We start from the raw sequence: 57,671 nt of genomic DNA, 5'->3' as shown, positions 1-57,671 counted from the left end.
AAACTTCAAAACAAAAAAGAGAAATTAAGCGATGTGTTGGCTACTCTGGATCAAAGAAATTCTCAAAACCGTAATTTTGAGTTTTACTGGATTCCATACACAAACACAGCATGGACAAAAACTTCAAATATTGTTGAATATTCTGAGCCTGATAAAGTAAACTTTTTTAATTATTGGACAGAATATGTACTCGAAAACTATGTTTTTAAGTTGATGTGCGAGTTTGCAAAAGTTTTTCCTTCACAAAACAAAACAGTTGCTAACATTACAGCTGCTAGTATAAGTAACGTAAAAAAAGTATATCACAGTCATAAAGTATATGCAACACAGCGAATGGTAAAGTTTCATGAAATGGAGTATAATATTCCTGCAGAAGCCTATCAAGATGTATTTAAGGATGTGCAAAAAATTGTCAACTCAAAAAAGTTCAATATTCATTTTCCTATTGAAAATCGCTGGGTAAAAGGAGATGATGTTTTTATGAGCCCTGCCTACGGAAGGGATTCGGCATATATTGCTTGTCACGTATACAACAAAAAAGAAAGTCATACCTATTTTAATGCTCTCGAAGAAGTTTTTAAAGTCTATAACGGAAGGCCTCATTGGGGTAAAATGAATACATTTACTTCGGATGATATTGCTAGAATGTACCCTAAATTCATCAACTTTATGACTTTCAGAAAAGAACATGATCCAGAAAATATATTTGTGAATCCGTATCTTCAAAAACTATTAGGTATTTAATATTATGGATGCTTATTTTAAAATCTTAAATAAAGAACTTAAAAACTACCAACGGGCCATTCCTTGTTTGTTAGTAGATTTAGATATTCTAGATGAAAATATAGCAGAAGCACTTTCTAATTTTAGAAAAGATGCATCACTCAGAGTTGTGATAAAATCATTGCCTTCGGTCCAATTAATTGAATATATATTAGAAAAAACACATTCAAGCAAGTTGATGGTTTTTCATCAACCTTTTTTAACTGATTTAGTTGCTCGATTGGGGGACAAAGCTGATATTTTATTGGGTAAACCCATGCCAATAAAAACTGCGGAATATTTTTACAACAACTTACCTCAAGAGTACAACGGATTTAACCCATTTACTCAAATTCAATGGTTAGTTGATACCAAAAAAAGAATTGAAGAATACATCAATTTAGCCAAACAACTCAATCAAAAATTACGATTGAATATTGAAATTGATGTGGGTTTACACCGCGGTGGGTTTTCTTCTTTAAAAAGTTTAACAAAAGTACTATCACTTATTGAAAACAATCAAAATTTTGTTGAATTTTCTGGGTTTATGGGTTATGATCCACATGTAGTAAAACTTCCAAAGATTATTCGTTCTCAAAAGAAAGCACTACGATTAGCGAATCAATATTATGAAGACTGTAAAACCTTAGTTAAAAATGATTTTCCAGAGCTATGGAATGAAAATTTAACCTTTAACGGAGCCGGAAGCCCTACTTTAAACTTACACACAACTCCTTCCTCTCCCATTAACGATATTGCCATCGGTTCATGCTTTGTAAAACCTACAACATTCGATATTTCTTCATTAAGAAGTTATAAACCAGCAGCTTTTATAGCAACACCTGTTTTAAAATTTTTTTCTAATACAACACTTCCTGGTTTAGAAAAACTAAGACCCTTTTTTACTAAAAAATCTGCTTTTATCTATGGTGGTTTTTGGAAAGCAGATTATTACTACCCTAAAGGGGTAAAACAAAATAATTTGTTTGGAGCATCTACCAATCAAACTATGATTAATATTCCTAAAAATGCATCTTTACAAGTAGATGATTTTGTCTTTTTAAGACCACACCAAAGTGAGTTTGTTTTTTTACAATTTGGAGAAATTTTGCCTATTAAAAACGGTAAAATTCAACAGCCTTGGCAATTATTAAATAATTCTTAATTATTCAATTGTAATGTTTTTTGTTTTTCATCGACTACTCATAAAATCTACAAACAATGAAAAACTTTATTACACTACTTTTAGTAGTAGTCTCTACTGCATTATACGCTCAAAAAACTGACTACAATACAAAAAAAGGTTATGTAGCCGAAGGTTACGATGTTGTTTCTTACTTTACAAATAGTGAACCTGTTGAAGGAATAAAGAAGTTTCAAACAACTTATGATGGAGCTAAATTCAAGTTTTCTTCAAAAGAAAATTTATCCCTTTTCAAAGAAAATCCAATAAAATACATTCCTCAATATGGTGGATATTGTGCATATGCTGTAGCTGCTAAGAAAACTAAAATGTATATTGATGCAGAAGCTTATGAAATTAGAGATGGTAAATTATATCTTTTTTATAGTTCTTGGCTTTCTAGCAAACTTGATGATTGGAAAAATGGTGATACTAAAAAGTTACAAAATCAGGGAGATATAAACTGGGAAGAACTAAAACATAAAAAAAAATAAAATGAAACATATATTTATCTTCTTTCTATTTTTTTCAAGTATTGTCTTCTCACAAGAATACAATACCAAAAACGGAGTTATTGCTAAAGGTTACGATGTAGTAAGTTATTTTCATAATAAAGCCGAAAAAGGAAATAAAAAAATTACAACTAAATATAATAACGTTTCCTTTCGTTTTTCGTCAAAAGAAAATTTAGCTACTTTCCTTAAAAATCCTCAAAAATACAATCCACAATATGGAGGGTACTGCGCCTATGCCATTGGAAAAACTGGTGAAAAGGTGGATATTGATCCGAAAACTTTTGAAATACGAGATGGTAAACTGTATTTATTTTATAACTCTTGGGGAACCAATACTTTAAAAATGTGGTTAAAAGAAAATCCAGAAGAGCTCAAAAAACAAGCAGATACTAATTGGAAAAAATTGAATCGTTAGTTTTAGATTTAATAGTTGTGGGGGCGACTTCTAAAAGGGCTGATAATTTCAGCTCTTTTTTTATGTCTATCGTTTCTTTTTATTCTTATTTTTGGTTGATAAAAACAGCTCTATGAATAATTTCTCTTCTTTCAATAGAAAAAACATTCAACAAGAATTACAAACTACCGAATTTGATATTCTAGTAATTGGTGGTGGTATTACTGGTGCTGGTATTGCTTTAGATGCTGCCTCACGTGGAATGAAAGTCGCTTTAATAGAAAAAAATGACTTTGCTTCGGGAACCTCTAGTAAATCTACCAAACTAATTCATGGAGGTTTACGCTACTTAAAACAATTTGATTTTTGGTTGGTAAAAGAAGTGGGTACTGAGCGTGCTATTGTTCATAAACTAGCGCCACATTTGGTAATTCCTGAAAAAATGATTTTACCATTAATTGATGGCGGAACTTACGGTTCATGGCTAACATCTATCGGATTAAAAGTATACGATGTGTTAGCTTCTGTTGAAGGAGATGATAAACGTAAAATGCTTGATAAAAAAGAAGCGTTAGAAAAAGAACCTTTATTACCTAAAAGTATTTTAAATGGCGCTGGTTTTTATGCAGAATATCGTACTGATGATGCTCGTTTAACTATAGAAGTTTTAAAAACAGCAAGTCAATACGACGCACAAATATTAAACTACACGCGTGCAGACGAATTTATTTACGAAAATAAGCGTGTGGTAGGTGCTAAAGTAACGGATGCTTTTACTGAAGAAAGTTATGATATTAGAGCTAAATATGTAGTAAACGCAGCTGGACCATGGGTAGATGAATTACGCCAAATTAACAATTCTAAAATTGGAAAACGTTTGCATTTAACCAAAGGAGTTCACTTAGTTGTTCCGCATGAAAAGTTGCCTGTAAAACAATCTGTGTATTTCGATATTCCAGACGGTCGTATGATGTTTGCTATTCCTCGTGGAAAAGTAACCTATTTTGGAACTACCGATACCAATTATCAAGAAGATAAAGACACCGTTGAAACCTCAATGGTGGATGCTTTGTATTTAATTGAAGCAGTAAATAACATGTTTCCTGATATTCAATTAACCATAGATGATATTCAATCATCATGGGCAGGATTACGCCCGTTAATTCACGAAGAAGGAAAATCGGCTTCAGAATTATCTAGAAAAGATGAAATTTTTGTTTCTGATACCAAGTTAATTTCAATTGCTGGAGGAAAATTAACAGGTTATAGAAAAATGGCAGAACGGATTGTGGATATTGTTGCGAAAAAAATGAAACGTCGTTTTGAAGTTGAATTTGATCCAATTCAAACTGAAGAAATTGTTTTATCAGGAGGGCCTTTTCAAAATTATAAATCAGTAAAACTATACATTAATCAAATTTATAAACAACTAAAATTACATGGTTTTACTGAAAAAGATGCCAGTTATTTAGTATATAACTATGGTAAACAAACCGAACTTATTTTAGATAAGTTTGATGAGCTTAATGAAGAAAATATACAAGAGCGCTTATTAAAAGCTGAAATATGGTTTGTAATAAAGCATGAAATGACCTGTACTCCTACCGACTTCTTTATGAGAAGAACTGGTCGTTTATTTTTTGATAAACCTAGTGTTGATCTTTATAAAAACTTTGTTATTCAAGAATTTACAAGCCGCTTTAATTGGGATGAAAATACAACTTTAAAACATCAACAAGAATTGGATAAAAAAATAGCTTTAACCTTAAAATTTAACTAGTTTCTTACATAGAAAATTAATCGAGTATTATATCTTTGGCGACTGCAAAAACCTCGTTCTTCGAAAGGGTTTATACAATTAATTTTTAAGTAATATGAAACAACTAATACTAGTATTTTTTCTATTAACCGCGTTTATAGCAAAAAGTCAAACTAATATTATTTCGAACTCTGATTTTGATAATATTAAAATAAATAATATTGCCTTAACTGATATAAAAAAAACTTTAGGTAAACAAGCTAAAGTAGAGTCTTTATTAGGTGCAACTGTTTCTTTTGAAGATAATGGTTTTTATTACTATTTTAAGTTTAATGGTTTAAAACTAGATTTTTCTACTTCTGGAAGAAAACCATATATCGAGTCTTTAGATGTTTTAAGTAATGAAGCTACTTTTACTATTAAAGGAATAACAATTACTGTTGGAGATCCAATAAGTAAGTTAGGAGAAGTTGCTTTAACAACTGGTAGAAATGGCTCTAAGAGTATTTTATATGCTGAATGTGATAGTTGTGATGTTTTTATTAATATTAATTTTGATCAAACTACTAAAAAAATTACAAAAATCAATTATTTTGATATGTCATAATTGATTTTTAAAAATCATAGGTTCTAAAAAACCGAGGCTAATGCTTCGGTTTTTTTATACCTTCTTTTATACTTAATATTTACACACTTATGCCTTTTTTAAATTTAAAGAAATGAAAAGCATATACATTTGTCTCCGATGATTACAATATGGTAATCCGGGGGGGCTATCTATTACTAAATCAATCATATCTCCAATTAGAGATAAAAAGCCTGAGCTTATAAACTCAGGCTTTTAAATTATTAAACTCTATCTTTTTCTTTCTCTTTTTCAACATGCCCTTTTATTTTTAACATTTTTCTAGATGCTTTAGCATTCGATATAATCGTAATGGCTTTTGAAAACCCTCCTACTCTTCTTGTATCATATGATACTTCTATTTGCCCTTTTTCACCTGGCATAATTGGTTTTTCTGGTTTTTTAGGAACTGTACACCCACAAGTGGATTTAATATCTTTTATAATCAACGGTTCAGTACCAATATTTATAAACTCAAACACACGAACCCCATCAGCGCCTTGTTTAATTTTTCCGTAATCGATTGATGCTGTTTCAAATTGAAACTCTTGAGCGTTTGCCATAATTGCCATTAATCCTACAATTACACATAATACAGTATTTCTCATTTTTAATATTTTTTAGTTAGTAATAAATATTTTATTTCTTCGAATTTATCTTAATATATCCCCATAAAAAAACTAATCGTATACACTACTTTAAAACATGTACAAACAACTTATAACATGTTATTGATACAAAGAAAAATGTCGTTGGTACTTTCTGCTTTGATTACAGCTTATATTTTGTTTACTTTGAAATACACAATGAACCTTTTAAAAAAACATAGCGCTGAAATTTTAATCCACTTACTTTTTTGGGCTTTATTTATCTTTATCTCACTTTTTGTATTTACCCAATATTATTGGGCAGAAAACCCTTTTTTACAGTACTTTTTTATTCTTATCATTATCGTATATACTAACAATCAACTATTGTTACCGCTATTCGTTAAAAAGAAATGGTATGTGTTATACGGAATTGCTTTTGTTCTTATTTCTGTTTTAGCAACTCAACTATACTGTAATGTTTTTGCACGTTGTGGATGTTCCATTATGAAGTGCTTAAGCGATTATTTATGGCAAACTCTAGTCCCTCTATTATTTTTCTCTTTTATATGGATGTTGTTTAAGTTTTTAGACGGACAAGAAAAATTAGCACAAACAACCCAAGAACGAACAGAAATGGAGTTGAAGTTTTTAAAATCACAAATAAATCCGCATGTGCTCTTAAATAATTTAAACACGATTTACGCGTATTCTATTGACAAACCTAATCAAACCCCCGATTTAATCTTAAAACTCTCAGAAAACCTTAAACATGTCTTATATGAGACAAATTCAGAAAAGGTTTCTCTTGAAAAAGAACTGCTTTTCATACAAAACTATATTGATTTTCAAAAAATTCGAACTGAAGGAGTGAAAGAAATTAATTATCATTATAAAACCGATAGTAATCAATACCAAATTGCTCCACTCCTTTTAATTACCATTATTGAAAATGCTTTTAAACATAGTATTGCTCATAGTAAGATTGGTATTTCTATCAACGTTACTAACTATCAATTACATTTAATAAGTAGTAATCAATTCAATATAAACACAAATAAAAATACCAAAGCCATTGGCTTAGAAAACTTAAAAAAGAGATTGCTGTTAATTTATCCAGATAACCATTCTCTTTACATTCATCAAAAAGGAGATGTTTTTACTGTAGAACTGAAAATAGATCAATTATGAAATGTATAATTATTGAAGATGAGTTGCCTGCGCAAGCTATTTTGAAAAAGTATATCGGTAAAATTCCAGATACTGAAATTGTACATGCTTTTCAAACAGCAATAGAAGCTAATGAGTTTTTAAAAGATAATACTGTTGATGTTATTTTTCTAGATATTAATTTACCTGATATTTCTGGATTAGACTTTATAAAAACAGTTAAAAACCCTCCTAAAATAGTTATTACGACGGCTTACCCTGATTATGCAGTGAGTAGTTTTGAGTTAGAAACAATTGTTGATTATTTGGTAAAACCCTTTTCTTTTGATCGCTTTTTAAAAGCAATTAGTAAAGTAGAAAGTCAATTATTAAAATCAAAAACTTCAGAAAAAGAAGCTACTTATTTGAATATAGATAAAATTATACATAAAGTATATCTAGCCGATATTTTATACTTAGAATCTGATCGAAACTATGTGCATTTTATCACCTCATCAAAAAAATTGACGATTATAGATTCATTAAAAAACTGGAAGGAAACTCTAAATTCAAACAAATTTGTACAAATACACAAATCATATATTGTAAATTTAGAAAAGATTGAAAAATATACAGGAACTTTTCTTTATATAGAAAACATCAAAATTCCTATTGGTAGAACTTATAAAAATAACCTATTGACTCTTTTAAAAATTAAGAATCAATAGGTTATTGGGACTACTCCCAAGTATTTTCAGCTGCATCACCATTCCAAATAACCGTAGCTAAATACGGATTATCAATAAACGGATTTCTATTTCCTTGCGCGTTAGCAATTACGTTGTTACGTTGTTTTTCAAAATCAGACACAGGATCTTCAGCATTCCATTGTAACAATAAAGTAACCATATTGCTATCAGAAGCTGTAACAGAACCGACAGCTACATTCTTTGGTAAACATCTATCTCCATATCGCAAGTACATATACATCATCATACGAGCGACATCTCCTTTCCATTCATTACCAGGGTACCAGTTCCCTGAAACGTCTCCGGCATTCCCTGTACCTGCAGCAAATAATTTATTCCCTCTTTGAGAATTAAAAGTTACATCTGAAGGCCTTAAATGATGCGCATCTGCCCCTGGACCTGAAGTTCCTAAATTTGGATTTCCTAATGACTTAGGGTATACATGCTCTCTATTCCAATCTCCTGTATTTCCTCCATTGGCATCTTTACTACGAGTTCTATCTGTTACATAATTACCATCTGTATCGTCATGACCATAAATTAAAACTACTTTGCTATTATCGTTAGGGTCTAAATCTGATTGTTTTAATACATTCCAAACATCTGGCGTATAATCTAAGAAGGTAGTATGACTATTAATAATTTCAGTAGCTAAAATATCTTTTAAAGAACTTCCTGTTAAGGTAAAGTCTACATCTTTATAATATTCTGATAATTCAGAAGGGATATTAAAACTTCCTGGATTACCATTGGCTGAAGCATTTATATTAATGATTACCGTTGCAGTAGAACAATTACTTGGCGTAATTGTACTGCAAATAGTATACTTAAAAGAATCTGTACCTACAAAATCTTGTGCTGGCGTGTATATAAAAGCATTATTGCTCTTAACTATAGTTCCATTTCTTGCAGAACTAGTCTCAAACGTTACTTTTACATTTCCTGAAGTATAAGTATCATTCTCTAAAAAACTAGCTAATACATTCTCTTTATTTTCTTCAGCTTCAAAGGAATCATCAACAGCTACTACTTTATCTTCTGTTGGTACAACATCACTATCACTTCCTCCACAATTAATAAACAACATTAAAATTGTTATTATTCCTATTATTTTCTTCATGATTCTATCTTAAATAACTTAGTCTTTTTTATGTTTATCATGTACTTTGGTAGGTACATTATCATTCCATACTGTTAAAATATCTGTCGCTACACTTGCTCCACTTCCTGCTGCAATTGCAAACTGACTTCTCCACCCAGCTAAGGTTCCACAAACATATAACCCTTCTTTTATTAAGTGGTTGAAATTACGTAACTGAATTCTATCTTTCATAGCATTTGCTCTAATATGACGCTCTACATATTGTTCTAAACCAGCTATTTCAAAAGGTTTTGAATAGTTTAGGGCTATAACAACTGTTTTACTGTAATATTCATTTTTATTAGTGATTATCTTATATCCATTTTTATCATCCAAAACAGCTATCACTTTTTCATTTTCAATTTGAGATACTTCTGGATATAAATTTTTTAACTGATTTCTACCGCTTTCTAGAATATCTTTTCCTAAAGTTTCTGGAGCTAAGCCTAGAACATTATTAAAGAGAGCATCTTGTAGGTGAGAAGAACGCTGATGCATTATAATTCCAACTGTTTTTCCTTTTGCATATTCTTTAGTAAGTGCAGAACCTAAAACTAAAGCGCATTGCATACCTGATACTCCTCCTCCAACAATAAGTACATCAAAAACCATAGTTAAGCTACTAACATTTTAAAGTTAGCCGCAAATAATTTAACTGCAATAGCTAACAAGATTACACCAAATATTTTTCTTATAATTTTTATTCCGTTTGGTCCAATTACTTTTTCAATTTTTCTGGACGTTTTTAACACAATATAAATTACAATTACATTTAATAAAACGGCTACAATAATATTTTCAAGGTTAAACTCTGCACGTAATGAAAGTAGTGTTGTTAAGCTACCAGGACCTGCTATTAATGGGAAAGCTAAAGGAAAAACAGTTGCACTTAATGCTTCCTCATCATCTTCTTTGTAAAGAGTAATTCCTAATATCATTTCTAATGCTAGGAAAAACAAGATAAAAGCACCTGCTACCGCAAATGAGTGTACATCTATACCTATTAAATTTAATAGTCTCTGTCCTAAGAATAAAAACAGAATCATAATAAATCCTGCTATTACAGAAGCTTTTTCTGATTGAATGTGTCCTACTTTTTTACGTAAATCAATAATGATAGGAATGTTTCCAACAATATCAATTACCGCAAATAATACCATAAAGGCTGTGAAGATTTCTTTGAAGTTAAAGTCCATAGTTGCTATATTTTCGCGTGCAAAATTATATAAGTAATGTTACAATCTAGTATTTTTGCATTTAAATTTACAAGAAGTTAATATAAACTTCCCAATATTAAAGACATTTTATGTTTCAATTAGGAAAAACCATCGTTTCAGAAGACCTTATAGAAAAAGAGTTTGTTTGTAACTTATCTGCATGTAAAGGGGCTTGTTGTATAGATGGCGATGCGGGAGCACCCCTTGAAAAAGAGGAAACAATAATTTTAGAAGAAATATACCCAAAAATTAAACCTTTTTTACGAAAAGAAGGAATTGAAGCTATTGAAAAACAAGGTACTTGGATTACTAGTGATTTTGGTGAACTGGAAACTCCTTTAATTAATGATGCCGATTGTGCTTATGTTATTTTTGATGATAAAGGCACTGCCTTATGTGCAATTGAAGAAGCATATAACCAAGGTATTGTAGATTGGAAAAAACCCGTTTCTTGCCATTTGTATCCTGTTCGTGTAAAGGATTATAGTGAATTTGCTGCCGTAAACTACCACAAATGGGAAATTTGCGACGATGCTTGTTCTTTAGGTAAAGAATTACAAGTTCCTGTATACAAATTTGTAAAACAAGCTTTAATTAGAAAGTTCGGCCAAAACTGGTATGATGAACTTGAAAAAACAGCAGAAAAATATTTAAAAAAATAAGATAAAAAACGACGCTATTTAGCGTCGTTTTTTATCTTATTAGTATATATACTTAACTAATATTTCCCATTATTTTTCTATGTAAACGAATAGCATATCCATCAGATAAACCTGCAACATAGCTTGAAATTTGCATAATTCTATCATATAAGCTTTCTTTATCTTGTTGATATTCCTGTGGAATTAGATTAAGTACTAACTTATCATAATTAGATTGTTTATCATCAAATTTATTATTTAAAGCAGTTACAAAAACATCTAGAAGATCTGCTATGATTTTATATCCTGCAACTTCTTTTTCAACAACCTCTTTACTTCTGTAAATTTTATCAACACTTAATTTAATAATATCATTAATCTGAGCTTCATATTTACATTTATCTAATAACCCTTTATCAAAGGTTCCATTTAAAATAGCTTTTTCATTATCTAAAAAGATGGCTACTGCTTCATTAATTAATACTCCTATGGCTAAGGCACGTAAATAACTTACACGATCTTTAGTATGCTGTAATGAATGGTATTTTTTACTATCAATCGTATCTTTTACCAACTTAATCATATATTCTAAGGCATAATCTTCTTCAATTAAACCTAGATTGATTCCATCTTCAAAATCGATAATTGTATAACAAATATCATCAGCTGCTTCAACTAAGTATGCTAATGGGTGACGATAATAAGAAACACCTTCAGATTCTTTTTTCAATAATCCTAAATCTTGCACAACATCTAAAAAAGCATCTTTTTCTGATTGAAAAAAGCCATATTTCTTATCTACTATATGCTTAGTAGGCTTCTTCGGTAAACTCTCTTTAGGATACTTTAAAAAAGCTCCTAGCGTTGCATATGATAAACGTAACCCTCCTTGAATTCCTTCTCTATTTTCTGTAAGAATTTTAAACCCATTAGCATTTCCTTCAAAATCTATTAAATCTTGATATTCTAAATCGGTTAATTGGTCTTTATACTGAAGTCCTTTTCCTGTTTTAAAATACTCTCCAATGGCTTTCTCTCCTGAATGTCCGAATGGTGGATTCCCAATATCGTGCATTACTGATGCCGCAGCTACAATAGCTCCAAAATCATTAAAAGTGTATCCTAGTTCTTTTAATTTTGGGTGGCGCTCTAGTAATTCTTTACCTACTCTTCGTCCCAACGTGCGCCCTACAACTGATACTTCTAAACTATGCGTTAAACGTGTATGAACAAAATCGGTTTTTGATAATGGAATTACTTGTGTTTTATCTTGCAAACTACGAAAAGCCGATGAAAATATAATTCTATCAAAATCTACCTCAAAACCTAAACGAGTTTCATCTTGTTTTGCACGTTCACGTTTTTGGGTATCACCAAAACGCTTTAAAGATAGGAGTTGTTCCCAGTTCATCATTAGAGTAAAATTTTTTTCGAAAATACTAAAAAAGAGAAGCCTTTCGACCTCTCTTTATCACTTTTAATTTTGCTTCGATTACGCTAAGCAGTTTTTAATAAATAATTAAAACTAATTCTTAAGATCCACACATTAAACAATCGTCTGGTCCTTCTGCATTTTTAGAAGCTTCAACCATCGCTTTGAATTCATCTGTACTCATTGGCTTGTCTTCTTCCTTCTTTTCTACATTTAACGTGAATTGCTTCGCATTTACTGCAGATTTTGTACGTAAATAGTACATTCCTGTTTTTAATCCAGATTTCCATGCGTAGAAGTGCATTGAGGTTAACTTCGCATAATCAGGATCTTGCATAAATAAGTTTAACGATTGAGATTGATCGATAAAGTATCCTCTATGACGTGCCATATCGATAATATCTTTCATACTCATTTCCCAAACGGTTTTGTATAAATCTTTTAAGTTTTGTGGAATAGCATCAATATGTTGAATTGATCCGTTGGCACGCATAATATCTTCCTTCATATCATTATCCCATAAACCTAACTCTACTAAATCTTCTAATAAATGTTTATTTACTACGATAAACTCTCCTGATAATACTCTACGTGTGTAGATATTAGAAGTATATGGTTCAAAAGCTTCATTGTTTCCTAATATTTGAGAGGTAGATGCTGTAGGCATTGGCGCTACTAATAATGAGTTACGAACTCCATGTTTTTTTACGTTTTTTCGTAGTTTTTCCCAATCCCAACGACCGCTCAACTCATCGTCTTTGATTCCCCACATATTGTGCTGGAATTCTCCTTGTGACATTGGGGAACCTTCATAAGTTGAATAGGCCCCTTTTGTTTTAGCAACTTCCATTGATGAGGTTACAGCTGCAAAATATAATGTCTCAAAAATTTCTTGGTTAAGCTTTTTCGCTTCTTCTGAAGTAAACGGTAAACGTAACATAATAAAAGCATCAGCTAACCCTTGAATTCCTAATCCTACTGGACGGTGACGGAAATTAGAGTTTTCTGCTTCTTTTACAGGATAATAGTTACGATCAATTACTGTATCTAAATTACGGATTACTTTTTTCGTTACTTTAAATAACTTTTGATGATCGAAGAACTTATTTCCGTTTTCATCTTCTGCAACAAACATTGGTATTGCTATTGATGCTAAGTTACATACTGCTACTTCATCTTCTGCAGTATACTCCATAATCTCAGTACATAAATTTGAAGAACGAATCGTTCCTAAATTCTTTTGATTTGACTTACGGTTTGCTGCATCTTTATACAACATGTACGGAGTACCTGTTTCTATTTGTGATTCTAAGATTTTCTCCCATAAATCACGTGCTTTAATAGTTTTTCTTCCTTTCCCAGCAGCTTCATAACTTGTATACAAACGCTCAAACTCTTCACCATACGTATCGTATAAATGAGGGCACTCATGTGGACACATTAACGTCCAGTCAGCATCTTCTTGCACACGCTTCATGAATAAGTCTGAAATCCACATTGCATAGAATAAATCACGCGCACGCATTTCTTCTTTACCGTGGTTTTTCTTCAGGTCTAAAAAGTCAAAAATATCTGCATGCCAAGGCTCTAAATACATTGCAAAAGAACCTTTACGTTTTCCTCCTCCTTGATCTACATAACGTGCTGTATCGTTAAATACACGTAACATTGGTACAATACCATTTGATGTTCCGTTAGTACCTGCAATATAACTTCCCGTAGCACGGATATTGTGAATAGATAAACCTATACCTCCTGCAGATTGTGAAATTTTAGCTGTCTGTTTTAAAGTATCATAAATTCCATCAATACTATCGTCTTGCATTTGTAGCAAGAAACAAGATGACATTTGTGGTTTTGGCGTACCTGAGTTAAATAATGTTGGTGTTGCATGCGTAAAATATTTTTTACTCATCAATTCGTATGTAGCAATTGCCTCGTCAATATCTTCTTTGTGAATACCTATCGCAACACGCATTAACATTTGTTGTGGACGTTCAACAATGTTTCCGTTTAACTTTAATAAATAAGAACGTTCTAATGTTTTAAAACCAAAATAATCGTAATTAAAATCACGACTGTAGATAATTGTTGAATCTAATTTATCGGCATTATTCATGATAATTTTGTACACATCATCTGCTAGTAAAGGAGCTTTATTTCCTGTACGTGGATTGATATATTCGTACAAATCGGTCATTGTTTCCGAAAACGATTTTTTGGTATTCTTATGTAAGTTAGATACGGCAATTCTCGCTGCTAATTTCGCATAATCAGGATGAGCAGTTGTCATTGTCGCAGCAATTTCTGCTGCTAAGTTATCTAATTCAGAAGTAGTTACCCCATCATACAGTCCTTCAATAACACGCATTGCTACTTTTACTGGATCAACTATATTGTTTAATCCATAACACATTTTTCTAACCCTTGCTGTGATTTTATCGAACATCACAGGCTCTTTTCTGCCGTCTCTTTTTACTACATACATATTGATATTGGTTTTTGTTGGTTAATAGCGTCGTCAAAACATAGTTGTTTATGACAACATGTAAAATGTTAATACTAGTTTGTTTCTTTTGAAACGATTATAATGCTAAAGCACTGAAAAAAGTGCTCTAGCTGAGTAATACTGCATGTAGGGGAAATAGCAGCTTATTGGTTCCTAAAAATCTGCATCAAAGCTGATGCTTCCTGTACCTCCAGATTTTACTCCGGCTTTTTGGTACTCTGATACTCTTTTTTCAAAGAAGTTAGTTTTTCCTTCCAAAGAAATCATTTCCATGAAATCAAATGGATTGGTAGACTCATACTCTTTTTCGCATCCGAATTCTAAAAGTAGTCTATCGGTAACATATTCTAAATACTGAGTCATTAACGTTGCATTCATACCTATTAAACTCACAGGTAAAGACTCCGTTATAAATTCTCTTTCAATATCTAAAGCTGAGATAATAATATCTCTTATTCTTTCTTTTGGCACTTTGTTTACTAAGTGATTGTTGTGTAAGTGTACAGCAAAATCACAATGCATACCCTCATCACGAGAAATTAACTCGTTTGAGAATGTTAACCCAGGTAATAACCCACGTTTCTTTAACCAGAAAATTGAACAGAAAGAACCTGAAAAGAAAATTCCTTCAACTGCTGCAAAAGCAATTAAACGCTCAGCAAACGAATCAGATTCAATCCATTTTAAAGCCCAATCTGCTTTCTTTTTAATTGCTGGAAAAACTTCAATTGCCTTGAATAACCTATCTTTCTCTTCTTCATCCTTTATATATGTATCAATTAATAATGAATACGTTTCTGAATGAATATTTTCCATCATGATTTGGAAACCATAAAAGAATTTTGCTTCTGAGTATTGAACTTCATTTACAAAGTTTTCTGCTAAATTTTCATTTACAATTCCATCAGATGCAGCAAAAAATGCTAAAACATGCTTAATAAAGTAACGCTCATCGTCTGTTAGTTTAGTGTTCCAGTCTGTTAAGTCTGAATGTAAATCAATTTCTTCAGCAGTCCAAAAACAAGCTTGTTGCTTTTTATACCATTCCCATAAGTCATTATGTTGAATTGGAAAAATTACAAATCTGTCTTTGTTTTCTTGTAAAATTGGTTCAATCGATGCCATGCTTTTTAAGCTCTTTTTAGTGTGTTATTTTTATTCCCTGAGTACAGAAACAAAGATTGGAAAAATTGCTATATTTTGAAAGCTATACTTATTCACAAATCCCTTGAAGTTTTTAACAAAACACTTTTTTTCCTTCAATTTACAATATTTTTTACATTTTACAAAAACCTACAAATCAAATACTTAAAATTAAAAAAAATGCTTGACAAGTGATACTCACTGAGTTTCTTATTTTGTGTTTAAACATAAAAAAAGTGACACTTTTTGCGCCACTTTTTAAACCTTTGTATTCTTCTTTTTTAGGTTATTTTTTAACCTTTAAAACATCCTCTATTATTTGTTCAATTTGTTTTTTTGGTAATGCTCCATGAGCCATTTGAGGTTCATCGTTAGCAGGACAAAATAACATAGAAGGAATACTTCTTATTCCAAAAGCAGCAGCTAATTCTTGTTCTGCTTCTGTATCTATTTTATAAATATGAACTTTCCCTTCATACTCTGCACTTAATTCTTCCAAAACAGGAGCTAATGCTTTACATGGTCCACACCAATCAGCATAAAAATCAATTATTGCAGGTAATTCTCCTTCAAACTTCCATTCTTTATTTTCTTCATAATTAAAAACCTTTTTTAAAAAAGCTTCTTTGTTTAAATTTTCAGTCATGCTTATTGTATTATAATTACGTAAAGGTAGTCGTTTTTATTTCAATAGATTTACAAAGCTGTTTTTGTTAAAATCATCTTAAAATAAATGACTATGAGTGTTTTTCTTCTAACTTTGGTCTAATTAACCAATTTTTTAATCATGAGAAAAATCCTTCTTCCCATTATTTGTGCAGGAACAATTTTAGTTTCTTGTAAAGAAGAAAAGCAATCTAAAAAAAATATTAGTGTGAACTATCCAGAAACAACTAAAAAGCCTGTTGTAGATGAATATTTTGGTACTAAAGTAACTGATAACTATCGTTGGTTAGAAGACGATAGAAGTACCGAAACTGAAGCTTGGGTAAAAGCTGAAAATGAAGTTACTTTCGATTACTTAGACAAAATTCCATATCGTAAACAGTTAAAAGACCGTTTATCTGAGTTATGGAACTATGAAAAAGTAGGAACTCCATTTAAAGAAGGTGATTACACCTATTTTTATAAAAACAATGGATTACAAAACCAATATGTTCTATACAGAAAAGATAAAGAGGGTAAAGAAGAAGTTTTCTTAGATCCTAATACGTTTGCTGAAGATGGAACTACATCGTTAGGTTCAGTAAGCTTTACCAAAGACGGAAAAACTGTAGCCTATGCAATCTCTGAAGGAGGAAGTGATTGGAGAAAGGTTATTATAATGGATGCTGAAACCAAAGAAATTAAAGAAGATACTTTAGTTGATGTAAAATTTTCTGGAATAGCTTGGAAAGGAAACGAAGGTTTTTACTATTCTAGTTATGACAAACCTAAAGGAAGTGAATTATCTGCTAAAACAGATCAACATAAATTATACTTCCATAAGTTAGGAACTCCTCAAAGTTCCGATGAAGTTATTTTTGGGGCTACTCCAGAAGAAAAACACCGTTATGTTGGTGGATATTTAACAGAAGACAACAAATATCTATTAATTTCTGCTTCAACCTCAACTTCTGGAAACAAGTTATTTATTAAAGATTTAACAAACCCTAATAGTAAATTAACACCTATCATTGACAATTTTGATAGTGATACTGGTGTAATAGACAGTAGAGGAAGTAAATTATACTTAGTTACTAACTTGAATGCTCCTAACAAGAAAATTGTTACTGTAGATGCTGCAAACCCAACACCTGAAAACTGGGTAGATTTTATTCCTGAAACTGAAAATGTATTATCTCCATCAACAGGAGCTGGGTACTTCTTTGCAAAGTATATGGTAGATGCTGTTTCTAAAGTATTACAATATGATTTTGATGGAAAATTAATCAGAGAAGTAAAATTACCAGGCGTAGGTTCTGCAGGTGGTTTTGGAGGAAAAACTGATGCAAAAGAATTATACTTCTCTTTCACAAACTATAACACTCCTAGTTCTTCATATAAGTTCAACCCAGAAGATGGAACTTATGAACTATATTGGAAGCCTGCTATTTCGTTCAACGCAGATGAGTATGAAAGTAAACAAGTATTCTACACGTCAAAAGATGGAACAAAAGTTCCTATGATTATTACCTATAAAAAAGGATTAGAGTTAAACGGTAAAAATCCAACTATTTTATATGGTTATGGCGGATTCAATGTAAGCTTAACTCCTAGCTTTAGTATTGCCAATGCCGTTTGGATGGAACAAGGTGGTGTATATGCTGTACCAAACTTACGTGGTGGTGGTGAATATGGTAAAAAATGGCACGATGCAGGTACACAGTTAAAAAAGCAAAATGTATTTGATGATTTTATTGCTGCTGCTGAATACCTAATTAAAGAAAATTATACTTCTTCTGATTACTTAGCTATTAGAGGAGGATCAAACGGAGGTTTATTAGTAGGAGCTACGATGACACAACGTCCTGATTTAATGAAGGTAGCTTTACCTGCAGTAGGCGTGTTAGATATGTTACGTTACCACACATTTACAGCTGGAGCAGGTTGGGCGTATGACTACGGAACTTCTGAACAAAGCAAAGAAATGTTTGAATACTTAAAAGGATATTCACCAGTACACAATGTAAAAGAAGGTACTCAATATCCTGCAACTATGGTAACCACAGGAGACCATGACGATCGTGTAGTACCAGCTCACAGTTTTAAGTTTGCTGCTGAATTACAAGAGAAACAACAAGGAGACAACCCTGTATTAATTAGAATTGAAACCAATGCGGGTCATGGAGCAGGAACTCCTGTAGCAAAAACTATTGAGCAGTATGCTGATATTTTTGGATTTACATTATTCAACATGGGCTTTGAAACATTACCAAATGCTCCAAAATCGAAAATAAAAAGTTAAAAACTGTAACATTTTTATAAAAACAGACTCTTATTTAGAGTAAATTTACTACCTCGGGGCAAAATCCTCGAGGTAGTTTGTTAAAATTAAGATTCATTCAAAAAACATTAAAAATGAAAACCATTCACAAAATGCTGTTTACTACTGCCGTTGCTTCTTTAGGAGTTATTGCATGTAAAACAGATAAAAAGCCTGAAGAAAAAGTACAGGCAATTGTTTTAGAAAACATGGATACTTCGGTTAAGCCTACCGATGATTTCTTTAGATATGTTAACGGTTCTTGGATTGATAACACTGAAATTCCTGCTGATGAAACTTCTTGGGGAGGATTTAATCAATTAAGAAAAACCACTACCAAAGATGTATTAGCTATCTTAAACAAGGCTATTGAAGAAGGTAACTTCCCAAAAATAAAAGATGCTGAAGGAAACGAAATAGATTCTGATCAAGAAAAAGCGGTAAACTACTACGAAACCATCATGGATACCGTAGCTAGAAATAAAGCGGGTAAAGCACCTGTACAACCTTTTCTTGAAAAAATTGAAGAAATTAAAGACTTAAACGACGTACAAACTTTCATTACCAATATGGCTCCTTATGGAGGTGCTGGTTTTTATGGTTTTGGAGTGTTTAACGACCTTAAGAACAGTAGTATGAATGCGGGTTACATGGGAGCTGGCGGACTTGGTTTATCAAGAGATTACTACGTAGATGAAAAGGTAAAAGACAAGCTTGAAAAATATGAGGTGTTTGTAGCTAAAATGTTGCAAGAGTTTGGTGATGATGAAGCTACAGCTAAAAAGAATGCAGCAACTATTGTTGCTTTTGAAAAGAGTTTAGCTGAACCTAGAATGACAAAAGAAGAGCGTAGAGATACACGTAAAATTTACAACCCAATGACCCTTGCTGAATTAGCTGAATTGGCTCCTGTAATTGATTGGGAAGCTCATTTAAAAGGAATTGGTGTTGATCTTGAAGGATTAGATGGTTCTAAAGGTCTTGAAAAGATTATTGTTACAGATCCAGGATATTTCAAAGCAATGAATGAAGTACTTAAAAATAGTCCTATTGAAACAGTTAAATTATCATTACGTTGGAATGCTATTAACAACTCATTAGGTTTATTATCTACTGATTTAGAAAAAGCTAACTGGGAATTCTACAGTAAAGAAATGCGTGGAGCTAAACAACAACGTCCAAGAGACGAACGTGCTTTAGCTAATTTAAATGGAGCTATTGGCGAAGCTTTAGGTAAGTTATATGTAGATGAGAAATTTCCACCAGAAGCGAAGCAAAAAGCTAAGGAAATGATTGATAACGTAATGTTAGGTTTTGAAAAACGTATTGCGCAATTACCTTGGATGAGTGCTGAAACTAAAGAAAAAGCATTAGAAAAATTACACAAATTAACTGTTAAAATTGCATATCCTGATAAATGGAAAGACTACTCAACTTTACTTGTTAAAGGATTAGATGAGGGAGGTACCTATTTTGACAACGCCGTTAATGTTCGTAAGTGGAACTTTGAAAAAGATATGGCCAAGTTAGGTAAAGAAGTAGATAGAACTGAGTGGGGAATGTCTCCTCAAACTGTTAACGCTTATTTTAATCCTGTAAACAACGAAATCGTATTCCCAGCAGCTATTTTACAACCTCCTTTTTATAACTACAAAGCTGATGAAGCTGTAAACTATGGAGGAATTGGAGCTGTTATTGGCCACGAAATTTCACATAGTTTTGATGATTCTGGAGCTCGTTTTGACGGTGACGGAAACTTAAAAAATTGGTGGACAGAAGAAGATTCAGAAAAGTTCAAAGAAGCAGGAAGTAAATTAATAAAGCAATTTAGTGATATTGTTGCTATTGATAGTATGAACTTAAATGGTGAGTTTACTTTAGGTGAAAATATTGGTGATTTAGGTGGTGTACAAGCTGCTTATGAAGGATTACAAATTTTCTTAGAAAAGAATGGTCGTCCAGAAAAAATTGACGGATTTACTCCTGAACAACGTTTCTTTCTTTCTTGGGGAACTATTTGGAGAACTAAAATGCGTGATGAAGCATTAAAAAACCGTATCATGACTGATACACACGCTCCTGGAATGTACAGAGCTTATATGCCTCTTAAAAACGTAGATGCTTTTTATGAAGCATTTGATGTTAAAGAAGGAGACAAAATGTACTTAAAACCAGAAGATCGTGTAAGAATTTGGTAAATTCAATTAAAAAATAAGTACCTTTAAACCAGTGTATATACACTGGTTTTTTGTTTTCCAAAAATTAACAACAAGTTTTGTATATTCCAAAAAATAGTAAGTAATTCGCCCTCCTTAATTTTTAATAGAATGAGACTAATTGGAAGGATTGAAAAAATATCCTTTTTAAACTGGGAAATAGAAGATTTACCTGTAAAAATTGATACAGGAGCCTATACTTCTGCAATACATTGTAAACATATTGAAGAAAAAGACGGAGTATTAGAGTTTATATTACTCTGCCCAAAAACAGAAAAATATAATAATAAATTGCTCCAAACAACAAAGTATAAAGTTAAAAGCATAAGAAGCTCAAACGGAAATAAACAAAAAAGATATGTTGTTTCTACATCCGCTATTTTTTATGGAAAAAAATATAAAATAAAACTATCACTATCAGATAGAGGTAAAATGAATTATCCAGTATTAATTGGTAGAAAATTTTTAAACAAAAAATTTATTGTGGACGTTTCACAAAAAAACATCACATCAAAAGAAATATAAAAAATGAAAATTGTTGTTCTTTCTAGAAACCCTAAATTATATTCAACCAAACACTTAGTAGAAGCAGGCGAAAAAAGAGGACATGAAATGGTCGTATTAGACCATACCAAATGTGATCTTATTATCGAAAAAAGAAAGCCTGCGATAGTATACAATCATGAGCTTGTAACCGATGTTGACGCTATTATTCCTCGTATTGGTGCTTCAGTTACTTTTTATGGTACCGCAGTTGTACGTCAATTCGAAATGATGAAAGTATTTTCTGCTGTAGAGTCTCAAGCTTTGGTACGCTCTAGAGATAAACTAAGTAGTTTACAAGTACTTTCAAGAGCAAATTTAGGACTTCCAAAAACGGTTTTCACCAATTATTCAAAAGATACTTCAGAAATTATAAAAAAAGTAGGTGGAGCTCCTTTAATTGTTAAACTTTTAGAAGGAACACAAGGCTTAGGTGTTGTGTTAGCAGAAACCAAAAAAGCCGCAGAATCTGTTATAGAAGCTTTTAATGGTTTGCAAGCTCGTGTAATTGTTCAAGAATATATTAAAGAAGCTAAAGGTGCTGATATTCGTGTTTTTGTGGTAGATGGTGTTGTTGTTGGAGCTATGAAGCGTCAAGGAAAAGAAGGTGAATTTAGATCCAACCTACATAGGGGAGGAACTTCAGAAATTATAGAATTAACTGATGAAGAAGAAAACGCTGCTTTAAAAGCTGTAAAAGCAATGAAATTAGGTATCGCCGGTGTAGACATGTTACAGTCTGATAGAGGTCCTTTGATTTTAGAAGTTAATTCTTCTCCTGGTTTAGAGGGCATTGAAAAAGCCACTGGAAAAGATATAGCAAAAAGTATTATACGTTACGTAGAAAGAAGTGCTTAAAATCAAAACCGACATTATTTAATGTCGGTTTTGTTTTAATATTTAATCTGCTAATTCCATACAGTTAAATCCTTTTTCTTTTACTTTATTTATAATGTCAGCTTCTGTTATAATATCAGTTGCCTCTATTCTTAAAACATTATCAACATCTTCAAGATCAATAGATATATTAATTATATTATTATCTTTATTAAATAACTGACGTATAGAATCTTCTTTTTTCTTTGTGTCAATATCGGTTCCATAGATAAATAGTTTCATAACTCAATGGTTTTTATTCTTGTTCCGTTTCTTTATTTAATTTGTCTACATATTTTTGATAAGCTTCACTGCCTTCTTCTTTCCAAAACCTATCATAATGTTCCCATTCTGAAAACTTTCCTTTACAGTTCTTTTCATAATGTGATTTGAACTTGTGTTTTCTTCTTTTGTTAGAATATTTCTTTGATTTATGTTTTCCTCCACATTCACTAGAAGAAAATAAAATTTTAGCTAAAATAAATAACCCTACTGCTTGCCAGTAGTTAATAACTGGTAATCCAAAAATATCTGGCATAAGGTTATTCCAAAGCCACATAATTGCATATCCAAAAAGTATTGCAAGCATTAAAACTGCAATTATTCCGAATATTATTCTTCCTACAAATATTCCTGGAGATTCTCCATCTCTTCTTTCTTTAAACAAATTTTCCATCTTTTATTTTTATTTTTTGTTTTCAATTTTTCTAAGTAATATTCCTAATGCTCGATGTCTTCTTGACATTAATGTTCCAACAGGTACTTTAAGTTCCTCCGATAGTTCATTGTATGTGTACCCTTCAAAATCAATAGCTATAATTATTTCTTTATATACAGGTTTAAGGTTCATTATTCTTAATTCTAGTTCCTTTTTCATTACTTCAGAGTACGTATTATCAGGAGTACCATATAAAACCTCTGTAAATTCAATCAGTTTTATTTCATCAATATCTGAAGCTGAAGCTTCGTATTTCTTTCTTCTTAAATTATCAATGATTTTATTTTTTAGAGACCTGTAAACAAAGCTAGCTACATTGTTTATAGGTGAATTTCCATTAACTCCAGAAAACAATTTTAAAGCAACTTCTTGAATAATATCTTCTGCATCTTGATGAATACTTTGTTTAATTTTAGTTCCAACATAAGACTTAAGGGCACCATATTCTTTATCAAAAAAGGCTTTTAATTTCTTTTTATTTTCCGTTTCTTGGTTCATTTATAGGCTTTCTTTGAGCTCCTCAATTATAAAGACGTACTTTTTATTTTCTATTGCATTTTTTTAAAAAAACTCTTCATACCATTTATAACAAATATACTTAGAGCTAATTTTTAAAAAAGAAGACTATTTAAAGAGAAACTTGGAATGAAAAATCTTGTTTATAATTTATCTTAAACCTTTATGTATTTTTGCAACCATGCTACAAGTAAATAATATTTCATTCACTTATCCATCTAAAGAAAAAACCTTAGAAAACATCCATTTTACACTTCAAAAAGGTGAGCACTTGTGTGTAATGGGTGAAAGCGGTTGTGGAAAATCTACACTTTTAAAAATTGTATATGGTTTACTAGATGTTGATAAAGGGAACTTATATTGGAATGATATTCAAATTTTAGGACCTGAACACTATTTAGTTCCTGGAATGGAGTTTTTCAAATATGTAGCGCAAGATTTTGACTTAATGCCTTTCACATCTGTAAGTGAAAATATTAAAAAGTTCTTGTCACGATTTTACCCTAAAGAAGCTGAAGAAAGAACACAAGAACTTCTGGAAGTTATTGAAATGACTGAATTAGCGAACGAAAAAGTTAAAAACTTAAGTGGTGGACAGCAACAAAGAGTAGCCATTGCTAGAGCGTTGGCTAAAGAACCAGAATTATTATTGTTAGACGAACCTTTCAGTCAAATAGACAACTTTAAAAAGAACTCATTAAGAAGACGATTGTTTGCTTATTTAAAAAAGAAAAATATTGCCTGTATTGTTGCTACGCACGATGGAAATGATGCTCTTTCTTTTGCTGATACCATGATGGTAATCCGCAACAACCAAATCATTGCGCATGACAGTCCAGCAAACTTATATAAAAACCCAAAAGAAAAGTATGTTGCTTCTTTATTTGATGATGTAAACGAACTTACCATAAATAAACAAACATTATTACTATATCCTAACTTACTTGAGATTACCAAAAAACCATCAAAACTAGAAGGAACTGTATTGAAATCTTATTTTAAGGGGGGGTATTGGCTAATAGAAGTTGCTTATAACAACCAATCCATTTTTATAAACCACTTTGAAAATATTGAGCATAAAAAAACAGTCTCATTTAAGTTAAAAGAGACTGTTTAAACCAATAATAACTATCTCTATAATTATTACTCAACTATCTTAAAATAAATTATTTTCTAAAAAAAATACACCCTTACCATCTTAAACACCAAAAGATAAAAGTGTATTATAGCTTCTTTTTCTGTTCTGGTTATAACAACCTTTCCTGCATGTAAAACAAGTTATTTTTGTTTTACCCTACTTTTTCTTAAAAAATTTCTCTAATGACACTTTTTAATCCATTGAACTCAAAAGATTCTCCTTCCTTTTTACCTAAAATTAACTTTCCTATGGGTGAAGATGGAGATATTGCAAAGTATTTTTTATTTTCAAAAGTTAACAATCCTACACTCACACTAATAAAATAGTTTATAGTTGAGGTGGTTATAACTACACTGCCTAAATGAGCAATTTTTGAAGTTGTATCTATATTAATTTTAGCAAGTGTTTCTTTCATTTGAGCAATTCCACTAAGTTGCTGACTCGCTTTTTCCATTTCTAACTGTAGCATTGCCCTACCGGTTTCATGTTTATCTCCTGCAGAACTTTTTGTTTCAGATTGTAATGCTTTTTGATGAGAAGAAATTGTTTCTTCTACAGTTTGTAAACGTTTATTTACATACAACTCACATTGTTTGTATAGTTCTTCTTTAATATTCATTTCTTACTTTTCTAAGTAATACTAATTTACAAGTTGTGCTAACTCTTTTCCTACCAAACTTCCTATAGCAACTCCCATTCCTCCTAATCGTACACCACAAAACACATTATTTGAAAGCTGTTTTACAATCGCTTTTTTCTGATTTCCAACCCCCATAATTCCACTCCAGCGATGCTCTATTTCAACTTTAGTATTCGGTAAAATTGTTGTTTTTAAAATTTCTTCTAATTTGTTTTGAATAAGCAATGTTTGTCCAAACTCATCAGTTTCTTCACCTTTAAAATCCAAATTTCTTCCTCCTCCAAACAAAATTCTATTATCAATATTTCTAAAATAATAATATCCTTTATCTAGGTGAAAAGTTCCTTTTATATGTAAATTTTCAATCGGTTTCGTAATTAATACCTGTGCTCGTGCAGGTTGTACATTTTCTTTCAATAATTTATTTGCAAATCCGTTGGTAGCAATGAATAATTTTTTAGTAGTAAACTCAATCTGATTCGTTTTTACTTCTACTTCATCGTTGTTTTCTATAAATTCTTTAACCTGAATATTGTTGATAATTTTCACCCCTGAGGACAAAACTTTTTCTAACAACTTAGCCGCCATCTTACCAGTATCTATTTGCCCTTCAAACTGGTTGGTTATATATTGTTGATGAATATTTTGAAACCCAAACTTGTTATCATCAACCGAAAAAACATCCTTAGAAAACAACGGCTTTAAAAGCTCATTTATCGATGTTTTTTGCTCTAAACACGATTCGTGTAATTCTGTTGTTAAGAACAATTCATATCCTTTATTTTGTTGAAAATCTATGTTTTTATCGCCCAATGTGGTGCGTAAAAGCTGTAAACCTTGCCAACGTTTTTTTACCAAGCTAAAAACCTCTTCTTCGGTATGTGTATTTAAATCATCTATCAGTTCAGATAAACTTCCAAAACAAGCAAAACCTGCATTTTTAGTGCTGGCTCCTTGTGGTAACACTCCTTTTTCTAAAACTAGAATTTTTGCCATGGGGTATTTTTCTCTTAATTGTAATGCACAATTTAACCCCACAATTCCACTTCCTACTACAGTAAAATCAACATTTGTAAACCACTCTTTTAGTTCCCAGTAACTGAAATTCAACTTCATATAAATCTGATTATATTTGTGACTTGGCACACTCCTTGAATGTCTAAATTTAAACATTAAAAAACAACTCTATGAAATTAATTGGAATCTTAATTTTAGCTCTAAGCTTTACTAAATGCGCAAGTGTAAAAATGGAGAACAATCATCCTTTCAAAATAGAATCTGCAAGTTATTCTCATGTAACAGGAGGTGTAAAAGGTAGTTATAACTCTACTAACTTGATTATTAATTTTACTGCTGAGAAGCCAGTTGACTTTCAAAAAGTATATTTTCAAAATAGGATTACCAAGGCTATTGTTGAGCAACATAACGATAAACAATACATTACTGCTCGTTATAAAACCTCATCTAATGAGTTAAATGATCTTATTTTACATGCTGACCCAAAAAAAGAGTTTGGTAACACTCCTGCAGAAGAATTTCCTTTTGAATTAAAAGAAAATGAAGCAATGGTTTCTTATATTATTGAAGAGAAAACACACTACGTTAAAATAGAAAACATTATAAAAAAAGATAAGGTCTTTATGCAATAAAAACCTTAGTATAGAATAACTTTAAACACCTCAAAAAAGAGGTGTTTTTTATTTTTGGCACGTAATTTGAAAACCTATAAGCATAACCATAAAATGAATGCTTATGAAACGTATAAAATTACTTTTAATACTACTTATTGGTGGTGTAACACTTACGTCGTGTGTTGTAAGAAATGAAATTGTAGATGATGGTTTTTCTTTAAACGAATATATTTCAAGTTATGATTTATGGTATGTAGATTATCACAGAACAACTGGTAGTGGCGAAGTTCCTTTTTTATCAAGAGCTTTTACTATTTCTTTTTTAAACGGAACCATGTATGCAAATAATAATATTGTTGATATTGGTAAAACAGGAAATGGTTTAGGTATAGCTGTTGGTAACTATAGTACATACGGAACAATTTTAGAAACGCGTCATGATATAGATGGATATTTTGAATTTGATGTAGTACAACTTTCTAATAACGAAATTAGAATTGATGATTTATCACAAAATGTAAGTTATTATCTAGTAGGGTATCAAACAGATACATTTGATTATGACATGTTGTTCTATGAAAATATTGAGTATTTTTTACAAGAGTTTAAAGCTTGGGAAAGAACTGATGAAACTGGAGGTACTCCAAATCCTTTTGATAACGAGCATTATCTAAAATTTACTCATAAAAATGATGTGACATTCTATTCATCACATGACCCTTTTGGCACAAATGTTGATTATATAAACTGGGATTTTGAAGGAAGTTATATTGTTAGAAATGTTATAGGAGAAAACAATCTAAAATATTTAACACTTAATTATGATAACGGAGATACTGAAGAGTTTGATTTAACCGTTATAAATGACGAAACAATACGATTAAAGCACGTAAGTTCAAGAACAACATATATTTTTTCTGGTATAGAATTTATCCAGTATTTAAAAGCAGAAAAAACAAGTACTACAAAACCAGCTGTAAGGAGTAGCGGTAGAAAACGTACTAAAATAAAAAGAGAAACAGTTCCTAAAAGGAAATAAAAATAAAGTTTGGTTAGTTGATTTTTGGTTGGTGTAGTAGCCAACTAAAAGAAACCGCTCCGCTAGGGGCGGTTTTTCATTTTATAATGGTAGCTTAACATAAAAAATATTACCTTTATACAAAACAAAAAACCATGCAACAAACTGCTTTAATTACTGGAGCAACCTCAGGTATTGGTAAGGCAACCGCTCAACTTTTTTCTAAAAATAACATCAACTTAATTCTTTGTGGTAGACGTGTTGAAAAGCTACAAAAACTGCAACAAGAATTATCAAAATTTACCAAAGTACATATACTTCAGTTTGATGTTCGTTATAACGAAGAAGTACAAAATGCGATCAACAGTTTACCTGACGAATTTAAACATATTGATATTCTTATTAACAATGCTGGAAATGCTCATGGATTAAACAGCATTCAAAATGGAAATATTGACGATTGGGACGCTATGATTGACGGAAACGTTAAAGGCTTATTATACGTTTCAAAAGCTATTATTCCTCAAATGGTAGAACGAAACAATGGTTTCATTGTAAATATTGGCTCTATCGCAGGAAAAGATGTGTATCCTAACGGAAATGTGTATTGTGCGTCAAAGTTCGCTGTAAACGCTTTAAATAAAGGAATGCGTATTGATTTGAATCAACACAACATTCGCGTATGTGCCATTCACCCAGGATTGGTAGAAACTGAGTTTTCTGATGTTCGTTTTAAAGGAGATTCTGAAAGAGCTAAAACTGTATATCAAGGATACAAAGCACTACAACCTGAAGATATAGCAGACATTATTCACTTTGTAGTTACTCGTCCGTATCATGTAAATATTGAAGATTTAATTGTATACCCTACAGCGCAAGCTAGTGCAACTATTGTGAACAAAAACGCTTAAGTTGTGATTAACAAACGTCTTTTAATTAAAAACTTACTGTCTCATAACGACGAGAATAGTTTTTATGATAAAAAACAAAAATTATCCTTTGGTTCTAAAGAAGGAAAAGCTAAGTTTATAAAACACGTTTGTGCACTTTCTAATTCAAACCCTAACAACAACTCATATATTGTTATTGGTATTGAGGATGAAGAAAATAAAATTATAGGAGTTGATTTTTATGATGATAGCAAAATTCAAAATTTGGTAAATGCTTATCTGAATAATCCACCAAAAATAGAATATGAAAATGTTCCTTTTCCACGTTTGCAACGCCACAAAGTAATTGGATTAGTAACTATTTATCCTACCAAATTAATTACCTCTTTAGCCAAAAATGTCTGGAAATATCGTAAAGGAACTATTTTTTATCGTAGAGGTAGTAATTCTATGCCTGCTGAAGAAGGTTTTATTTTAAAGAATAACAACAAAGCTATTGTTGAAGCCATTGAAAAAAACGCAAGTAACAATATTCAACTTACCCTTGATGGCGTTTTCGACTTTATTAATAGGCACAAACCAGAATATAATCCGCAATACAAAGTATTTAACGAACAGTTTGTGCTTTGTTGGGCAGGAAAAAAGAAAATTATAAATAATGAAGCGTTTTTTACTCGTGTTGATATTGAGTTGGTAAACGAACAAGTACGTTTGTTTTTTTCTTCGTTAGATGATGTACAAATTAGTTACAACGAACAGTCTTTTATTATCACCGAATACATTGTTTTAGGGATTGATAAGAGTGAAAAACGCTATCCGTTAGAAAAAACCATTATTAACTTTAAAGATAACGGAAAGCATGATATTGTTACGGAATTTTTATTTGAAGCTCCTCAATACCATAACGATATTTTACAACTTATTTATGATAATAATAATAGTATTGTCGCTAAAATTATGAACGACAAACCTCTTTCTGTTATTGAACATGAAGATGTATATCGACTACCTACTACCTATCTAATCTGTTATTTAAATGGATTTGAAATTGCTCCTCTACAACTTAAAAAAGCAAAAAATTATATCAAAAACTTAGAAGATAAAACTACCTATATTAAATACAAAGAAGCTATGCGAGTAATACGAAAAGTAAAATATCATTAAGAGATTTTTAAGACCTTATCTTAAATAATTGTTAAGTGTCTGTTTTTGGTGAAACGTTTTGTTTTAATAGGCGTCTTTTAGCTGTAACCTAATCATAAAAACACAACATCATGAAAAAATTAATTTTATCAGCTTTAGCAATTACTTTATCCTTCGGAACTATTACTGCTACTTCAACTCCATATGAAACACCTGTTAAAACTAACCTAGAATACCCTAATGTAAGTACTTTTTGTAAATTAATTAGAGCTGGAAACTTTGAGGCTGTAAAAGCTATGGTTGAAAACGGAACAGATATTAACAGAAAGTCTACAGGACTAACTCCTTTAATGTTTGCTGCTAGATATAACAAAGCAGATATTGTTCAATTATTAATTGATAACGGAGCAAAATTAAAAACAAAGTCTGAAAGAGGATATACTGCCTTAGAATATGCTAAAATGTCAAAAGCACATGAGTCTTATAAAGTTATTGCTAAAGCTTTAGGAAAGTAATATAACCAAGACTTTGAGTCGACCTAGTATAGGTTGATAGTTTTTATAAAGTATTAATTTAGATCTTTGAAATTTAGCTTCAAAGATCTTTTAGTATAAGCTATACTGATTCTTTTACAAGTTTGTTTAAATCTTTACATTTATAAATAAAGAATTCTTAATAAATATTAATACAAATAATGTTAGAATGATGAAAAATACGAAGTAAAGAGTTGATATTGTATAATACAAAAGAACGTATTTATCATATGAAATGCTAATACCTACATAAAACAATAAGCAAAATAAAATTAGAATAAAAACAAAATACAGATAAGACAACTTTCTTATCTGTATTTTAATTATTTCTAATTCTAGAAAATAGTAACGCTTTAATACGGTTAAGTTTTATTTTTATCCTTTAAAGCTAGCTTTTAAGAACTCTGAGTTCATACGAGCAATGTTTTCTAAAGAAATTCCTTTCGGGCATTCAATTTCACAAGCTCCAGTATTAGTACAGTTACCAAAACCTTCTAAATCCATTTGAGCAACCATGTTTTTAACACGCTCAGTCGCTTCAACCTGTCCTTGAGGTAATAAAGCATATTGAGATACTTTTGCTCCAACAAATAACATGGCAGATGAGTTTTTACAAGTAGCAACACAAGCACCACAACCAATACATGTGGCAGCATCCATTGCTTTATCAGCATTTTCTTTAGGAACCAAGATAGCATTGGCATCTGTGGTGTTTCCTGATGTGTTTACTGAAATATAACCGCCTGCTTGTTGAATTCTTTCAAAAGAACCTCTATCAACCACTAAATCTTTAATTACTGGAAAAGCAGCAGCTCTAAATGGTTCAATTGTAATAGTATCTCCATCGTTAAACATACGCATGTGCAACTGACATGTAGTTACTCCACGATCTGGTCCGTGTGCTTCACCGTTAATATACATTGAACACATTCCGCAGATTCCTTCACGACAGTCGTGGTCGAATGCTACAGGCTCTTCACCAGCATTAACTAATTGTTCGTTTAATACGTCCATCATTTCTAAGAAAGACATATGCTCAGAAATATCGGTCACCTTATATTCGACCATTTTTCCTTTATCACTTGCGTTTTTTTGACGCCAAATTTTAAGTGTTAAATTCATAATTCTCTCTTATTTGTATGAACGTTGTTTTAATTCAATATCGTTAAACTCTAATTCTTCTTTGTGTAATACAGCATCAGCTGGCTCTCCTTTATACTCCCATGCAGCTACATAAGCAAAGTTTGCATCATCACGTTTTGCTTCTCCTTTTTGAGGTCCGTCTAATTCAACAGACTCTTCTCTAAAGTGTCCTCCACAAGATTCAGTTCTGTTTAAGGCATCTTTAGCAAATAATTCTCCTAACTCTAAGAAATCAGCTACTCTTCCAGCTTTTTCTAATTCTGGGTTCATTTCATTAGCCTCTCCAGGAACTTTTACGTTTTTCCAGAAATCTTCACGTAACTCTTTAATTTCAGCCATCGCTTCTTTTAAACCTTGTTCGTTACGTGCCATTCCACATTTTTCCCACATAATTTTTCCTAATTTTTTGTGGTAGTAATCTACAGAATGCTCTCCTTTATTGTTAATGAAGAAATTAATACGATCTTTAACCGCTTTTTCAGCTTCTTCAAATTCTTTAGTTTCTGTTGAAATTTTACCTGTACGGATATCATTAGATAAATAATCACCAATTGTATAAGGTAACACGAAGTATCCGTCAGCCAAACCTTGCATTAATGCAGAAGCTCCTAAACGGTTAGCACCGTGATCAGAGAAGTTTGCTTCACCAATAGCATAACAACCATCAATTGTAGTCATTAAGTTATAATCTACCCAAATTCCACCCATGGTGTAGTGAGTTGCAGGATAAATCATCATTGGTGTTTTGTATGGATTGTCATCTACAATCTTTTCATACATTTGGAATAAGTTCCCGTACTTAGCTTCTACTATTTTTTCACCTTCAGCAATAATTTTCTCTTGTGAAGGGTTTTTAATTCCATGTAATTTACATTGCTCTTTACCGTAACGCTCAATAGCTGATTTAAAATCTAAGTAAACAGCTTCACCAGTAGCATTTACACCATAACCAGCATCACAACGCTCTTTTGCAGCACGAGAAGCCACATCTCGAGGTACTAAGTTACCAAAGGCAGGATATCTTCTTTCTAAGTAGTAATCTCTATCTTCTTCAGCAATTTGAGTTGGTTTTAATTTTCCTTCTCTAATAGCTAATACATCTTCCATTTTCTTAGGAACCCAAATACGACCATCGTTACGTAACGATTCAGACATTAGGGTTAATTTAGACTGATAGTCTCCCGAACGAGGAATACAAGTTGGGTGAATTTGTGTATAACAAGGATTCGCAAAGAAAGCTCCTTTTTTGTGAACTTTCCAAGCAGCTGTAGCGTTAGATCCCATTGCGTTAGTTGATAAGAAATATACATTTCCATATCCACCAGAAGCAATTACTACTGCATGTGCAGAGTGACGCTCAATTTCACCAGTAACTAGGTTACGAGCAATAATACCACGAGCTTTTCCATCAACAATTACCAAATCTAACATTTCATGGCGATTGAACATTTCAATCTTACCACGAGCAATTTGACGGTTCATTGCAGAATATGCTCCTAATAATAACTGCTGACCAGTTTGTCCTTTCGCATAGAAAGTACGAGATACTAATACCCCACCAAACGAACGGTTATCTAATTGTCCACCATAATCACGTGCAAAAGGAACTCCTTGAGCAACACATTGATCAATAATATTTGCAGAAACCTCAGCTAAACGATAAACGTTTGCTTCACGAGAACGGTAATCTCCACCTTTTACTGTATCATAAAATAAACGGTAAAAAGAATCACCATCACCTTGATAGTTTTTTGCTGCGTTAATACCACCTTGTGCTGCAATAGAGTGTGCACGACGAGGTGAATCTTGGTAAGCAAAAGCTTTAACGTTATATCCTAATTCTGCTAACGTTGCAGAAGCAGAACCACCCGCTAAACCAGTACCCACTACAATAACGTCAATTAAACGTTTGTTAGCAGGGTTTACCAAGTCAATTTTATCTTTATAAGTTGTCCATTTATCTTTTAATGGACCTTTTGGAATTTTTGAATCTAAAGTTGCCATACTTGTTTCGTATTAGTGATTGAAATGATGAAATAATGCAATAATTACGAATCCTAACGGAATTAAGATTGCGTAAAGCTTACCAAAAGTTTTCAATCCTTTAGTATATTTATTATTTGCTCCCACAGATTGGAAAGCAGAATTAAATCCGTGTAATAAGTGTAATGCTAAGAAAACAAAAGCAATTACATAAGCACCAACTCTAATTGGGCTTAAAAACTTGTGTTGTAGTTCGTGGAAGTATCTAAACTCACCATCGTGTAAACCACTCCAGTCACCTTGAATAAATTTGGTGTTGATTTCTGGAAACCAAAAATCGATAAAGTGTAATACAATAAAAGCTAAAATAGCAGCACCACTGTAAATCATGTTTCTACTCATCCAAGTAGAGTTTGCAGCTCCATTATTTTTAGCATAGCTAACCTTACGAGCACTTTTGTTTTTAATTTCTAAGACGAATCCCATTACAAAGTGAAATACCACACCAAATATTAAAATTGGTTGCATTACATATTGAATTAACGGGTTTGTTCCCATAAAGTGCGACAGTTTGTTAAATGTAGCTCCGTTATCTGGAAAAATCGAAGTAATGTTAATTGCAAAATGTTGTAATAAGAAAAACATCAGGAAGAATGCCGAAAGTGCCATGGCAAACTTTCTTCCGATAGAAGATTTTAGTAATCCGCTCATTATTTTGTTTATTGATTAAATAATAGCACAAATTTAAGAGGATGACAGTACTTGAACAAACTTTACGAATTGTTTTCTTAAATATTTAGAATGGGTTTAAATAGTGATTTAAGAAAACAGTTTTTTTGATATTTGTAGAGGAAAAAATGAGAGTGAATTTAAGCTTTTTTTCATGTATGGGGTTTCAAAAACCGTATTTTCTAAATGTTAAATTTACTCTTGGGTTTAAATATTCAGGGTTTTCGGGTAGGCTGTGTTCGTAGTATTCTTGACAATCTTTTTTCATAACTAATAAACTCCCATGCTCCAGAAGTATATTGTTTTCAATCATCGTTTTATTTTCTCGAAGATAAAACATACGTTCTTCACCTAAACTAAGGGAAGGAATAATATCAGTATTTCCAAAAGCAACTTTATCTGAATGATAATCAATGCCAGAATTTCCATTAGGATAATAAATACATACACAAGTTTTAAATTCTTGTCTAGTGTGTTCTTCAACTTGCTTTTTTAAAGGAAGCATATATTTTGGCCATATCATAGTGTTTCCCCAAGCTGATTTTTGAAAAACATTTTTCTCCATTAAATCAGGGTCAATAAACATTAATTTACCAAAGTTGTATTTAATTACCTCATCAGATGAAAGTCTCATTTCCATCATATTTGTAAGTTCAGACAGGCTTATTAATTGTTTAAATAACTCTGTAGCATCTTTTTCAGTTAAAAAATTAGGGCTGTAACTGATAACATTATTAAGGCTGGTTGACATTTTATATTATTCGTTGATGGTTAGGTTCATTATTGATGCCAGTTCTTCAGGTTTTTCAAGAGGAACCATATGACCACAATTTTTAATCATTACGTATGTTCCTCTTTCAGTTTTATTGGCAAACTCTTTTAGTTTTTTTGGGTTGATAAGCGCATCATTTTCGGCAGCAATAAAAAAGATAGGGATGTTTAAATTTAAAACTTCTTGTGAAATATTTAATCTAGTTGAAGTTGCTTTTAACTGACGAAGTAGTACGTCTTTTCCTAAATCGGCATCCATTTTTTTAATAACAGAAATAATTTCGGAATTACGGTGATTATCTGGGTGTAAAAACTGTTGAATTCTTGCTTGAGAGATTCCTTTGTAGGTGTGTTTTTCTAAAAAGTCAATAGTGCTTTTTCTTAGTTGAATTTCTGAATCACTCAATCCATCAGTATTGGCAGCAACTACAACTAACTTTTTTACTTTTTCAGGATAATGAGCACTAAAGTTCATAGCGGAAAACCCACCTAAAGAAAACCCAATGATAGTGGCTGGTTCTTCAACGTGATTCAGTATCATTTGATTAATTTCCTCAAAAGAATTAGCAGGAGTAATATCAATATGGACTGGCAATATGTTTTTTAGTTTAGGAAAAACATATTGCCATAAATCTACCGTACACATGGTACCTGAAATTACATATACTTTTTGCATTTATCTATTATAATTAGAACTAACCAAGCATTTGTTATTCTTCCACTTGCCGATTAATGTTTTTTTAGGAATTATCTCATTATTACAAGTTAGAAAATTACCGTTTTTATCTTTTTTAATAATTTTTAATTTTCCTTGATGAATGGCGTTGATTACTCTGTAGATCAATCCATTTTTAGGAAGGTTGTTGCCCTTTTTGGATAAAGTTAAACCAACTTCGTTGTTAAATAAATCCATATCAGAAGAAATTTGATCAGGAATAACACCGTCCTCTAGTTTTCGCTCTTTGTACGTTTTATAGTTATCTTTTTCGTGAGCTTTGCCAAGTGAACGAGCAGCATTTTCACCAATTGATTGTTTTAATAAAGCCATCCAAAAAGCATGACGAAATGCATCTACTTGTCCACCTGCATGATCGCCATCTAACAAGGGAGAAACTCTTAGAGAGTCACTTACTCTTGATGCTTCACGTGAAACAATAAAAGCTTTTTTTGCTTTAAAAGGATGGAGTAGTACCCATGTTTTTTGAGCTCCTTGTAATTTTTTAAATTGTTGCCAGTTGGATTGTGCAGTGGTATAAAAAGGCAGTAAAAGAACTAAAAAAAGCAGTTTTTTAAGCATAAAAATTAATTTTTACTGCTAATTTGCTCTTCTAATTCAACAATTTTACTTTCTAAATCGTGTAATCTATCATAAACATCAACAGGTTCAGGCATTTGTTTAGAGGCGAACATAGTTACATACCAAACTTCCATAATTTCCTCAGCATTTATGGTATAAGTAGGGTAGTTACCATCTTTATTATCACTTTTTAAAATAAGTTTACCTCTTTCTTCTATTCTATTAATTACACGTTTTAAAACAATACCATCATTCTTACTTACAATTACATATACACGACCATCTTTAATATCATGTAAATTTTCAACATATTTTCCAAAAACTAAATCTCCATCAAAAAAAGTACGCACCATAGAGTTTCCTTGTACTTCAAAACAACGAAAGGTACCATTATTAAGATGAGGCATATTAAAAGAAGGAAGTTGTTCTATGTAATTTGAATCTCCATAACCATTTAAATAACCAGCTCTTGCTTGTATAGGAACATAAACTACATTTTCATTACCTGAAGAATTCACAGAAACAACCTGAGGAACTCCAGAATATGTTTGAATATTTGTAGGTTCTGTTTTTAGCATTATATCACTTTTTCCAAATAAATAATCAGGATTAATGTTAAATTCATTAATAATAGAAGTAAGAACATCGTAACCAGGTTTTGTTTTTTTTCTACTACCGTCAGATTGAGGTCTCCCATTAATAATGCTATCTATAGTAGTTCCAGTAACACCTATTTTTTTTGAAAAAGAAAAGTTATTTAAGTTAAAAGCATCTCTAATTGCTGCTATTTTTTCGGAAATTCCCATAACATTTTATGTTTTTACATATTGCAAAAATAATTAAACTTTTGTTTGTTTAAATGTGTAATATGTTTTATATTTGCCTCGCTAATGAATTGCTAATATACAAAAAAATTGTAATAATCAAACATTTGTGTGGTTTTAGCGATTGTGTTTTTAAGATTTCAACTTGATTTTCTTCACTTTTTTGAAATCTATACTCGTTTATTCAAACATTTTTTTGAATAAAACCAAAATCAAGAAAAAAGAACTGTTAGAAAAGCAACTAAACAGGGCTCTTTTTGAGCTTGATTAAAAAATTAATTAAATTTTATAAAAATGAGTAAAAAACCAATCAAATCAAACCTATTTAGGTTTGTAACATTACGTAGTCCACAATTAATTGAAGACAAAGAAACTGGATTTGTTTCCTTTCCAGAAGAAAAAAAAGCAGAAAGTTTAGCTTTTCAAGCAATACAAGGAGCTACTACAGATGAAGAAAGAAAAACAGCATTAAAAGGAGCTTATAGTACGAATTTTACACCAATAGCTAGTAGGGTAGAGATTAAAAATTTACACGAAGCGTTATATCAGTTTTCTGGATGGTTAGTGTGCAATAAGACAGTATTATCGTATGCTGGTATTGATGCTAATTTATATGCAGCACAAGAACTTACTGTTGATGAAGAGTTAGTTTTATGGGAAAACTTATTTCATCAAACCATTAATAAGGAATCGGCTATCGTTCGAGAAGGACTGATTCAAATGTTGGTAGCGAATAAGTTTTTAAAAGCATTTAATGTATTTACTAACAGCTTTTCACAAGAAACAGAGGGGGAAATTGTTTTTACAGAAGAAAATGAAAAAGAATTTGTACGTAGAGCGAATGCAAGTGTTATTGTGCCTAAAGAAGTGGTTATTTCAGATCAACAATTTGAAGGAGGAGCTACAAACATAAGTCCTAGTTCATCAGAGTATTTGACATCTAGTTTACAGGTTGAGATGGCTAAAACACGTTTACAACAATATGAACTAGGTTTAAAGGAAATTGAAAAAGCTGAGTATGTTTATAATAAAAGTGAGCAGGTACGATATAAAGAAGCTTTACAAGCTCATGAATTAGCTGTAGAAGATATAAAAAACGCAGCTCAACCAACGATTCAAACAATTGTAGACGCTAAATCAGGATTTGAAAAAAGATTAGAAATATATCCAGATTTAGAATTGCCTAAGTTTGAATTTGAAAAAGCAGAAGAGATTAGTAGAGCTGCGGACGGTACAACGACAACTACTTTTCAGTATTCAGAAGGGACTAAAGATTTATTAAATTCTGAAGGACTCAAATTATATGATAATTTTTATGAGGCAAAAACGGTTCTTAGACAAAAAATAAAAGAAGAGAATCAGAAAATTTTAGAAAACACTCCAGAAAAAGTGAGAGCTGTTTCTATTCAAGGAGGTACTCTAAATTATAACCTTAGTAAAAGTACACCACTGTACTCTTATTCGGGAGATGTTTTTGGTCAAATGGGGAAAGGATCAAAAATTATTATGTTTTTAAAGGTTGAAGATTCTACTAATGTAAGAGTAACAGAAGCAAACTATACTTTAGATGATATTGATGCTCAAGTACCATATACCAGAACTTCATTTAAGAGTAGTCCTGCTAGTTTTGATAATACATTGTTACGAATTGAGTTATTTCCAGAAAATTTACAACAGTTAATTTCAGGACCTGTATTTGGTTTGAACGGTAGTTTTGTTTTAAGTAACGGAGTGTCGTTAGAGTTTAAAAACATAATGTTTCAGGTTAAGTTTGATGATGGGTACTATGAAATAACTAACAATTTTGTTGGTCAATGTATAGTTAGTGGTAATGTCTCTGAGGGGTCAAGTGCTGATGGAAAAGGTGTTCTTTATGGAATATCTCAATTAGGAGTAGTAGATTTTAGGCGAGTAGAACAAGAGGTGTGTTGCTATGTGCCCGGAGAAGTGTCGCATATAGAAAATATCATGGCACGCGAATATAAAGAACGTTCTACTAGAGATTTAAGAGTTTCAGAAACAACAACGGAAACAGCAACAGAAAAAGAAGTAGAAAACCTAACAGACACTACCTCAACAGAACGTAATGAAATGCAAAACGAAGCGTCGTCTATTGTAAATAGTGATAATGCTACTAGTTTTGGGGCTAATGCTAGTTATTCTGGTTTTGGTTTAAGTTTAGGAACAAGCTTTAATACTTCATCTTCTAATTCTTCTTCAGATTCAAACCTACAAGCACAAACGTATGCGCAAGAGGTAACTGAAAGGGCCTTAGAACGAGTGGTACAGAAGATTAGTACCAAACGTACGTCTCGTATATTGCGAGAGTATGAAGAGAATAATACTCATGGATTTGATAACCGTAAAGGAGATAAGCATGTCACAGGAGTGTATCGTTGGGTAGATAAGATTTATAAGAATAAGTTGATAAATTATGGTAAGCGCTTAATGTATGAATTTGCGTTACCAGAACCAGCTAAGTTTTATATTGAATCATATTTGAAAAATGGAGAAGGAAGTGAAAAAACTATTGAAGGGTTAATTATTCCTAAAAAACCGATACATCCGAGTGAATTGACAAACGGTATTCAATCTGCAAAAGATTTAGGAGAGACAAATTATCAGAAGTTTGCGGCAGAGTATAGAGCAGAGGTAGAAGTTTATCCGATGGAATCTATCTTTTTGGGAGAATCTTTCAATGTGGATATAACAAAAGACCATGGTCAGATAGAAACAGGTTCAGGAAAAGGGTCAATAAAAATTCCTAAAGGATATTATTCAGTTAGAGGAAAAGTCGATTTTTCTTCAATTGATGACGGAGATGGTATACAAAAAGGGTTCTTTGTTAGTTTAGGAGATACAACATTTTCGGATACTACAAAGTGGTCTCCACTTGACGCTGAATTTGGATATAGACCTACAAGTAAGTTTGTAGAATCAATTCCTGTATCATATCTGATGGGTAATTATTTCAGTGGAAAGATTAATGCTTCGATTGAGTGTAGATTAACAGAAGAGGCTAAGAAACGATGGCAAAATGAAACTTATAAAGCTATTATGGATGCTTATAATGAACGTTTGTTAGAGTATAATGAGTTTGTACAAAATCAAGTTGTAGATAAAGAACCTAATGAAAAGAAAAAAGAATTGAGTTCTCAAATCAATCGTAGTATCGAAAAGCGTGAGTTAAAGCGTATTGCTATCGACTTAATGACAAAACCTTTTGATGTTGTTACCGCTCAGGATAATTATAAAGAGAATGGTAAAGAAGCGGATGCTAAGCATGTAGCGAGAACGTCTAAATTTCAAAAGCATGCTGAAACAGTTAAGTTTTTTGAACAAGCATTTGATTGGGAAATTATGGCGTACACATTTTATCCTTATTTCTATGGAGCAGAAGGTAATTGGGATGCTAATTTTGAGCACAACGAAGGTAGCGACCCTGTTTTCCAAGCCTTTTTACAAAGTGGTATGGCAAGATCAGTAGTACCTGTACGTCCAGGTTTTGAAGAAGCTGTAAACTGGTATATGAAAACTGGTGAAATTTGGAATGGTCAAGGAATGGTTACCGATATGGATGACGATTTATATGTTTCTGTTGCCGAAGAAATGCAAACTATTGAAGGTGAAGTAGAAGGCACTTGGGAAACCCGTGTGCCAACAACGTTAACTGTGTTACAAGCAGATTCTGTAGTATTAAATGAAGGAGGTTTGCCGTGTAATCCAGACTGCGAAGGTCAAGGTTTATTTGATGTAAGTACCTATAAGATAGGAGATGGACCAGATGGTGTAGATTACGATATTGTAGGCGATACCAACAATGTAGCATAAGTGCAGTAAAAATGTTTGTTTAACAAACATTTTTCTATACACACAGTCACAAACCTCATCCTATATTTTTTTATGTCATTGCGAAAAAAATGAAGCAACCTATGTATCAAGAGTTTTAAACTTAAAGGGTTACCAAGTATAGCTCGTAATAACACTTCTAATACTCTTCTCTTTGCTTTAAAAGAGAAGAGCTGGGTGAGGTTTGTTTTTTACTAATCATAAAAAACAAAAAAATATGCATGCTCATGAATATGGAAGCAAACATTTTAAACACAAAACCAATTTTAAAGATTTGGTGGTGTTTTCAGATGTTCAGCAACAAAAAATAAAAGAAACCGCAGTTCCAAGTCCCAATATATATGTAGAAATAGAAAAAGGAGTAAAAACTGCAAATAAATGGTTACTACATTTTAATAGTCGATTGTCTGGTGAATATGGAGATTTTTTTCTAGAAAATAATTCGCCTTATGGGCAAATTAATAAACTGCAATATGAAGAAAATGATGAAAACTTTGCATTTATTCAAAATACCATTGTTGATTTTCAAAACGGAACATTGCCTTATTATAAAATTAATGAAAAGTTTTATATCCAACTTGATAATAGTATCGATTTAGAGGAGGTAATTGTAAATGCAACCCCTTCACCAACTACCAGAGATGTTAAAAGTATCCAATATGAAGCTTTTACAACTGTATTTATTTCTGAAGATGGAGCGCAATTATTACAAGCTTATGAAGCGATACAAAATGTAAGTGCACACGAGGTAGTTATTTTTATTGAACGCAGTTCAGGAAGTAACCTTTTCGGAACAGTGTTTAGAATAAAAAAAGGGAAAAATGTAAATTCTCTTATAGAAACGAACAGAATTCGCATAGCGAAAATTGTTAGAGCTTATGGAGTAGATGTATTTACGAACGAGCTAAGTAAAATGCTTGAGCAAGAACTTAAAAAATCAACAGAGAGCGATTTTTATTTGGTATTGAAAAAAGGAGGGCAAATAGTACGTTGGGGAGCGGATGTTACTTTAAGTAACTTGTCTAAATTCTTAAAAAGCTCAGGTGAAGAAATAGGTAAGTTACAGTTAGGTGAAAACTATTGGAAAACAACGGATGAAGGAAAAGAGAACTCAAAATACAATCCGTTATTACCAAAACTTAATATTAATGAGAGTTTTTCTTCCGAAGAATTGGCAAATTCAATTTATAAAAATTATGTAGTTCCCATTGAAGCCCCTATTGTAACGTTTGCAGAGCGATTTAATAAACATTGGTTGTTTAAAGAGCTTATGCCTTTTAAAAGTGAACGTATTACTAAGTTATTTAAGCACGTACCAGGTATACTTAAAGAGTTTTTAGATGGTGTAAAAGAAAACGCACAAAACACCTACGATTTTATTAACGGATTGTTAGTAGGGCTTATTAATAGTATTATTGATTTCTTTAAATCTATCTTTGATATTTTAGCTATTTTGGTAGATGTTTTAAATGGCGTTATCCAAACAGGAAAGTTCTTTGAAAAACCAGGTCATTACCTACGTTTATTAGCAGAAGGTTTTGAAAACCTTATCGATTTAGTACTCAATACCTTTACGTTAACAAACCTAAAAGCATGGATGCAGTTTTTAATAGAAATGCCTATAACTACTGCTAAACTATTAATAGGTTTATTTGCTAAGGCATCCAATACAAAAATCACAATAGATCCAGGTGCTTTAGGGTATTATATAGGATTTTTGGTTGGTTTTATAGCTTCGGAAGTAGTACAGTTTATTGCTACTGGAGGAACAGCCAATATAGCCAAAGCAACCAAAGCAGTATTAAAATCGTATCAAGAGTTAGCGAATGTAGTAGCTAAAAAAGTGGTAAAAACAGCAGAAATAACAGTAGATGTAGTTTTAGCTGCGATTAGAAAGCTTAAAGAATTTGCCAAAAACTTTGTAAAACACTTAGATGATCTTAAAAAATGGATTGGTGAGTTGGTTGTTAAGTTTCAGGCTAAGGCTTTAGTGATTGATAATGTAGCTTATACATTAGTAGATCCTGTAAGTATTTTTGTAGAGACTGTATTTAAAATATTTAAGGCAAGTGCTTGGAGAAAACTGAATGGTCTTGGGGTAAGTATGATTAAAAATGAAGACGGATTGTATTCATTTTTATACGATGGTAAAAATATTGCAGCAGATTTAACTAAAAAGCAAGCAGAAGAGTTCTTAAAAGAAATCTTTACTAAATTCAAAGGTAAAACAGATGATGCTATTAAAAAATATTTGGATGATATAAAACGAATTTTTTCTGAGATAACAGAAGATGTGTTAAAGCACGCAAATCATGGAGAGTTTTCTTTGCCTGCTAATCCTAAGAGAAGCATGTTGCCAGGGAAAATGAGAGTAGGTGGGCATGGTCAGGATAATTTGGTTTTCTTAGATGAGATAGGAAGAAAATATAGGGTTGAGCATACCTATGAAAACGGTGTAAGAATTGGTGGTGTAGAAGGTCATGATAAGAGAATTAAGAAGTTGGTTGAAGGAAGAAATAATACAGGACAATCATGGTTTCCTAAAGATTGGAATAGTGCTAAAATTGAAGAAGCATATAAATATGTTGTTAGGAATAATTTAGATGCATTTAAACAATTACAAGATGGACCACCTCCACTATTTGATGTATATGATGGTGTAAGGGTAGGAGTTATTAAAACTAAAGGAAAACCAGCAACTATTTTTCCAGATAATGCTATGCAACCAAGAAAAAGTGTACAAGAATTAGAAATTAACCCTTTTTAAAATTAAGATAATGAAAGAATTAGTAGAGAAAATAAAAAAAGACGTTGAGTACATGGAAAGCACTCATGTAAATGATCCCAAAATAGATGTTTTACTAGATGAAATAGAGCAGGTGTTGTTAAAAAAGCCTAGTGTTACTATAGAGTTGTTAAATCAGTTAGATCTTGTATCTATCGAGTGGATATGTTCTAGATTTGAAAAGGTTTCTTATGAGTTACAAAGTAAAGAGTTTATAGATTGTCTAGACGGTTTAATTGATAAGTTTTCACCGAATATTAATGGTTTTAAAAATGAAGTTATAGAAGCTAAAGAAGCTTATCAAGCTTTATAGATTAAAAATATTTTTATAAAAGCTTAGTTAGATTTGATAGAAGTTTTAAAACCGTCTAAAATTTTAGGCGGTTTTTTTTATGTAAAAAGTTATAGTGAATTTTCAATAATACCTCTAAGTTAAAACATAATGCAAAATATTTGTAATTTGTTTTGTTTTTAACTGTAATATGTTGTATATTTGTCTTGCTTTTCTAACAGTTCATTATTATTTATTAATCTTTAATGTAAGCAGAAACGAAAAAAAGTTATGATTAATCCCTTTCAGGTCTAGAAAAAAGAAAAAGAATCAACAACTTACAAGTTTTGTCTGCAAGCGCTTTAAAAAAATTAAACATTTGTATGAATAATTTAATATCAGTAGCGTTATCGCAATACGGAGTCAAAGAGGTGAAAGGCTCAAAAGATCATCCTCAAATTGTAAACTATTTTACTTCATTAGGTTTTGATGGAGGAAAATTTAAAGATGAAACCGCTTGGTGTAGTGCCTTTGCAAATTGGGTAGCCAAAAAAGCAGGTTATGAACACACTAACCAATTAACAGCACGCAGTTGGTTGTCGGTAGGAGACTCTACTACAAATCCAGAACCAGGAGATGTGGTGGTTTTATGGAGAGAAAATCCTAGTAGCTGGAAAGGACATGTTGGGTTCTTAATTAAAGAAACCAGACGATATGTGTATCTATTAGGAGGTAATCAAGGAAATAGTGTAAGTATTAAAGCATATCCTAAAAACAGGGTATTAGACTTTAGAAAACTAAAAAAGAATGGATAAATTTTCGCATTTCATTTTTTGGTTGCTTGCTTTACTGTCGCCTTTAAATGGAGTGTTAACTACCATGATGTTACTAATAGTAGTTGATTTTATTACAGGAGCCTATGCTTCTTTAAAATTACAAATACCTATAAAAAGCGAACGAATTGGACATACCATTTCTAAGTTTGTTATTTATAACTTGGTAATTATATCAGCTTATTTTTTAGAAAAACACATTGTAAATGAAGTTCCTTTTTTAAAAATAATAGCAGGATTTATAGCTATTACCGAAACAAAGTCAATTTTAGAAAACTACAACAAAATTTATGGAGTAAACCCCTTTAAAGCATTGCACAGTTTGTTAAAACAAGCGGGTATGCAAGGTACCTTAGAGCAAACAACCGAAAAACAAAAAAACAACGACAAAGAAAAAGTTTAGTCGCTAACACTTTTTTTAGCGACTCTTTTTTATCAAAAACAATTTAAAAACGATAAAAAAGAACAAAAATGAAACAAAACAAAGAAACATTAAAACAATTTTTTGAAACAGGCGACAAGCCAACCCAACAACAATATTCCGATTTAATTGATAGCTATATCGATGCCAAACAACCCGAAGGAGAACCCAACCGAAGGTTTGTAATTGACGAAACAGGAGAGGTAAGTGTAACTTCTGAACAGCAAGTTCCAACTTACCAAGCAGGAACTAATATTATGATTGATGAAACAGATCCTTTACAGCCAGTGATTAATGCAGCTCCTAGAGTTAATATTACTGAAGGTGTATTTACACCTAGTTTTTTTGCTACAGGATCTTCATTTTCAGTACAACAAGTAAAAGGTGAGTATTATACTATTGGAGACCGTGTTTTTGTTGATATAATATTATCAGGCGTAACGTCTGATGGTCAAGCTACTTATGGAGAAGTATATATTGCACCTAACATTGATGGTTTTCCTATTGGTGTATCTGTCTCAGGAACCGTTTATAATATACAAGCTCATGAGAATTATGGTTGTTATGTAAGACATGATTTAGGAAGAGTAAATATTAAAGATAGGGTTTGGGATAATGAAACGTTATACATAAACTTCTCATATACATCAAAGGAGATATTAAGCTAATTGTATTAAAAATTAATATTTGAAATAATTACAAAGTCTAGCCCCTAACAAAAACAGTTTTTAGTGGCTCTTTTTTATCAAAAAAACTTAAAAACGATAAAAAAGAACAAAAATGAAACAAAACAAAGAAACCTTAAAACAATTTTTTGAAACAGGCGATAAGCCTACACAACAACAATATGCCGATTTAATTGATAGCTATATCGATGCCAAACAACCCGAAGGAGAAGCCAACCGCAGATTTGTCATTGATGAAACAGGAGAGGTTAGTATTGCTTCTCAGCAACAAGAACCTGAATATACGTTGTCACCTATTTCAGGAACTAATACTGTTGATTTATTAAAAGGCGGAGTAAGCGTTTCACAAATTGACTTAACACCTTATTTAGATAATACAAATTTAGTACGATTAGTATCAGGGACTGTTGATACTAATGGGTTAGCTACTTTTACACGTGGTGATAACTCAACATTTACAGTAGATTTTAGTGGTTTGAATTCTGGAGTAATAGATCCCGAAGATGTAACCTTAGACTCTTCTTTTGATAAGCAATTATTTTATAATAAAACAACAAAAGAGTTTGGATTTAAAACATTAATAGAAAAAAATCCTAATTATTTAGTGGTGGACCCTAACTATTCAGGAAACTCAGCTATTGGAGACTATAATAGTCCTTTTACAAATATTAAAGATGCTTGTGCAGCAGTAGAGTTATACGACTCGACCTTAGAAACTAAGTTTACTTTTTATTTAAAATCAGGACAACATACATTTGATACCTTATCTAGTGGTTCGCCAATGCCTAAAAATATTGAAATTTATACAGAGGCAAACACTACTTTGATAATAGACTCTCCATGTGTTTTAAATAATTCAAAATTTAATTTTGGAAATGGAGGGCAACTATTATTTACAAGTTATGGTTATTTATCATATTCCGGTGTTGGAAGTCATTTTATAAGTTGTGATACTATAGGAGTGCATAAAATAGATTTGAGAGGGGCAGGTACACAAGTTTATAGTATTAGTGTTAATAATAATTTTAACGGGGATATAAATATTAATGCAAATTCTGTATTAATAGGGTTAGATTCTACTGACTCTTTAAGGGTAGATAAAAGATACTTTATTGGTGTAATTACAGGAAGTAAAATTAAAGACTTTAGTTTAAAAGTTAATACTTATGATGCTTCAGGAATTGTAGGGCAATTCAATAACTATATGGTTAGAAATATAAATAATGAGTATGGGAATATTGACATATCTGTTAATACAGTTGTTTGTTCTGACAGAAGTGGTAGATTAGTATTAACACAACATTGTGTGAAACAATCAGGATATTTAAATGTTACTGTAAGTGAGGTCACTTGTAATGATTTAAGCTTTATTATATTAGAAACTGCTGGAAATATTAATAATGCAAACCTACACTTAGCTAATGCTAAAATAAATGGTGCAGTATATTTAATAAATAATACAGATTTTACTAATGTAATAACAGCAGATGATTTTTTTGGAGTGACTATTACAGGTTCAGCAACTTGCAATCCTTTTAGTGGAGTTAATAGTTATTTTGAAAGTTTATTTGCACAGAGTCAACTCCTAACACCTGCCTCTGGAGTTAAAAGAGGTTTTATACATTTAAAAGATTTAAAGTTAAATTTTGTAGATACTCCTACTTACGGAGGTTTTCTGTTTGTAGTAAAAAGTAATAAATCAACTGTAGATGCAGCTAAAAATCAAGTTAGATATATATTAGAAGATTGTGAAATAACTACTAATAATAAAGAGTTATTTAGAGTTTTTGATAATGGAGAATCTACATCTAGTGTACAAAATACAGTTCCTCAAGTAGAATTTTTAGGTGTAAATAGATTTGATGTTGGTACAGCAACTAATCTTTTTAGATATGATGCAGCATTTTATTGGGATAAAACCCAAAATTTATTAATGAATTATGGTATTATATTACATAATGCTGTAAATTCTTCTTTTGGAGATAAAAGAGATATAGTGACTTCAAATACAAGATATATTCACAAATTAAATTAAAAAAATAGATAAGATATTTGATTGGTTTGAAAGTTAAAAGCGGAACATAATAATTATATATAAAGTAAGCATTACATGTATATAGTTCTTCAGCAAAAATCATTACTATAAACCTTTAACAAACTACAAAAGTCTAGCCACTAGCAAATCCAGTTTTTAGCGGCTCTTTTTTATCAGGAAAATAATTTAAAAACGATAAAAAAGAACAAAAAATGAAACAAAACAAAGAAACCTTAAAACAATTTTTTGAAACAGGCGATAAGCCAACACAACAACAATATGCCGATTTAATTGATAGTTATATAGATGCCAAACAACCTGAAGGAGAAGCCAACCGAAGGTTTGTCATTGATGAAACAGGAGAGGTTAGTATTGCTTCTGAGCAACAAGCACCTGAATATACCTTATCACCTATTTCAGGAACTAATACCGTTGATTTATTGAAAGGCGGAGTAAGCGTTTCACAAATTGATTTAACACCGTATTTAGACAATACCAATTTAGCACAATTAGTATCAGGTACTGTTGATGCTAATGGATTGGCAACCTTTACACGTGATGATAATTCAACTTTTACAGTAGATTTAAGTAGTCTATCAGGAGGAGTTAATGGAAATTTTGTTACGATTGATACTAATCAAACAATAACAGGTGTTAAAACCATTGGATCGAGTTTATATACAGAATATATTCAAAGTAATGATTCTGTAAATGTGGCAAAAAATATAACATCAGGAGGAAGGATTAGGACAGGAGGGAATGCCTTAGATTTTACTGAGTCTGGAAATGCAGGTTCAGCCACCATTGAGGCAGATATTGTAGGGAGCACAGTTCATACACTTCAAGGTAAATCTGGTATTATAGCTCATTTAAATGATATCCCACAATTACAAGCAGGTTCAAACATTACGATTGATGCTACAGACCCTCTACAACCTATAATTAATGCGACAGCAGGCAGCGGAGGAGCTACCGATTTATCATATGATGCAGCCACAAGAACGGTAGCTTCTAGCACAGGAACAGATGCAGTAATTCCTTTAGCAGATGCCACTAATGCAGGCTTACAAAAAGCAAATTTTTATGAGGAGGGTGCTTTCACTCCAGTACTTGGAGGAGGAACTTATACTAATGGTAGTACTACTGGCTCATCTTATGTTAGAATAGGTAATTTAGTTCATTTGTATTTGCAAATACAAAATATAAATGGGACAGGAAGTACATTAGATTTAAACATAGGTGGTATGCCTTTCCCTGCATCAGCTTCTGGTTACTGGATTTCTTCAAATATGACTCTTTTTAATGGAAGTAATTATGCAAATCCAGATAAACTATTAGTAGATTTCAATGTAGGTTCTGGAACGCTTAGATTTAGAGAATTAAATGGCTCTTATATTGAGAATGTTAATTTTTCTAATGGAGAAGTTAGGTTGAATATAACTTATAGAACTAATATATACACCTCATAACCAACAACCAAAGTCTAACCCCTAACAATCGTTTTTAGTGGTTCTTTTTCCTGTTAATTTTTAGTGTTTGGTGTCATTTCGACGAGATATGAGGAGAAATCTCATCTTTAAGAGATTTTACGTCACTCATTCTTCGCTCTTTGAACTGACAAACATTTTTCTAATACCAGTTATAATTTCAAGTTGTAAAAGGTATAAACCCTAAAACAAAATAGCATGAATTTTTTTAATCATAAAACCGACAGGTTATTATTGGGTGTCATTATAGTGCTGTTATTTATCAATCTTTTTACTAAGAGAAATCAAAAATTAGTACCTCAAGAACCTAAAATAACTGTCGTAAAAGACACCGTTTGGCAAACCAAAATAGATACGTTTAAGGTACAAACCATTAAATACCAAAAAGTGTATGTCCATAAAAATGATGTAACCAAGATTGTAAAAGACACCATTTTTATCAAAGACACTAACGACTATGTAACCGCAAAAATATACCGAGATACTTTAAAGAATGCCGATATAGAAATTTATAACTACGATTTGGTAAAAGGAAAATTGTTAGATAGTCAGTTATCGTATAAACTCAAAGTACCCCGAGAAATAACTATTACCAAAACGATTGAGCATCTAAAAACCTACAGAAGTGGCTTGTATCTCTTTACCGACATAGGAGGAAATCCACAAACCTTTGACAACCTTAGTTTCGGATTACAATACAACCGAAAAGGAAAATGGTTTGCTAGTTACCGATTAAATATCAACCAACTCAATCAACCTACCCACAATATAGGTGTAGGCTACCGATTGTTGAATTAAAAGAATTAATTTTCAACCATAGAAGTTAAAAATTCGCTTTAAAACCCGAATAATTGATGATTCGGGTTTTAAAGCGAATTTTAAGTTTTAAAAACTTGTCAGCTCTCTCTATTTTTTTCGACAAACAATAAAACTATGTATAAATGGCGGTACAAGATATTCAAAACTACTCCTATCAAAATATTTTTTCGTTGCAAACAGTTCAGTTTGAAGAATCATGTGTAGTAAACTCACCACAGCAAATAAATCAATACAAAGTATTTTGGATAAAAGAAGGAACAGGTAAGTATAATATCGATTTTAAAAGTTACTCTTTTGAAGATGGAGTATTATTTTTTTTATCACCAGGACAAGTATTTTCAGTAGATTCCGAAAAAATTAAAGAAGCCTATCAACTTAGTTTTACAAGAGATTTTTATTGTATTCAAACACACGATGCAGAGGTATCATGTAATGGAGTATTGTTTAATAATATATATGAAACACCTTTTGTAGTACCTTCAGAAAAAGAAACGCAAAAATTAGATTTTATTCTTCAAAACCTAAAAGAAGAGTTTGAGTTAGAAGAAACAGCCCAATACGATATGCTACAATCGCTTTTAAAACAGTTTATTGTATATTCAGTACGAATAAAAAAAGAAAAAGATGTTGTAAAAGAGAGTGTAGAAACCAAGCTTTTTAAAGATTTTAGCCTATTGGTAGAGCAAAATTTTAAAAAGATACACCGAGTTACAGGATATGCTTATCGGTTAGGCTTATCACCAAAATCACTAACAAAACACCTTCAAAAAATAGGAACGGAAACTCCAAGCGACTTTATAAAAAACAGAATTATTACCGAAGCAAAAAGACTGTTGTTGTATACAGATGATTCTATTAAACAAGTTGCTTTTGATTTAGGATTTAATGATCCTGCGTACTTTTCTCGGTTTTTTACCAAAGCTACAGGGCAATCGCCAAAACAATTTAAAAGAAGCTATAGCTTATAAAAGAAAAAACCACGCAATGCGTGGTAAACTACACAACTAATAAAGTTTTTTGTTACACTAATACAAACAACCTTTTCGACGCCTTAAAAGTACTACTATAAACGTGTTGTTACGTTACCTGTATTTTACGAAACCATAAATAAAAAGCTAGTTTTTTGTAAGAAAAATGTTAGCAAAAATAGCTTGTCCAAGTTTTAAGAACCTTTGTCCATTTTTTAAGGTCTATTCCTGTCGCACCTTTGTATCAGAATTCAAGAATAACGAATTATGAGAACAGAAATTAACCAATGCCCTAATTGTTGGGGATATCAAGAATACGATGATCAGTTTCCTGAAAGAGAATTATGTAACTGTGAAAAAACAAACTAAAAAGACAACTTTAAAATAGTAAAATTATGAGTACAAGAATTGAAACTTTAAACCCAGAAACCACAACAGGAAAATCAAAAGAATTGTTTGATGCAGTTCAAAATAAGTTTGGATTTATTCCAAACCTAATTAAAGTAATGGGAAATTCACCAGCACTTTTACAAAGCTATCTAAGCTTGGGAGAATTAAATGGAAGCGGGAATTTTTCAAACAAATTTAGAGAGCAATTAGCATTAGTTATAGCAGAAGAAAATGAATGTAACTATTGTTTATCAGCACACACGGCAATAGGAAAAAACAATGGCTTGTCAGAGGAAGAAATTGAACAAAACCGACAAGCAGAGGCTTCTGATGCTAAAACCAAAGCAGGCTTAAAATTTGCACAAAGTGTTACAAAAAACAAAGGAAATGTAAGTTCAGTAGAAATAGCTGAGGTAAAAGCAGCTGGGTATAACGACGGAGATATTTTAGAAATTGTATTAAATGTTGTAGCCAACACCTTAACAAACTATGTAAATCATATAGCAGAAACTGAAGTTGATTTTCCAAAAGTAGAAGCAGGAAAATTCACACAAAGTGCATAAAAAACGAATAGCTCTTGTGGCCTTATTTACAAAGTGTAGTTACGGGGTTTTAGGTTACAGAGCTATTCATCTATAAAAAGTAAAATCATAAAAATCAATAAAAATGAAAAAAGTAGTAGCTATTTTAGTATTATTAGTAGGGTTTGCATTTACAGCAAATGCACAAAAAGCAAAAACCATTTCTTTAGAGCAAACAAAAGGAAAATTCACTCAAAAATCGTTAACACTTTCAGAAGGAACTTATGTTTTTGAAATTTCAAACAAGAATGTAGGACACGATGTAGGGTTTGTATTAGCACCAAAAGGAAAAACAGAAGAAAAGCATCATATAAAAAACGCGTATGTAACTTCTTTAGTAAAAAACAACAGTAAGTCAAGCTCTAAAAAAGTAACTTTAACAAAAGGGGAGTACGTGTACTTTTGTCCGCTTAATCCAACACCTCAATATACTTTAACAGTAGAGTAGTGTTTTAATAATTGATTAATAATAAAAACCCGTTTTTACGGGTTTTTTAATTCAATTTTACAAATCTACTTCCAAGTCCATCGTAGTTATTGTCAGAAATTTCTAAAGTATTTGGTTTTATGAACCTAATAATTCCTGAGAGGACAATTCCTGAAAATTGCTGATCGTTGGAAAGTTGTATAAAACGTTCTTGTTTATTTGAATAAATTGCCTTTTTCATTTCTAGGGTGTATGTACCTTTTGAAATGAGGGAGTCATTTTTTGATATAGAAAACTGATTGTTTTTCAACAAGGTTAATTGTACGTTTTTGTTGAGTGTTTCGGGAGTTTTATGGATATGGTTTCCAAAACCACCATCAGTATTGGTCCAATTCCATGTTCCGACCAAATCGGAATTATCAATCTTGTTTATTTGAGTTGAAGCACAAGAAATCAATGCAAAAGCGAATATATAAAGTAGGGTTTTCATGGTAAAGGATTTTTGTTCACTCTTTTATTTTTTGTTCTCTTCCAATTAGGAAATATAAAAAAGCACCAAAAAAGTTAGCTAATAAAACAACGAGAATCCAGACAATTTTATTATTTCCTTTAAATTTACTTTTTAAAATATCAATAAGCGCAATTACTGTTGGAATAATTCCAAGTAATACCACAACTAGAAGTATTATAATTTGCCATACTCCAATCATTCGTAAATAAGCCATCATAACAATATTTTGAGTACTAAAATAGTAAAAATAACAGGAATAAAATAAAAATACTTTCTTAATGTAAAAGAAAAACGCCATTAAGTTTCCATAAAAAGGAGCTTTAATGACGTTTTTAAAATATGGGAAGTGATACTATTTATTCATAATATCTTCTATTTCGTCAGCTTCAATAGGTATGTTGCGCATTAAGTTAAATGGCTCACCATTTTCTTGAACAACAACATCGTCCTCTAAACGAATACCAAAACCTTCATCAGGAATATAAATACCAGGTTCAACTGTAAATACTTGGTTTGCTTGCATTGGTTCATGTAACAATCCGTAGTCATGCGTATCTAAGCCCATGTGGTGAGAAGTACCGTGCATAAAGTATTTTTTGTATGCTGGCCAGTTAGGATCTTCATTTTGCACGTCAGCTTTGTCTAATAACCCTAAACCTAATAATTCCGAAGTCATTAATTTACCAACCTCAACATGGTACTCAGCCCAAAGAGTTCCTGGAACTAACATTTTTGTAGCGTCGTTTTTTACACGGTTAACAGCATTGTATACCGCTTTTTGCCTGTCGGTAAAACGACCAGAAACAGGTATGGTACGAGTCATATCCGAAGAATAGTTAGCATATTCAGCTCCAACATCCATCAGTAATAAATCACCTGCTTTACATTGTTGGTTATTTTCAATATAGTGCAATACGTTTGCATTGTTACCAGAAGCAATAATTGGGGTATAAGCGAATTTCTTAGAACGATTTCTGATGAACTCGTGAATGAATTCTGCTTCTATTTCATATTCCCAAACACCAGGTTTTACGAAGTCTAACACACGTCTGAATCCTTTTTCAGTAATGTCACAAGCCGTTTGAATTAAATCAATTTCGATTTGATCTTTTACCGAACGTAAACGTTGTAAAATTGGGTTACTTTTTGCTACTGAATGTGCAGGATATTTGTTTAATAACCATTTAGTAAAACGAGCTTCACGAGTTTCAGTTTCAACACTAGCACGGTAATGTTCGTTCGTGTTGATATAAACCGTATCAGCTAAAGCCATCATTTCAGCTAGTACTTTTTCTAAGTCTTGTAACCAGTATACGTTTTTAATACCGCTAGTCTCTAATGCTCTTTCTTTGGTTAGTTTTTCACCTTCCCATACAGCAATATGCTCGTTAGTTTCACGTAAAAATAGTACTTCACGTAGATTTTCTTTCGGACAATCAGGAAATAAAATTAATATACTTTCTTCTTGGTCAACACCACTTAAAAAGAAAATATCACGGTGTTGTTCAAAAGGTAACGTGCTATCGGCACTTACAGGATAAATATCGTTTGAGTTAAAAATAGCTAAACTACTAGGCTTCATTTGAGCCATGAAGTTTTTACGGTTTTTTATAAATAATTGACTGTTTATTGCGTCGTACTTCATAATGTTTCAATTAAATTGATAAGATTCCCTCAAAAATACGGAAAGAAACTATGCAAATATTAGCCATTTGGCGCTAATTTATGTTTTTTCGAATTCTACTCATATGGCGAGTAGAAATTCCCAAAAAAGAAGCTAAATAATGTAGTGGAACTTCTTGAAGTAGTTTAGGTTCGTTTACGAGTAGTTTTTTATAACGCTCTTCAGGAGTTAAAGTCAGTAAATCAATGCGGTAATCGTCAATCAAAAAAATTTGATGTTCGACTAAGTTGTAATAAAACTGATAAAAGGCCTTATTATGTTTCATTAAATGTTTAAAATCACTTATGTTAATAATCCAAAGCTTGCAGGCACTCAAAGCTTTAATGTTTTTAGGAGAAGGAGTTTGTTGTAAAAAACTTTTTAATGATGAGGTAAAACTATTTTTTAAAGCTAAATAAGTGGTCTTTTCTTCTCCTGAAACCGAGACAGCATGTTGTAAAATGCCACTTTCTATAAAACAAAAATAGGAACAAACGTTTCCTTTTTTAACAAAAAAATCATTTCTAGATAAGGAAAACTCTTTAAAACAGTCAATAATTTCTGGAATTAACATATTTAAGACTTCATTATTTATAATGTTTTGTATGTGCTGTGTAATAGCTTTTTTAGAAGCATCCATTTATGGAAATAAATTTTTAGCTTAAAAGTATAAAAAAGGATGCTTTTTACAGCATCCTTTGAAATAAATTGTATTGATAATTGATTTTAACTCAACTAATCTGGTATAGGCTTTTTATCTAATATTTTAATAACTTCTTTAGTTTTTCAAAGAATTAACATAGAAGCTTTTTAGTAACGAAACTTCAAAAAACGTAATAATTAAAGAAGTAAAATTGTTAACGAGATGTTTTGTTATTATTTTTCCTATTACGATTATTTCGTTTTCTAGGAGTATGTTTTTTAGTGTTTTCTGTTGACACTTTTTTCTTTGAATTAGAAGATGTTTTAAGTGTTTTTTTAGTCGGTTTGTTTCTAGATTGCTGCTTTGGTCGCTCAGTAGTTATTTCATTTTTTATAGTAGATAAATCAAAACCTTCTAATTCAGAAATAGCTATTTTTTGCCCTAATAACTTCTCAATACTTTTTAAATAAGCTTCTTCCTCTTGTGCGACCAAAGAAATTGCTTCGCCACTAGCACCAGCTCTTCCTGTTCTACCAATTCTGTGTACATAGTCTTCAGGAACATTGGGAAGTTCAAAATTAATAACGTGTGGTAATAATGGAATGTCTAATCCACGAGCAGCAATATCGGTAGCTACCAGTACTCTGATAGAATTATCTTTAAAGCCTTTTAGAGCTTTGGTTCTTGCTCCTTGACTTTTGTTACCATGTATAGCTGCTGCTGAAATTCCTCGTTTAATTAGTTTTTCAGTCAACCTATTAGCACCGTGCTTGGTTCGAGTAAAAATTAATACCTGGCTCCAGTTTCCTTTTGAAATTAACTGACCAACCAATTCTGTTTTCTTGCTCTTCGGAACTTTGTATAGTTTCTGATTTACTTTTTCGGCAGTTGTATTTTCAGGAGCTGTTTCAACTAAAACCGGGTTGTGTAAAATACCTTGTGCTAATTTTTTTATTTCTTTTGAAAAAGTTGCCGAAAACAATAAATTTTGACGTTTTTGTGGTAAAAAAGAGATGATTTTTTTAATATCTCGTAAAAACCCCATGTCTAACATTCTGTCGGCTTCATCTAAAACCAAAACATCTACACGTTTTAAAGAAAGTTGATTTTGTTCATGTAAATCAATTAATCTACCAGGAGTAGCTACTAAAATATCTATTCCTTTTTTAAGAGTAGCTATTTGAGAACTTGGTTTTACACCACCAAAAATAGCGGTAGATTTAATGTTTAAATGCGTGCTATATTCGCGCACATTATCATATACTTGAGCTGCTAATTCTCTTGTAGGAGTTAGCACTAATGCTTTAATTGGACGGTATTTCGGATTCTTTTTTTCTGATATGTTTTGTAAAATAGGCAAAGTAAACCCTGCTGTTTTACCGGTTCCAGTTTGTGCAGAGGCTAATACGTCTTTACCTTCTAAAATAACGGGAATTGCTTTTTCTTGAATAGGAGAGGGAGTTTCGTACCCTTTTTCGGTTACAGCTTTCACTAAAGCTTTTGATAAACCTAACGATGTAAATGTCATATATAATTCTTCAGTAGTATTTAAAGAAAATACTACTATGAGCCAGCAAAGGTACTGCTATTTTATTGGGCTTCGGCTATAAATAAAAAAAGCCTTACCTAAGATGCTTCTATATTAATATAACTGATTTAATGAGAGAACTAAAAACAACAATTAAGAAAAGTTGTTATGGTTTCCCTATGTGGAATAAAGCATCTCCCATATTAATGATTGGAAAATTATTTTTAGCAATGATATAGCCATCGTAAGGTGATTTTACGGAAAAGTTTGTTTCTCCATAGGTATCCATAATATACCCTAATATTTGTCCTTTTATTATTTGATTACCATTGTTAACAACAGAAGTAAATAAGCCAGCTACTTTAGCACGAACCCATTTATGTTTATTAATGTG

Annotated in this window: 57 protein-coding genes (2 of these 57 cut by a window edge); 31 read left to right on the top strand and 26 right to left on the bottom strand. The window is 31.6% G+C overall.

The genetic code is table 11. The features are described from left to right. The 6 genes from D6200_RS10710 to D6200_RS10685 all read left to right on the top strand — a co-directional run. Positions 1 to 744 carry the 3' portion of a D-arabinono-1,4-lactone oxidase gene (locus D6200_RS10710; RefSeq protein ID WP_073182366.1) on the top strand. The gene continues 543 nt to the left of window position 1, outside the view, so the window shows 744 of its 1,287 coding nt (coding positions 544–1,287); its start codon lies off the left edge, out of view; the stop codon is at positions 742 to 744. A 4-nt stretch (positions 745 to 748) separates the two neighbouring features. Further along, positions 749 to 1,927, top strand: a complete 1,179-nt coding sequence (locus D6200_RS10705) for an alanine racemase (protein WP_073182367.1) — start codon at positions 749 to 751, stop codon at positions 1,925 to 1,927. A gap of 56 nt (positions 1,928 to 1,983) precedes the next feature. Continuing rightward, positions 1,984 to 2,439, top strand: coding sequence for a YHS domain-containing (seleno)protein (locus tag D6200_RS10700; protein ID WP_073182368.1), 456 nt, complete (start codon positions 1,984 to 1,986; stop codon positions 2,437 to 2,439). A 1-nt stretch (position 2,440) separates the two neighbouring features. Continuing rightward, positions 2,441 to 2,875, top strand: coding sequence for a YHS domain-containing (seleno)protein (locus D6200_RS10695; RefSeq protein ID WP_073182369.1), 435 nt, complete (start codon positions 2,441 to 2,443; stop codon positions 2,873 to 2,875). 112 nt (positions 2,876 to 2,987) lie between these two features. Continuing rightward, positions 2,988 to 4,634, top strand: coding sequence for a glycerol-3-phosphate dehydrogenase/oxidase (locus D6200_RS10690; protein WP_073182370.1), 1,647 nt, complete (start codon positions 2,988 to 2,990; stop codon positions 4,632 to 4,634). Between the two features lie 94 nt (positions 4,635 to 4,728). After that, positions 4,729 to 5,220: a hypothetical protein gene (locus D6200_RS10685; protein WP_047788080.1), complete on the top strand. Its 492-nt coding sequence runs from the start codon at positions 4,729 to 4,731 to the stop codon at positions 5,218 to 5,220. Between the two features lie 242 nt (positions 5,221 to 5,462). Here the strand turns inward: D6200_RS10685 and D6200_RS10680 are convergent, their stop codons facing one another. Beyond that, a complete protein-coding gene (locus D6200_RS10680; RefSeq protein ID WP_073182371.1) occupies positions 5,463 to 5,846 on the bottom strand; it encodes a DUF1573 domain-containing protein in 384 nt (127 codons plus the stop codon). Between the two features lie 198 nt (positions 5,847 to 6,044). Between D6200_RS10680 and D6200_RS10675 the strand changes: the two genes are divergently transcribed. Both D6200_RS10675 and D6200_RS10670 read left to right on the top strand, forming a co-directional pair. Continuing rightward, entirely contained in the window at positions 6,045 to 7,016 is a 972-nt protein-coding gene (locus D6200_RS10675) for a sensor histidine kinase (RefSeq protein WP_073182730.1), read from the top strand. Continuing rightward, positions 7,013 to 7,702 (top strand): LytR/AlgR family response regulator transcription factor, encoded by a 690-nt coding sequence (locus D6200_RS10670; RefSeq protein WP_073182372.1) that lies wholly within the window; start codon positions 7,013 to 7,015, stop codon positions 7,700 to 7,702. The genes D6200_RS10675 and D6200_RS10670 overlap by 4 nt, the downstream gene beginning before the upstream one ends. A 10-nt stretch (positions 7,703 to 7,712) precedes the next feature. Here D6200_RS10670 and D6200_RS10665 read toward each other — a convergent pair whose 3' ends face one another. The 3 genes from D6200_RS10665 to D6200_RS10655 are packed head-to-tail and all read right to left on the bottom strand — an operon-like array spanning position 7,713 to position 10,060. Beyond that, entirely contained in the window at positions 7,713 to 8,843 is a 1,131-nt protein-coding gene (locus D6200_RS10665; RefSeq protein ID WP_073182373.1) for an endonuclease, read from the bottom strand. Between the two features lie 18 nt (positions 8,844 to 8,861). After that, the gene (locus tag D6200_RS10660) at positions 8,862 to 9,476 is read right to left on the bottom strand and encodes an FAD-dependent oxidoreductase (RefSeq protein ID WP_073182374.1); all 615 of its coding nucleotides are present in this window, start codon (positions 9,474 to 9,476) and stop codon (positions 8,862 to 8,864) included. Positions 9,477 to 9,478: 2 nt separating this feature from the next. Beyond that, positions 9,479 to 10,060, bottom strand: coding sequence for a MarC family protein (locus D6200_RS10655; RefSeq protein ID WP_047788084.1), 582 nt, complete (start codon positions 10,058 to 10,060; stop codon positions 9,479 to 9,481). 110 nt (positions 10,061 to 10,170) lie between these two features. Here D6200_RS10655 and D6200_RS10650 point away from each other — a divergent pair, with 110 nt between their 5' ends. After that, on the top strand, positions 10,171 to 10,743 hold the full coding sequence (locus D6200_RS10650; protein WP_047788085.1) for a DUF3109 family protein: 573 nt from the start codon (positions 10,171 to 10,173) through the stop codon (positions 10,741 to 10,743). A 52-nt stretch (positions 10,744 to 10,795) separates the two neighbouring features. Here D6200_RS10650 and D6200_RS10645 read toward each other — a convergent pair whose 3' ends face one another. The 4 genes from D6200_RS10645 to trxA form a co-directional block, all read right to left on the bottom strand. Beyond that, positions 10,796 to 12,133 carry a deoxyguanosinetriphosphate triphosphohydrolase gene (locus D6200_RS10645; RefSeq protein WP_073182733.1) on the bottom strand — a complete coding sequence of 446 codons (1,338 nt, stop codon included), beginning with the start codon at positions 12,131 to 12,133 and terminating at the stop codon, positions 10,796 to 10,798. A 121-nt stretch (positions 12,134 to 12,254) separates the two neighbouring features. Continuing rightward, the gene (locus D6200_RS10640; protein WP_073182375.1) at positions 12,255 to 14,642 is read right to left on the bottom strand and encodes a ribonucleoside-diphosphate reductase subunit alpha; all 2,388 of its coding nucleotides are present in this window, start codon (positions 14,640 to 14,642) and stop codon (positions 12,255 to 12,257) included. A gap of 174 nt (positions 14,643 to 14,816) precedes the next feature. Beyond that, on the bottom strand, positions 14,817 to 15,788 hold the full coding sequence (locus tag D6200_RS10635) for a ribonucleotide-diphosphate reductase subunit beta (protein WP_047788089.1): 972 nt from the start codon (positions 15,786 to 15,788) through the stop codon (positions 14,817 to 14,819). A 304-nt stretch (positions 15,789 to 16,092) separates the two neighbouring features. Continuing rightward, positions 16,093 to 16,452 carry a thioredoxin gene (trxA, locus tag D6200_RS10630; RefSeq protein WP_047788090.1) on the bottom strand — a complete coding sequence of 120 codons (360 nt, stop codon included), beginning with the start codon at positions 16,450 to 16,452 and terminating at the stop codon, positions 16,093 to 16,095. A 141-nt stretch (positions 16,453 to 16,593) separates the two neighbouring features. Here trxA and D6200_RS10625 point away from each other — a divergent pair, with 141 nt between their 5' ends. The 4 genes from D6200_RS10625 (at position 16,594) to rimK (ending at position 22,388) form a co-directional block, all read left to right on the top strand. Further along, the gene (locus D6200_RS10625; RefSeq protein ID WP_073182376.1) at positions 16,594 to 18,753 is read left to right on the top strand and encodes a prolyl oligopeptidase family serine peptidase; all 2,160 of its coding nucleotides are present in this window, start codon (positions 16,594 to 16,596) and stop codon (positions 18,751 to 18,753) included. A gap of 113 nt (positions 18,754 to 18,866) precedes the next feature. After that, the gene (locus tag D6200_RS10620; protein WP_073182377.1) at positions 18,867 to 20,969 is read left to right on the top strand and encodes a M13 family metallopeptidase; all 2,103 of its coding nucleotides are present in this window, start codon (positions 18,867 to 18,869) and stop codon (positions 20,967 to 20,969) included. A 129-nt stretch (positions 20,970 to 21,098) separates the two neighbouring features. Then, complete coding sequence (locus D6200_RS10615) at positions 21,099 to 21,512, top strand: ATP-dependent zinc protease family protein (protein ID WP_073182378.1); 414 nt, start codon at positions 21,099 to 21,101, stop codon at positions 21,510 to 21,512. A gap of 3 nt (positions 21,513 to 21,515) precedes the next feature. After that, a complete protein-coding gene (rimK, locus tag D6200_RS10610; protein ID WP_073182379.1) occupies positions 21,516 to 22,388 on the top strand; it encodes a 30S ribosomal protein S6--L-glutamate ligase in 873 nt (290 codons plus the stop codon). 42 nt (positions 22,389 to 22,430) lie between these two features. On the opposite strand, the gene D6200_RS10605 is transcribed toward rimK, so the two are convergent. From D6200_RS10605 to D6200_RS10595, 3 genes are read right to left on the bottom strand one after another with little or no spacing between them, the layout of a single operon-like run. Continuing rightward, complete coding sequence (locus tag D6200_RS10605) at positions 22,431 to 22,649, bottom strand: hypothetical protein (RefSeq protein WP_047788095.1); 219 nt, start codon at positions 22,647 to 22,649, stop codon at positions 22,431 to 22,433. 13 nt (positions 22,650 to 22,662) lie between these two features. Beyond that, positions 22,663 to 23,082, bottom strand: coding sequence for a hypothetical protein (locus D6200_RS10600; RefSeq protein ID WP_073182380.1), 420 nt, complete (start codon positions 23,080 to 23,082; stop codon positions 22,663 to 22,665). 9 nt (positions 23,083 to 23,091) lie between these two features. After that, the gene (locus D6200_RS10595; protein WP_047788096.1) at positions 23,092 to 23,622 is read right to left on the bottom strand and encodes an RNA polymerase sigma factor; all 531 of its coding nucleotides are present in this window, start codon (positions 23,620 to 23,622) and stop codon (positions 23,092 to 23,094) included. A 199-nt stretch (positions 23,623 to 23,821) separates the two neighbouring features. Here D6200_RS10595 and D6200_RS10590 point away from each other — a divergent pair, with 199 nt between their 5' ends. Further along, positions 23,822 to 24,757 (top strand): ABC transporter ATP-binding protein, encoded by a 936-nt coding sequence (locus D6200_RS10590; protein WP_073182381.1) that lies wholly within the window; start codon positions 23,822 to 23,824, stop codon positions 24,755 to 24,757. A 187-nt stretch (positions 24,758 to 24,944) separates the two neighbouring features. Here the strand turns inward: D6200_RS10590 and D6200_RS10585 are convergent, their stop codons facing one another. Together D6200_RS10585 and D6200_RS10580 are read right to left on the bottom strand one after the other, a co-directional pair. Further along, positions 24,945 to 25,397 (bottom strand): GreA/GreB family elongation factor, encoded by a 453-nt coding sequence (locus D6200_RS10585; RefSeq protein WP_073182382.1) that lies wholly within the window; start codon positions 25,395 to 25,397, stop codon positions 24,945 to 24,947. Between the two features lie 21 nt (positions 25,398 to 25,418). Beyond that, positions 25,419 to 26,528 carry an NAD(P)/FAD-dependent oxidoreductase gene (locus D6200_RS10580; RefSeq protein ID WP_073182736.1) on the bottom strand — a complete coding sequence of 370 codons (1,110 nt, stop codon included), beginning with the start codon at positions 26,526 to 26,528 and terminating at the stop codon, positions 25,419 to 25,421. 77 nt (positions 26,529 to 26,605) lie between these two features. On the opposite strand from D6200_RS10580, the gene D6200_RS10575 reads away from it, so the two are divergent. The 5 genes from D6200_RS10575 (at position 26,606) to D6200_RS10555 (ending at position 30,615) form a co-directional block, all read left to right on the top strand. Next, entirely contained in the window at positions 26,606 to 27,067 is a 462-nt protein-coding gene (locus tag D6200_RS10575) for a hypothetical protein (RefSeq protein ID WP_073182383.1), read from the top strand. A 103-nt stretch (positions 27,068 to 27,170) separates the two neighbouring features. Beyond that, positions 27,171 to 28,088, top strand: a complete 918-nt coding sequence (locus D6200_RS10570) for a hypothetical protein (protein ID WP_073182384.1) — start codon at positions 27,171 to 27,173, stop codon at positions 28,086 to 28,088. Between the two features lie 134 nt (positions 28,089 to 28,222). Beyond that, a complete protein-coding gene (locus tag D6200_RS10565) occupies positions 28,223 to 28,978 on the top strand; it encodes an SDR family NAD(P)-dependent oxidoreductase (protein ID WP_073182385.1) in 756 nt (251 codons plus the stop codon). 3 nt (positions 28,979 to 28,981) lie between these two features. Further along, positions 28,982 to 30,121, top strand: coding sequence for an ATP-binding protein (locus tag D6200_RS10560; protein WP_073182386.1), 1,140 nt, complete (start codon positions 28,982 to 28,984; stop codon positions 30,119 to 30,121). 110 nt (positions 30,122 to 30,231) lie between these two features. Next, positions 30,232 to 30,615 (top strand): ankyrin repeat domain-containing protein, encoded by a 384-nt coding sequence (locus D6200_RS10555; RefSeq protein ID WP_047788101.1) that lies wholly within the window; start codon positions 30,232 to 30,234, stop codon positions 30,613 to 30,615. A gap of 393 nt (positions 30,616 to 31,008) precedes the next feature. Here D6200_RS10555 and D6200_RS10550 read toward each other — a convergent pair whose 3' ends face one another. The 7 genes from D6200_RS10550 to D6200_RS10520 form a co-directional block, all read right to left on the bottom strand. Beyond that, positions 31,009 to 31,755, bottom strand: a complete 747-nt coding sequence (locus D6200_RS10550; protein WP_073182387.1) for a succinate dehydrogenase/fumarate reductase iron-sulfur subunit — start codon at positions 31,753 to 31,755, stop codon at positions 31,009 to 31,011. Positions 31,756 to 31,764: 9 nt separating this feature from the next. Beyond that, positions 31,765 to 33,780, bottom strand: a complete 2,016-nt coding sequence (locus D6200_RS10545; RefSeq protein ID WP_073182388.1) for a fumarate reductase/succinate dehydrogenase flavoprotein subunit — start codon at positions 33,778 to 33,780, stop codon at positions 31,765 to 31,767. 12 nt (positions 33,781 to 33,792) lie between these two features. Further along, positions 33,793 to 34,470: a succinate dehydrogenase cytochrome b subunit gene (locus tag D6200_RS10540; RefSeq protein WP_073182389.1), complete on the bottom strand. Its 678-nt coding sequence runs from the start codon at positions 34,468 to 34,470 to the stop codon at positions 33,793 to 33,795. A gap of 184 nt (positions 34,471 to 34,654) precedes the next feature. Further along, on the bottom strand, positions 34,655 to 35,239 hold the full coding sequence (locus D6200_RS10535) for an alpha-ketoglutarate-dependent dioxygenase AlkB (protein ID WP_073182390.1): 585 nt from the start codon (positions 35,237 to 35,239) through the stop codon (positions 34,655 to 34,657). 6 nt (positions 35,240 to 35,245) lie between these two features. After that, complete coding sequence (locus D6200_RS10530; RefSeq protein ID WP_073182391.1) at positions 35,246 to 35,935, bottom strand: alpha/beta fold hydrolase; 690 nt, start codon at positions 35,933 to 35,935, stop codon at positions 35,246 to 35,248. After that, positions 35,936 to 36,556 carry a DUF6973 domain-containing protein gene (locus D6200_RS10525; RefSeq protein WP_073182392.1) on the bottom strand — a complete coding sequence of 207 codons (621 nt, stop codon included), beginning with the start codon at positions 36,554 to 36,556 and terminating at the stop codon, positions 35,936 to 35,938. It lies immediately after the preceding gene. A 5-nt stretch (positions 36,557 to 36,561) separates the two neighbouring features. Beyond that, positions 36,562 to 37,362 (bottom strand): S24 family peptidase, encoded by an 801-nt coding sequence (locus D6200_RS10520; protein WP_073182393.1) that lies wholly within the window; start codon positions 37,360 to 37,362, stop codon positions 36,562 to 36,564. 312 nt (positions 37,363 to 37,674) lie between these two features. Here D6200_RS10520 and D6200_RS10515 point away from each other — a divergent pair, with 312 nt between their 5' ends. From D6200_RS10515 to D6200_RS10460, 12 genes are all read left to right on the top strand, one after another. Continuing rightward, on the top strand, positions 37,675 to 41,211 hold the full coding sequence (locus D6200_RS10515; RefSeq protein ID WP_073182394.1) for a hypothetical protein: 3,537 nt from the start codon (positions 37,675 to 37,677) through the stop codon (positions 41,209 to 41,211). A 235-nt stretch (positions 41,212 to 41,446) separates the two neighbouring features. Continuing rightward, the gene (locus D6200_RS10510; RefSeq protein ID WP_125064413.1) at positions 41,447 to 43,996 is read left to right on the top strand and encodes an EndoU domain-containing protein; all 2,550 of its coding nucleotides are present in this window, start codon (positions 41,447 to 41,449) and stop codon (positions 43,994 to 43,996) included. A 10-nt stretch (positions 43,997 to 44,006) separates the two neighbouring features. Next, entirely contained in the window at positions 44,007 to 44,327 is a 321-nt protein-coding gene (locus tag D6200_RS10505) for a hypothetical protein (protein ID WP_073182395.1), read from the top strand. A gap of 341 nt (positions 44,328 to 44,668) precedes the next feature. Next, the gene (locus D6200_RS10500; RefSeq protein ID WP_073182396.1) at positions 44,669 to 45,100 is read left to right on the top strand and encodes a TIGR02594 family protein; all 432 of its coding nucleotides are present in this window, start codon (positions 44,669 to 44,671) and stop codon (positions 45,098 to 45,100) included. Then, positions 45,093 to 45,521 carry a phage holin family protein gene (locus D6200_RS10495; RefSeq protein WP_047788116.1) on the top strand — a complete coding sequence of 143 codons (429 nt, stop codon included), beginning with the start codon at positions 45,093 to 45,095 and terminating at the stop codon, positions 45,519 to 45,521. The genes D6200_RS10500 and D6200_RS10495 overlap by 8 nt, the downstream gene beginning before the upstream one ends. A gap of 68 nt (positions 45,522 to 45,589) precedes the next feature. Continuing rightward, on the top strand, positions 45,590 to 46,207 hold the full coding sequence (locus D6200_RS10490) for a hypothetical protein (protein ID WP_073182397.1): 618 nt from the start codon (positions 45,590 to 45,592) through the stop codon (positions 46,205 to 46,207). A 112-nt stretch (positions 46,208 to 46,319) separates the two neighbouring features. Then, positions 46,320 to 48,260 (top strand): hypothetical protein, encoded by a 1,941-nt coding sequence (locus tag D6200_RS10485; RefSeq protein ID WP_073182398.1) that lies wholly within the window; start codon positions 46,320 to 46,322, stop codon positions 48,258 to 48,260. A 212-nt stretch (positions 48,261 to 48,472) separates the two neighbouring features. Then, positions 48,473 to 49,729 carry an autotransporter outer membrane beta-barrel domain-containing protein gene (locus D6200_RS10480; protein ID WP_073182399.1) on the top strand — a complete coding sequence of 419 codons (1,257 nt, stop codon included), beginning with the start codon at positions 48,473 to 48,475 and terminating at the stop codon, positions 49,727 to 49,729. A 216-nt stretch (positions 49,730 to 49,945) separates the two neighbouring features. Then, on the top strand, positions 49,946 to 50,545 hold the full coding sequence (locus D6200_RS10475; RefSeq protein ID WP_073182400.1) for a hypothetical protein: 600 nt from the start codon (positions 49,946 to 49,948) through the stop codon (positions 50,543 to 50,545). A gap of 143 nt (positions 50,546 to 50,688) precedes the next feature. Then, positions 50,689 to 51,534, top strand: coding sequence for a helix-turn-helix domain-containing protein (locus D6200_RS10470; RefSeq protein WP_073182401.1), 846 nt, complete (start codon positions 50,689 to 50,691; stop codon positions 51,532 to 51,534). Between the two features lie 395 nt (positions 51,535 to 51,929). Next, positions 51,930 to 52,487 (top strand): carboxymuconolactone decarboxylase family protein, encoded by a 558-nt coding sequence (locus tag D6200_RS10465; RefSeq protein WP_073182402.1) that lies wholly within the window; start codon positions 51,930 to 51,932, stop codon positions 52,485 to 52,487. Between the two features lie 103 nt (positions 52,488 to 52,590). After that, entirely contained in the window at positions 52,591 to 52,953 is a 363-nt protein-coding gene (locus tag D6200_RS10460) for a cupredoxin domain-containing protein (RefSeq protein WP_073182403.1), read from the top strand. Between the two features lie 46 nt (positions 52,954 to 52,999). Here the strand turns inward: D6200_RS10460 and D6200_RS10455 are convergent, their stop codons facing one another. From D6200_RS10455 to D6200_RS10430, 6 genes are all read right to left on the bottom strand, one after another. After that, positions 53,000 to 53,422, bottom strand: a complete 423-nt coding sequence (locus D6200_RS10455; protein WP_073182404.1) for a hypothetical protein — start codon at positions 53,420 to 53,422, stop codon at positions 53,000 to 53,002. 16 nt (positions 53,423 to 53,438) lie between these two features. Continuing rightward, positions 53,439 to 53,660, bottom strand: coding sequence for a PLD nuclease N-terminal domain-containing protein (locus D6200_RS10450; RefSeq protein ID WP_164505162.1), 222 nt, complete (start codon positions 53,658 to 53,660; stop codon positions 53,439 to 53,441). Between the two features lie 135 nt (positions 53,661 to 53,795). Next, the gene (locus tag D6200_RS10445; protein ID WP_073182405.1) at positions 53,796 to 55,088 is read right to left on the bottom strand and encodes an aminopeptidase P family protein; all 1,293 of its coding nucleotides are present in this window, start codon (positions 55,086 to 55,088) and stop codon (positions 53,796 to 53,798) included. Between the two features lie 73 nt (positions 55,089 to 55,161). Continuing rightward, the gene (locus D6200_RS10440; RefSeq protein WP_073182406.1) at positions 55,162 to 55,746 is read right to left on the bottom strand and encodes a Crp/Fnr family transcriptional regulator; all 585 of its coding nucleotides are present in this window, start codon (positions 55,744 to 55,746) and stop codon (positions 55,162 to 55,164) included. 217 nt (positions 55,747 to 55,963) lie between these two features. After that, positions 55,964 to 57,277 carry a DEAD/DEAH box helicase gene (locus tag D6200_RS10435; RefSeq protein WP_073182407.1) on the bottom strand — a complete coding sequence of 438 codons (1,314 nt, stop codon included), beginning with the start codon at positions 57,275 to 57,277 and terminating at the stop codon, positions 55,964 to 55,966. A gap of 166 nt (positions 57,278 to 57,443) precedes the next feature. Beyond that, on the bottom strand, positions 57,444 to 57,671 hold the 3' end of the coding sequence (locus tag D6200_RS10430) for a succinylglutamate desuccinylase/aspartoacylase family protein (protein ID WP_073182408.1). Its footprint extends 738 nt past the window's final position; 228 of the gene's 966 nt are visible here — the last part of the coding sequence; the start codon falls outside the window, past its right edge; its stop codon occupies positions 57,444 to 57,446.

This window comes from Tenacibaculum mesophilum (assembly GCF_003867075.1).
In the GTDB taxonomy this organism is placed as follows: domain Bacteria; phylum Bacteroidota; class Bacteroidia; order Flavobacteriales; family Flavobacteriaceae; genus Polaribacter; species Polaribacter mesophilus.
Note: the sequence above shows the minus strand (reverse complement) of the source record. Positions and strands in the feature narration are given on the sequence as shown.

Coding starts and splice junctions, on each gene's coding strand:
- D6200_RS10705 (WP_073182367.1), top strand. CDS start 749: ATGGATGCTTATTTTAAAATCTTAAATAAAGAACTTAAAAACTACCAA.
- D6200_RS10700 (WP_073182368.1), top strand. CDS start 1,984: ATGAAAAACTTTATTACACTACTTTTAGTAGTAGTCTCTACTGCATTA.
- D6200_RS10695 (WP_073182369.1), top strand. CDS start 2,441: ATGAAACATATATTTATCTTCTTTCTATTTTTTTCAAGTATTGTCTTC.
- D6200_RS10690 (WP_073182370.1), top strand. CDS start 2,988: ATGAATAATTTCTCTTCTTTCAATAGAAAAAACATTCAACAAGAATTA.
- D6200_RS10685 (WP_047788080.1), top strand. CDS start 4,729: ATGAAACAACTAATACTAGTATTTTTTCTATTAACCGCGTTTATAGCA.
- D6200_RS10680 (WP_073182371.1), bottom strand. CDS start 5,846: ATGAGAAATACTGTATTATGTGTAATTGTAGGATTAATGGCAATTATG.
- D6200_RS10675 (WP_073182730.1), top strand. CDS start 6,045: ATGAACCTTTTAAAAAAACATAGCGCTGAAATTTTAATCCACTTACTT.
- D6200_RS10670 (WP_073182372.1), top strand. CDS start 7,013: ATGAAATGTATAATTATTGAAGATGAGTTGCCTGCGCAAGCTATTTTG.
- D6200_RS10665 (WP_073182373.1), bottom strand. CDS start 8,843: ATGAAGAAAATAATAGGAATAATAACAATTTTAATGTTGTTTATTAAT.
- D6200_RS10660 (WP_073182374.1), bottom strand. CDS start 9,476: ATGGTTTTTGATGTACTTATTGTTGGAGGAGGAGTATCAGGTATGCAA.
- D6200_RS10655 (WP_047788084.1), bottom strand. CDS start 10,060: ATGGACTTTAACTTCAAAGAAATCTTCACAGCCTTTATGGTATTATTT.
- D6200_RS10650 (WP_047788085.1), top strand. CDS start 10,171: ATGTTTCAATTAGGAAAAACCATCGTTTCAGAAGACCTTATAGAAAAA.
- D6200_RS10645 (WP_073182733.1), bottom strand. CDS start 12,133: ATGAACTGGGAACAACTCCTATCTTTAAAGCGTTTTGGTGATACCCAA.
- D6200_RS10640 (WP_073182375.1), bottom strand. CDS start 14,642: ATGTATGTAGTAAAAAGAGACGGCAGAAAAGAGCCTGTGATGTTCGAT.
- D6200_RS10635 (WP_047788089.1), bottom strand. CDS start 15,788: ATGGCATCGATTGAACCAATTTTACAAGAAAACAAAGACAGATTTGTA.
- trxA (WP_047788090.1), bottom strand. CDS start 16,452: ATGACTGAAAATTTAAACAAAGAAGCTTTTTTAAAAAAGGTTTTTAAT.
- D6200_RS10625 (WP_073182376.1), top strand. CDS start 16,594: ATGAGAAAAATCCTTCTTCCCATTATTTGTGCAGGAACAATTTTAGTT.
- D6200_RS10620 (WP_073182377.1), top strand. CDS start 18,867: ATGAAAACCATTCACAAAATGCTGTTTACTACTGCCGTTGCTTCTTTA.
- D6200_RS10615 (WP_073182378.1), top strand. CDS start 21,099: ATGAGACTAATTGGAAGGATTGAAAAAATATCCTTTTTAAACTGGGAA.
- rimK (WP_073182379.1), top strand. CDS start 21,516: ATGAAAATTGTTGTTCTTTCTAGAAACCCTAAATTATATTCAACCAAA.
- D6200_RS10605 (WP_047788095.1), bottom strand. CDS start 22,649: ATGAAACTATTTATCTATGGAACCGATATTGACACAAAGAAAAAAGAA.
- D6200_RS10600 (WP_073182380.1), bottom strand. CDS start 23,082: ATGGAAAATTTGTTTAAAGAAAGAAGAGATGGAGAATCTCCAGGAATA.
- D6200_RS10595 (WP_047788096.1), bottom strand. CDS start 23,622: ATGAACCAAGAAACGGAAAATAAAAAGAAATTAAAAGCCTTTTTTGAT.
- D6200_RS10590 (WP_073182381.1), top strand. CDS start 23,822: ATGCTACAAGTAAATAATATTTCATTCACTTATCCATCTAAAGAAAAA.
- D6200_RS10585 (WP_073182382.1), bottom strand. CDS start 25,397: ATGAATATTAAAGAAGAACTATACAAACAATGTGAGTTGTATGTAAAT.
- D6200_RS10575 (WP_073182383.1), top strand. CDS start 26,606: ATGAAATTAATTGGAATCTTAATTTTAGCTCTAAGCTTTACTAAATGC.
- D6200_RS10570 (WP_073182384.1), top strand. CDS start 27,171: ATGAAACGTATAAAATTACTTTTAATACTACTTATTGGTGGTGTAACA.
- D6200_RS10565 (WP_073182385.1), top strand. CDS start 28,223: ATGCAACAAACTGCTTTAATTACTGGAGCAACCTCAGGTATTGGTAAG.
- D6200_RS10555 (WP_047788101.1), top strand. CDS start 30,232: ATGAAAAAATTAATTTTATCAGCTTTAGCAATTACTTTATCCTTCGGA.
- D6200_RS10550 (WP_073182387.1), bottom strand. CDS start 31,755: ATGAATTTAACACTTAAAATTTGGCGTCAAAAAAACGCAAGTGATAAA.
- D6200_RS10545 (WP_073182388.1), bottom strand. CDS start 33,780: ATGGCAACTTTAGATTCAAAAATTCCAAAAGGTCCATTAAAAGATAAA.
- D6200_RS10540 (WP_073182389.1), bottom strand. CDS start 34,470: ATGAGCGGATTACTAAAATCTTCTATCGGAAGAAAGTTTGCCATGGCA.
- D6200_RS10535 (WP_073182390.1), bottom strand. CDS start 35,239: ATGTCAACCAGCCTTAATAATGTTATCAGTTACAGCCCTAATTTTTTA.
- D6200_RS10530 (WP_073182391.1), bottom strand. CDS start 35,935: ATGCAAAAAGTATATGTAATTTCAGGTACCATGTGTACGGTAGATTTA.
- D6200_RS10525 (WP_073182392.1), bottom strand. CDS start 36,556: ATGCTTAAAAAACTGCTTTTTTTAGTTCTTTTACTGCCTTTTTATACC.
- D6200_RS10520 (WP_073182393.1), bottom strand. CDS start 37,362: ATGGGAATTTCCGAAAAAATAGCAGCAATTAGAGATGCTTTTAACTTA.
- D6200_RS10515 (WP_073182394.1), top strand. CDS start 37,675: ATGAGTAAAAAACCAATCAAATCAAACCTATTTAGGTTTGTAACATTA.
- D6200_RS10510 (WP_125064413.1), top strand. CDS start 41,447: ATGCATGCTCATGAATATGGAAGCAAACATTTTAAACACAAAACCAAT.
- D6200_RS10505 (WP_073182395.1), top strand. CDS start 44,007: ATGAAAGAATTAGTAGAGAAAATAAAAAAAGACGTTGAGTACATGGAA.
- D6200_RS10500 (WP_073182396.1), top strand. CDS start 44,669: ATGAATAATTTAATATCAGTAGCGTTATCGCAATACGGAGTCAAAGAG.
- D6200_RS10495 (WP_047788116.1), top strand. CDS start 45,093: ATGGATAAATTTTCGCATTTCATTTTTTGGTTGCTTGCTTTACTGTCG.
- D6200_RS10490 (WP_073182397.1), top strand. CDS start 45,590: ATGAAACAAAACAAAGAAACATTAAAACAATTTTTTGAAACAGGCGAC.
- D6200_RS10485 (WP_073182398.1), top strand. CDS start 46,320: ATGAAACAAAACAAAGAAACCTTAAAACAATTTTTTGAAACAGGCGAT.
- D6200_RS10480 (WP_073182399.1), top strand. CDS start 48,473: ATGAAACAAAACAAAGAAACCTTAAAACAATTTTTTGAAACAGGCGAT.
- D6200_RS10475 (WP_073182400.1), top strand. CDS start 49,946: ATGAATTTTTTTAATCATAAAACCGACAGGTTATTATTGGGTGTCATT.
- D6200_RS10470 (WP_073182401.1), top strand. CDS start 50,689: ATGGCGGTACAAGATATTCAAAACTACTCCTATCAAAATATTTTTTCG.
- D6200_RS10465 (WP_073182402.1), top strand. CDS start 51,930: ATGAGTACAAGAATTGAAACTTTAAACCCAGAAACCACAACAGGAAAA.
- D6200_RS10460 (WP_073182403.1), top strand. CDS start 52,591: ATGAAAAAAGTAGTAGCTATTTTAGTATTATTAGTAGGGTTTGCATTT.
- D6200_RS10455 (WP_073182404.1), bottom strand. CDS start 53,422: ATGAAAACCCTACTTTATATATTCGCTTTTGCATTGATTTCTTGTGCT.
- D6200_RS10450 (WP_164505162.1), bottom strand. CDS start 53,660: ATGATGGCTTATTTACGAATGATTGGAGTATGGCAAATTATAATACTT.
- D6200_RS10445 (WP_073182405.1), bottom strand. CDS start 55,088: ATGAAGTACGACGCAATAAACAGTCAATTATTTATAAAAAACCGTAAA.
- D6200_RS10440 (WP_073182406.1), bottom strand. CDS start 55,746: ATGGATGCTTCTAAAAAAGCTATTACACAGCACATACAAAACATTATA.
- D6200_RS10435 (WP_073182407.1), bottom strand. CDS start 57,277: ATGACATTTACATCGTTAGGTTTATCAAAAGCTTTAGTGAAAGCTGTA.